At 41.6% G+C, this 52553-nt stretch carries 55 protein-coding genes; 32 read left to right on the forward strand and 23 right to left on the reverse strand.

Translation table 11 applies throughout. The features are described from left to right. Positions 1 to 146 precede the first annotated feature (146 nt). Both RBR61_RS07755 and hemL read right to left on the reverse strand, forming a co-directional pair. A complete protein-coding gene (locus RBR61_RS07755) occupies positions 147 to 473 on the reverse strand; it encodes an AtpZ/AtpI family protein (RefSeq protein WP_320343332.1) in 327 nt (108 codons plus the stop codon). Continuing rightward, a complete protein-coding gene (gene hemL, locus RBR61_RS07760; protein WP_320343334.1) occupies positions 466 to 1761 on the reverse strand; it encodes a glutamate-1-semialdehyde 2,1-aminomutase in 1296 nt (431 codons plus the stop codon). Before hemL ends, RBR61_RS07755 begins: the two co-directional genes overlap by 8 nt. A 94-nt stretch (positions 1762 to 1855) precedes the next feature. Here hemL and RBR61_RS07765 point away from each other — a divergent pair, with 94 nt between their 5' ends. Beyond that, positions 1856 to 2764, forward strand: a complete 909-nt coding sequence (locus tag RBR61_RS07765; RefSeq protein ID WP_320343335.1) for an energy transducer TonB — start codon at positions 1856 to 1858, stop codon at positions 2762 to 2764. A gap of 5 nt (positions 2765 to 2769) precedes the next feature. Here the strand turns inward: RBR61_RS07765 and RBR61_RS07770 are convergent, their stop codons facing one another. Together RBR61_RS07770 and RBR61_RS07775 are read right to left on the reverse strand one after the other, a co-directional pair. Next, complete coding sequence (locus RBR61_RS07770; protein WP_320343336.1) at positions 2770 to 3702, reverse strand: aldolase/citrate lyase family protein; 933 nt, start codon at positions 3700 to 3702, stop codon at positions 2770 to 2772. Then, positions 3692 to 4042 carry a cytochrome c gene (locus RBR61_RS07775; protein ID WP_320343337.1) on the reverse strand — a complete coding sequence of 117 codons (351 nt, stop codon included), beginning with the start codon at positions 4040 to 4042 and terminating at the stop codon, positions 3692 to 3694. Before RBR61_RS07775 ends, RBR61_RS07770 begins: the two co-directional genes overlap by 11 nt. Before the next feature lie 71 nt (positions 4043 to 4113). Between RBR61_RS07775 and folD the strand changes: the two genes are divergently transcribed. From folD to ychF, 11 genes are all read left to right on the forward strand, one after another. Continuing rightward, positions 4114 to 4971: a bifunctional methylenetetrahydrofolate dehydrogenase/methenyltetrahydrofolate cyclohydrolase FolD gene (folD, locus tag RBR61_RS07780; protein ID WP_320343338.1), complete on the forward strand. Its 858-nt coding sequence runs from the start codon at positions 4114 to 4116 to the stop codon at positions 4969 to 4971. Next, on the forward strand, positions 4972 to 5781 hold the full coding sequence (gene lepB, locus RBR61_RS07785; protein WP_320343339.1) for a signal peptidase I: 810 nt from the start codon (positions 4972 to 4974) through the stop codon (positions 5779 to 5781). It begins immediately after the preceding gene. Then, on the forward strand, positions 5768 to 6445 hold the full coding sequence (locus RBR61_RS07790; RefSeq protein WP_320343416.1) for a site-2 protease family protein: 678 nt from the start codon (positions 5768 to 5770) through the stop codon (positions 6443 to 6445). The genes lepB and RBR61_RS07790 overlap by 14 nt, the downstream gene beginning before the upstream one ends. A 16-nt stretch (positions 6446 to 6461) precedes the next feature. Continuing rightward, positions 6462 to 6896 carry a ribose 5-phosphate isomerase B gene (rpiB, locus tag RBR61_RS07795; protein WP_320343340.1) on the forward strand — a complete coding sequence of 145 codons (435 nt, stop codon included), beginning with the start codon at positions 6462 to 6464 and terminating at the stop codon, positions 6894 to 6896. Between the two features lie 43 nt (positions 6897 to 6939). Continuing rightward, positions 6940 to 7272 (forward strand): hypothetical protein, encoded by a 333-nt coding sequence (locus tag RBR61_RS07800; protein WP_320343341.1) that lies wholly within the window; start codon positions 6940 to 6942, stop codon positions 7270 to 7272. A 14-nt stretch (positions 7273 to 7286) separates the two neighbouring features. Then, positions 7287 to 7835 carry an adenine phosphoribosyltransferase gene (locus tag RBR61_RS07805; RefSeq protein ID WP_320343343.1) on the forward strand — a complete coding sequence of 183 codons (549 nt, stop codon included), beginning with the start codon at positions 7287 to 7289 and terminating at the stop codon, positions 7833 to 7835. Continuing rightward, positions 7835 to 9058 carry a tryptophan synthase subunit beta gene (gene trpB / locus RBR61_RS07810; RefSeq protein ID WP_320343344.1) on the forward strand — a complete coding sequence of 408 codons (1224 nt, stop codon included), beginning with the start codon at positions 7835 to 7837 and terminating at the stop codon, positions 9056 to 9058. The genes RBR61_RS07805 and trpB overlap by 1 nt, the downstream gene beginning before the upstream one ends. Positions 9059 to 9074: 16 nt before the next feature. Next, positions 9075 to 10487, forward strand: coding sequence for a leucyl aminopeptidase (locus RBR61_RS07815; RefSeq protein WP_320343345.1), 1413 nt, complete (start codon positions 9075 to 9077; stop codon positions 10485 to 10487). 93 nt (positions 10488 to 10580) lie between these two features. After that, positions 10581 to 11426 (forward strand): zinc transporter ZupT, encoded by an 846-nt coding sequence (zupT, locus tag RBR61_RS07820; protein ID WP_320343346.1) that lies wholly within the window; start codon positions 10581 to 10583, stop codon positions 11424 to 11426. A 23-nt stretch (positions 11427 to 11449) separates the two neighbouring features. Further along, positions 11450 to 11938 (forward strand): RNase H family protein, encoded by a 489-nt coding sequence (locus tag RBR61_RS07825; RefSeq protein ID WP_320343348.1) that lies wholly within the window; start codon positions 11450 to 11452, stop codon positions 11936 to 11938. 79 nt (positions 11939 to 12017) lie between these two features. Then, entirely contained in the window at positions 12018 to 13118 is a 1101-nt protein-coding gene (gene ychF / locus RBR61_RS07830) for a redox-regulated ATPase YchF (RefSeq protein ID WP_320343350.1), read from the forward strand. Positions 13119 to 13129: 11 nt separating this feature from the next. On the opposite strand, the gene RBR61_RS07835 is transcribed toward ychF, so the two are convergent. Genes RBR61_RS07835 through RBR61_RS07860 form a run of 6 tightly spaced genes read right to left on the reverse strand, consistent with a single transcriptional unit; the run spans position 13130 to position 20688 of the window. Continuing rightward, complete coding sequence (locus tag RBR61_RS07835) at positions 13130 to 14242, reverse strand: ABC transporter permease (RefSeq protein ID WP_320343352.1); 1113 nt, start codon at positions 14240 to 14242, stop codon at positions 13130 to 13132. Then, on the reverse strand, positions 14242 to 16944 hold the full coding sequence (gene rbbA, locus RBR61_RS07840) for a ribosome-associated ATPase/putative transporter RbbA (protein WP_320343354.1): 2703 nt from the start codon (positions 16942 to 16944) through the stop codon (positions 14242 to 14244). The genes RBR61_RS07835 and rbbA overlap by 1 nt, the downstream gene beginning before the upstream one ends. A 1-nt stretch (position 16945) precedes the next feature. Further along, on the reverse strand, positions 16946 to 17956 hold the full coding sequence (locus RBR61_RS07845; protein ID WP_320343356.1) for an HlyD family efflux transporter periplasmic adaptor subunit: 1011 nt from the start codon (positions 17954 to 17956) through the stop codon (positions 16946 to 16948). After that, complete coding sequence (locus tag RBR61_RS07850) at positions 17956 to 18774, reverse strand: phosphatidylserine decarboxylase (RefSeq protein WP_320343359.1); 819 nt, start codon at positions 18772 to 18774, stop codon at positions 17956 to 17958. Before RBR61_RS07850 ends, RBR61_RS07845 begins: the two co-directional genes overlap by 1 nt. A gap of 3 nt (positions 18775 to 18777) precedes the next feature. Beyond that, positions 18778 to 19854 (reverse strand): tRNA pseudouridine(13) synthase TruD, encoded by a 1077-nt coding sequence (gene truD, locus RBR61_RS07855; RefSeq protein ID WP_320343360.1) that lies wholly within the window; start codon positions 19852 to 19854, stop codon positions 18778 to 18780. Between the two features lie 15 nt (positions 19855 to 19869). Beyond that, on the reverse strand, positions 19870 to 20688 hold the full coding sequence (locus RBR61_RS07860) for a thiamine-phosphate kinase (protein WP_320343362.1): 819 nt from the start codon (positions 20686 to 20688) through the stop codon (positions 19870 to 19872). Positions 20689 to 20777: 89 nt separating this feature from the next. Between RBR61_RS07860 and RBR61_RS07865 the strand changes: the two genes are divergently transcribed. From RBR61_RS07865 to arsM, 7 genes are all read left to right on the forward strand, one after another. Beyond that, complete coding sequence (locus tag RBR61_RS07865) at positions 20778 to 21977, forward strand: diguanylate cyclase (protein ID WP_320343363.1); 1200 nt, start codon at positions 20778 to 20780, stop codon at positions 21975 to 21977. A gap of 214 nt (positions 21978 to 22191) precedes the next feature. After that, complete coding sequence (sdhA, locus tag RBR61_RS07870; RefSeq protein WP_320343365.1) at positions 22192 to 23904, forward strand: succinate dehydrogenase flavoprotein subunit; 1713 nt, start codon at positions 22192 to 22194, stop codon at positions 23902 to 23904. 9 nt (positions 23905 to 23913) lie between these two features. Next, on the forward strand, positions 23914 to 24891 hold the full coding sequence (gene sdhB, locus RBR61_RS07875; protein ID WP_320343366.1) for a succinate dehydrogenase iron-sulfur subunit: 978 nt from the start codon (positions 23914 to 23916) through the stop codon (positions 24889 to 24891). Positions 24892 to 24902: 11 nt separating this feature from the next. Beyond that, a complete protein-coding gene (locus tag RBR61_RS07880) occupies positions 24903 to 25784 on the forward strand; it encodes a CoB--CoM heterodisulfide reductase iron-sulfur subunit B family protein (protein ID WP_320343368.1) in 882 nt (293 codons plus the stop codon). Between the two features lie 187 nt (positions 25785 to 25971). Then, positions 25972 to 26394 (forward strand): hypothetical protein, encoded by a 423-nt coding sequence (locus tag RBR61_RS07885; protein ID WP_320343369.1) that lies wholly within the window; start codon positions 25972 to 25974, stop codon positions 26392 to 26394. Between the two features lie 83 nt (positions 26395 to 26477). Continuing rightward, entirely contained in the window at positions 26478 to 27023 is a 546-nt protein-coding gene (locus tag RBR61_RS07890) for a sigma-70 family RNA polymerase sigma factor (protein WP_320343370.1), read from the forward strand. Positions 27024 to 27108: 85 nt separating this feature from the next. Beyond that, on the forward strand, positions 27109 to 27873 hold the full coding sequence (gene arsM / locus RBR61_RS07895) for an arsenite methyltransferase (RefSeq protein ID WP_320343371.1): 765 nt from the start codon (positions 27109 to 27111) through the stop codon (positions 27871 to 27873). Positions 27874 to 27903: 30 nt separating this feature from the next. Here arsM and mog read toward each other — a convergent pair whose 3' ends face one another. From mog to RBR61_RS07955, 12 genes are all read right to left on the reverse strand, one after another. Beyond that, a complete protein-coding gene (mog, locus tag RBR61_RS07900; RefSeq protein ID WP_320343372.1) occupies positions 27904 to 28437 on the reverse strand; it encodes a molybdopterin adenylyltransferase in 534 nt (177 codons plus the stop codon). 172 nt (positions 28438 to 28609) lie between these two features. Beyond that, entirely contained in the window at positions 28610 to 29131 is a 522-nt protein-coding gene (bioV, locus tag RBR61_RS07905) for a pimelyl-ACP methyl ester esterase BioV (RefSeq protein WP_320343374.1), read from the reverse strand. Then, positions 29118 to 30761, reverse strand: coding sequence for an AAA family ATPase (locus tag RBR61_RS07910; protein ID WP_320343376.1), 1644 nt, complete (start codon positions 30759 to 30761; stop codon positions 29118 to 29120). The genes bioV and RBR61_RS07910 overlap by 14 nt, the downstream gene beginning before the upstream one ends. Further along, positions 30748 to 31992 carry a tRNA (N(6)-L-threonylcarbamoyladenosine(37)-C(2))-methylthiotransferase MtaB gene (gene mtaB, locus RBR61_RS07915; protein WP_320343378.1) on the reverse strand — a complete coding sequence of 415 codons (1245 nt, stop codon included), beginning with the start codon at positions 31990 to 31992 and terminating at the stop codon, positions 30748 to 30750. Before mtaB ends, RBR61_RS07910 begins: the two co-directional genes overlap by 14 nt. Before the next feature lie 2 nt (positions 31993 to 31994). Continuing rightward, complete coding sequence (locus RBR61_RS07920) at positions 31995 to 33644, reverse strand: mechanosensitive ion channel domain-containing protein (RefSeq protein WP_320343380.1); 1650 nt, start codon at positions 33642 to 33644, stop codon at positions 31995 to 31997. Then, a complete protein-coding gene (gene aroB / locus RBR61_RS07925) occupies positions 33641 to 34693 on the reverse strand; it encodes a 3-dehydroquinate synthase (protein WP_320343382.1) in 1053 nt (350 codons plus the stop codon). Before aroB ends, RBR61_RS07920 begins: the two co-directional genes overlap by 4 nt. A gap of 60 nt (positions 34694 to 34753) precedes the next feature. Next, a complete protein-coding gene (locus RBR61_RS07930; protein ID WP_320343384.1) occupies positions 34754 to 36160 on the reverse strand; it encodes a TrkA C-terminal domain-containing protein in 1407 nt (468 codons plus the stop codon). 48 nt (positions 36161 to 36208) lie between these two features. Next, a complete protein-coding gene (locus RBR61_RS07935) occupies positions 36209 to 36775 on the reverse strand; it encodes a hypothetical protein (protein WP_320343386.1) in 567 nt (188 codons plus the stop codon). Beyond that, positions 36772 to 37890 (reverse strand): tRNA (uridine(54)-C5)-methyltransferase TrmA, encoded by a 1119-nt coding sequence (gene trmA, locus RBR61_RS07940; protein ID WP_320343388.1) that lies wholly within the window; start codon positions 37888 to 37890, stop codon positions 36772 to 36774. The genes RBR61_RS07935 and trmA overlap by 4 nt, the downstream gene beginning before the upstream one ends. A 16-nt stretch (positions 37891 to 37906) precedes the next feature. After that, positions 37907 to 38647 (reverse strand): flagellar type III secretion system pore protein FliP, encoded by a 741-nt coding sequence (gene fliP / locus RBR61_RS07945; RefSeq protein ID WP_320343390.1) that lies wholly within the window; start codon positions 38645 to 38647, stop codon positions 37907 to 37909. Beyond that, positions 38647 to 39426: a flagellar motor protein MotB gene (locus RBR61_RS07950; RefSeq protein WP_320343392.1), complete on the reverse strand. Its 780-nt coding sequence runs from the start codon at positions 39424 to 39426 to the stop codon at positions 38647 to 38649. The genes fliP and RBR61_RS07950 overlap by 1 nt, the downstream gene beginning before the upstream one ends. Then, the gene (locus RBR61_RS07955) at positions 39426 to 40190 is read right to left on the reverse strand and encodes a motility protein A (protein ID WP_320343394.1); all 765 of its coding nucleotides are present in this window, start codon (positions 40188 to 40190) and stop codon (positions 39426 to 39428) included. Before RBR61_RS07955 ends, RBR61_RS07950 begins: the two co-directional genes overlap by 1 nt. 142 nt (positions 40191 to 40332) lie before the next feature. Between RBR61_RS07955 and glmU the strand changes: the two genes are divergently transcribed. The 11 genes from glmU to RBR61_RS08010 all read left to right on the forward strand — a co-directional run bounded on the left by glmU (position 40333) and on the right by RBR61_RS08010 (position 49690). After that, positions 40333 to 41634, forward strand: coding sequence for a bifunctional UDP-N-acetylglucosamine diphosphorylase/glucosamine-1-phosphate N-acetyltransferase GlmU (gene glmU, locus RBR61_RS07960; protein WP_320343395.1), 1302 nt, complete (start codon positions 40333 to 40335; stop codon positions 41632 to 41634). 40 nt (positions 41635 to 41674) lie between these two features. Then, on the forward strand, positions 41675 to 42793 hold the full coding sequence (locus RBR61_RS07965; RefSeq protein WP_320343397.1) for a DNA repair exonuclease: 1119 nt from the start codon (positions 41675 to 41677) through the stop codon (positions 42791 to 42793). Beyond that, positions 42780 to 45149 (forward strand): SMC family ATPase, encoded by a 2370-nt coding sequence (locus tag RBR61_RS07970; RefSeq protein WP_320343418.1) that lies wholly within the window; start codon positions 42780 to 42782, stop codon positions 45147 to 45149. Before RBR61_RS07965 ends, RBR61_RS07970 begins: the two co-directional genes overlap by 14 nt. Before the next feature lie 107 nt (positions 45150 to 45256). Beyond that, on the forward strand, positions 45257 to 46567 hold the full coding sequence (locus tag RBR61_RS07975; RefSeq protein ID WP_320343399.1) for a hypothetical protein: 1311 nt from the start codon (positions 45257 to 45259) through the stop codon (positions 46565 to 46567). A gap of 201 nt (positions 46568 to 46768) precedes the next feature. Further along, the gene (locus RBR61_RS07980; protein WP_320343401.1) at positions 46769 to 47113 is read left to right on the forward strand and encodes a type II toxin-antitoxin system RelE/ParE family toxin; all 345 of its coding nucleotides are present in this window, start codon (positions 46769 to 46771) and stop codon (positions 47111 to 47113) included. Continuing rightward, positions 47106 to 47381, forward strand: a complete 276-nt coding sequence (locus tag RBR61_RS07985) for a helix-turn-helix transcriptional regulator (RefSeq protein ID WP_320343403.1) — start codon at positions 47106 to 47108, stop codon at positions 47379 to 47381. The genes RBR61_RS07980 and RBR61_RS07985 overlap by 8 nt, the downstream gene beginning before the upstream one ends. Before the next feature lie 33 nt (positions 47382 to 47414). After that, a complete protein-coding gene (locus tag RBR61_RS07990; RefSeq protein WP_320343405.1) occupies positions 47415 to 47945 on the forward strand; it encodes an O-acetyl-ADP-ribose deacetylase in 531 nt (176 codons plus the stop codon). Between the two features lie 62 nt (positions 47946 to 48007). Beyond that, a complete protein-coding gene (locus RBR61_RS07995; protein ID WP_320343406.1) occupies positions 48008 to 48400 on the forward strand; it encodes a hypothetical protein in 393 nt (130 codons plus the stop codon). Between the two features lie 356 nt (positions 48401 to 48756). After that, positions 48757 to 48975, forward strand: a complete 219-nt coding sequence (locus RBR61_RS08000) for a cold-shock protein (protein WP_137012459.1) — start codon at positions 48757 to 48759, stop codon at positions 48973 to 48975. A gap of 159 nt (positions 48976 to 49134) precedes the next feature. Continuing rightward, complete coding sequence (locus tag RBR61_RS08005; protein WP_137012455.1) at positions 49135 to 49347, forward strand: hypothetical protein; 213 nt, start codon at positions 49135 to 49137, stop codon at positions 49345 to 49347. A gap of 67 nt (positions 49348 to 49414) precedes the next feature. After that, positions 49415 to 49690 (forward strand): CDGSH iron-sulfur domain-containing protein, encoded by a 276-nt coding sequence (locus tag RBR61_RS08010; protein WP_320343411.1) that lies wholly within the window; start codon positions 49415 to 49417, stop codon positions 49688 to 49690. A 17-nt stretch (positions 49691 to 49707) separates the two neighbouring features. On the opposite strand, the gene RBR61_RS08015 is transcribed toward RBR61_RS08010, so the two are convergent. After that, positions 49708 to 50814: a multiheme c-type cytochrome gene (locus RBR61_RS08015; protein WP_320343412.1), complete on the reverse strand. Its 1107-nt coding sequence runs from the start codon at positions 50812 to 50814 to the stop codon at positions 49708 to 49710. 134 nt (positions 50815 to 50948) lie between these two features. On the opposite strand from RBR61_RS08015, the gene RBR61_RS08020 reads away from it, so the two are divergent. Beyond that, positions 50949 to 52160, forward strand: coding sequence for an EAL domain-containing protein (locus RBR61_RS08020; RefSeq protein WP_320343413.1), 1212 nt, complete (start codon positions 50949 to 50951; stop codon positions 52158 to 52160). A gap of 49 nt (positions 52161 to 52209) precedes the next feature. Then, positions 52210 to 52553: flavoprotein (locus RBR61_RS08025; protein ID WP_320343415.1), on the forward strand; the 344-nt coding region annotated here is incomplete at its 3' end.

Here is a 52553-nt window from a genome sequence, read left to right on the forward strand (position 1 = left end):
TCTGCTCTTTTACCATTTTTTTGTAGGCATAAGCAGAACCTGCAATTATAAAGAAGCTGCTTAAAGAGGCTATCTGAAGATTTATGTAAAACTCAAAGGAGATTATATTTGTCAGAAAGATAAGAGACTCAACTATAACTAAAAACTTAATAGTTTTTTTCACTCTCATCCTCATCTTCGTCATCTTCGAGTTTTTTCTTTGCGGCATAACGAGGCTGTTTTGCAAGCTCTTCATAATCTTTGTACTGCTTTGAGTAGGCTTTATATACATTTAGTACCGCTGCTGCAATACCTATGAAAACGCCTATCCATAGAGTCCAAGTAGCACCGGTTAAATTTTTAAGCAAAATCCCGATACCGACACCCATAAGTACGGCCACAACCATAGAAATTCCTAAAGAGAGGCTGTCTGCTGCTTCGATTATTGGCTTTATTCTGGGAGCTTTTTGCTCCTCTTTATCACTGTTATGCATTGTTGGTTATCTCTTTAAATACTTTCGCGCTTGCTTTAATGGTATCTTCGATCATCTCATCGGTAATAGCGGTTGAAATAAATCCCGTCTCATAAAGAGAACATGCGAAGTAGAAGCCCTCTTGAAGCATTTTAGAGTGAAATTTGGCAAACAGCTGGGCATCGGAGTTGCACGCATCTGCAAAGTTCTTGACAGGCTTGTCATTGAAGAAGAAACCGAACATGCTTCCTCTGGTGTCTATCTGCATCGGTATGCCGCAAGACTCAGCCTCTTTGCGCATTCCCTCTACCAATCTTTTTGCTCTTTCGTTTAAAACAGAGATGACCTGTGCGTTTTTCTTCAATTTTGAGATCGCCGCAAGTCCCGCTGCCATGGCAACAGGGTTTCCGCTTAGAGTTCCTGCCTGATAAACAGGTCCTTCAGGTGAGAGCTTTGCCATAATATCTGCACGTCCGCCGAACGCACCCACAGGCATCCCGCCGCCTATGACCTTACCCAAGGTCACGATGTCAGGTCTCACGCCTGTAATAGACTCTGCACCGTTAACGGTAGCGCGAAAACCGCTCATAACTTCATCAAAGATCAAAAGAGTGCCGTTTGCATCACAAAGCGCTCTTAGCTCATGCAAGAACTCTTTATCTGCAGGAACAAGACCCATGTTACCTGCTATTGGCTCAATAATTACACACGCAATATCTTTAGAGTCGGCAAAACACTTCTTTACGCTCTCAATATTGTTATACTCTGCCAGTAACGTGTGTTTTGTAAAATCCGCAGGCACGCCCGGTGAGCTTGGATTTCCAAATGTTGCCGCACCGCTTCCCGCTTGAACCAAAAGAGAGTCGCTGTGTCCATGATAACACCCGGTGAATTTTACGATGTCATCACGCCCCGTATATCCGCGGGCAAGACGTATAGCGCTCATTACAGCCTCTGTTCCGCTGCTTACGAATCTTATCTTATCTATTGAGTCAAACATAGAGATAACCAGCTGTGCCAGATCACTCTCTGCCTGAGTCGGAGCTCCAAAACTAAGACCGTGTTTTACGGCATCTATAACCGCACTCTCTATTGCCTCGTCTCTATGACCAAAAATAAGAGGCCCCCAGCTCTGAACAAAATCAACATATCTGTTTCCGTCAATATCCGTCAAGTAAGCACCGCTTCCCTCTGCTATGAACAGAGGTGTCCCCCCGACACTGCTGAATGCTCTTACAGGCGAATTAACGCCCCCCGGAATTAAATCTTGCGCTTGTTTAAAAGCTTTTAGTGAACCATCTACACTCATTAAACACCCTTAATATTTTTTTGTCATTATAGCAAAGTAGTATTAATCTATATTAGTTATAATATTTCAAATTTTAACGACTGGATATTATGCTTTGAATCGCTCCTCTTTTGCCCTGTTTGTTGCACTTTTAATCCACTTTGTACTGCTACTGCTATTCTGGCTTTTGGGTACTATCGCACCGGAGATAAAAAAGGAGCAAAAAGAGCCACAGAACAAAATAAAGGTCTCGCTAAAAGAGATGCCAAAAATATCAAAAGATGCCGGAGACAAGAAAGAGGTCACAAAAAAACCTACGCCGATTGCACCGCCTATGCCAAAGGGGAGCCAGTTAAAAGAGCTGGTTACTCCCATAAACGAAAAGCCTCCTATCAAATATGAACCGAAGAAGATTCAAGAACAAAAAGAGTTGCAGAGCGCACAGCCAAAAAAAGAGTTCAGACCGCAAGAAAAGAGAGAAGAGAAACCGGTCCAAAAATCTAAAATAGAGCCTGTTCCGCCATCTAAACCATATATTGAGCTCTCTAAACCCCAAGAAGAAAAAAAAGAACAAAAACCGAAAGAGGCTTACAGCTGGCTCTATGAAGACAAATCCGAAGAAGATGTAGATGAAGAAAAAGCTAAACAGAGCTCAGGTAGCAGCATAGGCAGCTCAAACCTAAAAGAGCTATACGGAGATATGTTCGGCAAGCTAACTCCCGGTCAGCAGAAATATCTTATAGACAATCAGGAGATCATGAGAAGGATCACGCAAGAGGTGCTAAACAGGGTCGCGCAGGTTAATCTGACAAGAGATATAAACGTCAACAGAACCAATGTCGTAGAGTTTTACCTCCATCCAAACGGTGACATCAGCGACTTTAAGTTTCTTAAAAAAAGCGGTTACTACGTACTTGATGACACGACAAAAGAGACGATCGAGTACGCTTACAGCAGATATCCAAGACCGGAGGAGAAGATACTAGTACGTTATAACGTCTACTACAATTTAGCCAGACCATAGATGTTCTAGCTATTTTTGTTCAGTACCGCCAAAGCGCCTTTGTATATAGGCTCATCTATAAATCCGAACTCTTCATCTTCAAAGCCGGTGATGCCCTCTTCTCTTTTTAGTTCAAAGAGCTTTACAATTGTTTTTGCTCTTCTTATCTCCCTCTCTTCGTCAACCAAAACTTCATTAACGATCGAGACCTGATCTGGAGATATACATCCCTTTGCATCGTAGCCCATATTTTTTTCTAAGTAGAGCCACTCTCTGAATTCATCCAAGTTCTTATACTCCTGATAAACAAATGAGACAGGTCTTACACCTATTATTCTGCATGTGACCAAAAAATGGGACAATATATAGAGTGCGGTCGGATTATCCCTTCTTATAAGGCTCTGCGGGAGTTTCATATCTGCAAAAAGATCGAGTATTCCGAGATAGAATGTAGTTATTCTTTTGTCGACCTTGAGCAGCGATAGATTTCTCCACGCATCACTTGTCTCTATAGAGAGATGAAGCTCCGTTTTTTCATCCAGCAGCTCATAAACGGACTCTACCTCTTTTACCTCTCTTATCTTTGGAACCCTGATCGCATCGGGCATAAACTGGCTCAAGTATGCTATCTCCTCAAACCCGCCCTCCTTAAGGGCATTGACTCTTACGACAAGTTTTTTGTCGCACTGTTTGTGGTGGGAGAGGAAAATTGCGCACAGAACAAGTCCAAAAGGCTTATCTTCTCTGCTTACGCCGTCTTCCAGATTTAACACTATACAGTCAGCCTCTACAGAGTCTATCTTCATCAGATGATCCAGATTGTTGCATGAGAGCATTAAGACGGAACTGAAATCTTTTCTTCTGTTTAGCTTCCTGTACGTAGGAACTGCCAACTCATCGAGCTTTACCAGGTTTCTGCTCTCATAAGCAGCTTTTACCTCTTCAAAATTACTTAACATCCGCGCCATCCTCTCTCTTTTTCTCTTGCAGATAAAAATAGAGCGCTTTGATCTCTTTTTGGGTTAAAAAATACCTTGGCATTCCATTTTTTCTGACATTTAACGAGGTGAAAAAATCGTTAAAACTAATGCTGTTTATGGGCGGTCCGACAAAGCTCTTTTTCTCGTTCTTATGCTCATACTTTGCAACGACTCTCCCCTCTCCGCTCTCACCGTGACACTTGTGACACCCTATTCCTCTTGGATTTTTGTAGAGTGAGGTGGCATACTCCATGGGCGTAATAAAACTGCTTTTTGCAAACAGCCAAAACGGCAGCAACAAAAACAACATACCCCTCATCAAGCCATCCTTTAACATACACTTTAATATATAAAGGTATAATAACAAAAAAATAATATTATGAGGTTTAAATGCAACTTCTTGATGGAAAAGCGCTCTCGGCAAAGATAGAAAAAACCGTAGCGGACGAAGTAAAAATTTTAAAGAGCAAAACAGGCTCTGTACCGGGTCTTGCAGTAATACTCGTCGGACAAGACCCTGCAAGTGCGGCTTATGTAAGCATGAAGAAAAAGGCATGCGACAGAGTTGGCTTCTACTCCGTGACTCACGAGATGCCAGAGGATATATCTCAAGACGCGATTGAGAAGACCATTACCATGATGAACGACAATCCGAACATAGACGGCATATTGATCCAGCTGCCACTGCCTTCGCAAATAGATACCACCAAAATACTTGAACTGGTCAATCCAAGCAAAGATGTTGACGGCTTTCACCCATACAACGTAGGAAGGCTCACAACCGGACTTGACGGTTTTGTTCCATGTACGCCGCTTGGAGTTATGGAGCTTTTAGATGAGTACGACATAGATGTAAAAGGTAAGAACTGCGTCGTAGTCGGTGCATCGAACATAGTCGGAAAGCCTATGGCATCACTGCTATTAAACGCAAATGCGACGGTCGAAATATGCCATATCTTTACGGATGACCTGAAAAAACATACGCTCAATGCAGATATGATATTTGTGGGTGCGGGTGTTATAAACCTCATAAAAGAGGATATGGTAAAAGACGGTGCGGTTATTATTGACATAGGCATCAATCGTGCGGACAACGGCAAACTTGTCGGTGACGTAGACTTTGAAAAGGTGAGCCAAAAATGCTCATACATTACGCCTGTTCCCGGCGGCGTAGGTCCAATGACAATAGCAATGCTTCTTAGCAACACATTAAAAGCCGCACAAGCGCATGCATATGAAAGAGAGTAGATGAAAGAGATCCTACACAAAACATACAAATTTTCTAACTCATGGACAGGGACGATCATCATCGTTCTTTTTGTTATATTTTTTATCGCTCAGGCTTTTAAAATACCAAGCGGCTCAATGAAAGACTCTCTTCTTATAGGAGACCATCTGTTTGCAAAGAAGTTTGCCTACGGTGTCTCTATGCCTCACATTCCGTTTTTGGAAGTCTCGATCATGCCGTGGAGCGACAAACTTCGTCTTCTTGACGGAGATACGCCAGAGAGAGGTGATATAGTAATCTTCAGACCGCCGCACAACACTAAACAGCACTTTGTAAAAAGATGTGTAGCGCTTCCCGGCGATGAGCTTTTTGTAGCAGACAAAAACCTCTATCTGCACCACAGAGAAGGCGATGAGTGGATACAGAAGAACTTTGATGAAGAGGATATCGTGGTTTTTGCCCAGAAACTGTGGGTCAAGAATCCATATATGAAAAAACATCCCGGAATACATCACGATGAGAAGATCTCTCTTAACGGTCAATACCCTATGCCTATTTTCAACTTTGCTCCGATAAGAGTTGATGAGGATCACTACTTTATGATGGGCGACAACCGCGACCACTCGAATGACAGCCGTTTTTGGGGAGCTGTTCCTTATGAGAATATCGAAGGGACTCCTTGGTTTATCTACTTTAGCATAGATGAAGATTGGGAGATAAGATGGGATCGTATAGGAAAAACTCCTACCGACCTAGAAGCTCCAGAGTATCTGGAGAGAGCCGTTGCCGAGAGAATAAAAAAAGACAAAGATGACTATGGAATCTATTGATATTCTAAAAATCGCCGCTGCAGTTTTTGCCTTAACTCTGGCAATCGTAGGACATGAGATAATGCACGGATGGGTTGCCTACATGTACGGCGACAACACGGCGAAAAATGCAGGGAGACTATCAATCAACCCTATTTCGCATATTGACTTGGTAGGTACTATCCTCGTTCCAGCGGCTATGTACTTTGTGCCAATACTTCTTGGCAGCGAGAGCGGATTTCTCTTTGGCTGGGCAAAACCTGTTCCTATAAACATGAGAACCGTAGTGGACAGAGCAGGATATAACGGAGCTATGCAGGTTGACCTTGCGGGAATCGTTTATAACTTCACTCTGGCTGCCGTAGCTTCGATCGTTCTTGTAAATCTGGCAAGACCTACCGATGCGGATTCGCTCTTTTATATTTTTGCATATCTGTTTATACTTCAGACAGTTATTATAAATGTTGTTCTAGGAGTATTTAATCTGCTTCCCATACCGCAATTTGACGGAGCGCACTTCCTAATGCATCTTTCGCTAAAATACAAAATAAATTCCGTTGCGGAGTTCTTTTATAAAAATGAAAGATATGGAATAATTATAGTTCTTATAGTGCTTATGACACCGCTAAAAGATTATCTGCTTCTGATGCCTGTCCAGACTATTTTGAAGCTGCTTCTATCATAATTTAAGGAGAAAAAAAGTGAAGTTTTATATTGCAACAGACCATGCGGGCTTGGACCTTAAGGATTACACGGTCGAGCTGCTTAAAGACAAAGGCCATGAAGTCATAGACCTTGGACCTTTTTCAAGAGATAGAGTTGATTATCCGGATTATGCCGTAAGTGTTTGCAAAGCAGTTTTAGCGGATAATAACTCACACGGTATTTTAATATGCGGCTCCGGAATCGGTATGAGCATGGCGGCAAACAGGCACAGCGGAATTCGTGCGGCACTATGTCATGACGCCTACACTGCAACTGTTGCCAGAGGGCACAATGATGCTAATGTATTATGTTTTGGTGAGAGGATAATAGGCAAAGGCGTGTGCGAGTCTATAGTCGATGCATGGATAGGCGGAAGCTTTGAGGGCGGTCGCCATACCGGACGTGTGGAAAAAATAGAAGCGATTCACTAATGCATACGCCGGCGAAGAGCTATAATTTTAAAAAGGAAAACTGATGTTTGTAGAATGGTCACTTTTAACTATACTCTCTATTTTATCTGTCTATCTCTTTGTTAAGATGTTTTACTTTAAAAGCATTACTACAAAAGAGCAGAGAAACAACGACTTGATGAAATTAACGCTCCAAGAGGCGGAGATACTTATTAGAAAGTATCAGATCCAGCTTCAGCGCGCTCTTGGAAACGTTGATATATTGAGCGATGAGCTGACAAAGCAGAAAAATGAGCTCAAAATTCTAAAGCAGAGAAATACGAAGTACAGACAGGAGACCGACCGTCTTAACAACAAGATCAAAGCTCTAGAGGGTCGTATAGACGCTCTAATATAATATAAGGAACGAAGATGACACTTAGCAACACAGAGAGAAAAATTATAGAAAACTCTATAAGAGATGTGAAGGATTTTCCAAAACCCGGCATTGTATTTAAGGATATTACGACCCTCTTGAATGACAGAGAAGCTTTCGGGGTGACTATGAACCATCTTTACCAAAGATATAAAGAGTACAACCTTGACTATATAGCGGGCATTGACGCAAGAGGCTTCATATTTGCTGCCTCACTTGCTCAAATGCTTGGCATAGGGTTTGTTCCGATCCGTAAAAAAGGCAAACTTCCATATACCACCATAAGCGAAAAATACTCTTTGGAGTACGGTGTTGATGAGATAGAGGTCCACATAGACGCTTTTAACAAGATCCCAAATGCAAGAGTCCTTCTTATGGATGACCTCATAGCTACCGGAGGAACCGCGAACGCTGCGGCAAAACTTATAAACCAAGCCGGTGCATCTTGCGTGGAGGCTTGTTTTATCATAGCGCTTGACTTTTTAGAGGGACAAAAAGAGTTGAAGAAAAGCACTGAAGTCTACTCACTGGTCGAGGTAAAATAATGTATATACCTTCCCTTTCAAAATTTGACCCCGATGAGAACGGTCACTTCGGAACATTTGACAAAGATAGCGTAGCTTTTGGCGGCAGATATGTTCCTGAAACTCTTATGCCCGCACTTTTAAAACTCGAAGAGGAGTACAAAAGCATCCGTTTCAACAAAGAGTTTTGGAGCGAAGTAGATTACTATCTAAAAGATTATGTAGGTCGCCCCTCCCCACTCTATTTTGCTAAAAACATATCAGACGAACTAGGTGCGAAGGTCTATCTAAAAAGAGAGGATCTCAATCATACCGGAGCGCATAAAGTAAATAACGTAATCGCGCAAGGGCTTATGGCAAAGAGACTCGGCTACAAAAAGATAATAGCAGAGACCGGTGCAGGTCAGCACGGAGTTGCAACTGCGACCATCTGCGCGCTTCTAGACTTGGAGTGTGAAATATTTATGGGTGCGAAAGATGTCGCAAGACAGGAGCTAAACGTCTTTCGTATGAAACTGCTAGGCGCAAAAGTAAATAGCGTAGAGAGCGGGAGCAAGACCCTTAAAGATGCTATGAATGATGCGATCCGCCACTGGGTGACAAATACGAGAGACACTTTTTACATCATCGGAACGGTTGCAGGACCGCATCCGTACCCTATGATGGTAAGAGACTTTCAGGCTATTATCGGTTATGAGGCGAGAGCACAGATATTGCAAAAAGAGGGTCGTCTGCCTGATCACGTCATAGCGTGTATCGGCGGCGGCAGTAACGCCATAGGCACGTTTCACCACTTTTTGGAAGATGAAGAGGTTGAGTGCATCGGTATCGAAGCAGGCGGTCACGGCATAGGCAGCGGACAACACGGATGCTCACTTAATCAAGGTCGCCCTGGTGTGCTGCACGGTCAGATGAGTTATCTTCTTCAGGATGATGACGGTCAGATACTGGAGGCTCATTCAATTAGTGCGGGGCTTGACTATCCGGGCATCGGACCTGAGCACTCGTTTCACCACGACAACAAATCTGTGAGTTATGATTATATAACAGATGAAGAGGCGCTGAACGCATTTGTATGGCTCTCTCAAAAAGAGGGAATCATCCCTGCATTTGAGAGCGCTCACGCTATTGCGTACCTTAAAAAAGTGCCAAATATCAAAGACAAACTTATTATCGTAAACTTATCCGGTCGCGGAGATAAAGATATGATACAGGCAAAAGAGCTCTTAAGCTTTGACAATTAAATGAATAGGAAAATTTGTGAATATTAAATTAGTAGATAAAAATATATCAGATATAGATGCAGAGATAAAAATAGAGTTTATAAACAAAGATGAACTAAGTGGGCACGAGGAGTCTGAGATACTCGGCAATGCCGGCTTCAAGGCGGAGCAGGACACAACATGCTTCTTATATGAAAAAAGAGTTATATTTTGCGGAGTAGATAGCAAAAAGAGCGACGATATAAGAAGTGCCGCAGCAGCGATGATAAAGGCGTTAAAGAGCTCAAACCACAAATCTGCAAAAGTAAGCGCTGTTGGCAAATCATCTCTTGCGGGTTTGGTAGAAGGGATCGTTCTAGGCGGATATGAGTTTAATGAGTATAAGTCAGAAGCTAAAAAAGCGGCGTTAGAGAACATTATAATAGCCGTTGAGGATATGGAGTTTGCTACACTTGAGCCTATCTTCAATGAGGCTCTCATTGTCTCTAATGCTACCTGTTTTACGCGCGACATCGTAAACAGAGCTCCTCAAGAAGTAAATCCTCAAACCATGTGCTCACTTGCCCAAAAACTTGCAGATGAAAACTCTTTGGAGTGCGAGATACTTCAAGAGGATGATCTTGCAAAAGAGAATATGAACGCTATGCTTGCGGTCGGACGTGCGTCTGTACACGGAAGTGCTCTGATCCATCTCTCGTATAAACCTGCAAACCCTAAAAAAGTCGTCTCACTTGTGGGAAAAGGTCTTACTTATGACAGCGGAGGACTGAGCCTTAAGCCTGCCACTTCAATGGTAACTATGAAGATGGACAAAGCGGGAGCATGTGCGGTTCTTGGTATGATAAAAGCTATGAGCGAGATGAAGCTTGATATTGAAGTACATGCTTTTATAGGCGCAGTTGAGAATATGGTGGGCGGAGATGCCTACAAGCCCGACGACGTGCTTGTTTCAAGAAGCAAGACGACTATCGAGGTCAGAAATACGGACGCAGAAGGCCGCTTGGTGTTGGCAGACGTTTTAGATTATGCGCAGGACGCGGTAAATGCGGACTACATCTTTGACTTTGCAACGCTAACAGGTGCATGTATGATAGCTCTTGGACAGTACACGACAGGGCTTATGGGACACTCTCACAAGCTAAAGCATGATATTTCTCGTGCAGGAAGCGACACTGGAGAGATGATAAGCTCTCTTCCTTTTAACAAGCATCTTAAAAAGCTTCTAAAGAGCGAGATCGCGGACATAAGCAACACGGCATCAAAACCTTACGGCGGAGCGATCACTGCAGGTCTGTTTTTGGATAAGTTCATCCGTGAAGAGAACAAAAAGAAATGGATGCACTTTGATATAGCAGGCACGGCTTATACAGAGACTCCATGGGATTGTAACGTTTACGGCGCGACAGGTGCCGGTGTCCGTCTGATGTGCGGATATTTAAAGAGCCTATAATTTTAGCGGCTCTTTTCTTTCAGAACCTAGAAAAAGCGCAAATGCCGAGTAGATAAAAGGCGCGATTTATTTTTAAAATCTTATAATCTTCGTATGCAAGATTTATCATTTGAAACTTTTTTATTTGCTTTTGCGCTTACTTTGATTGCCGGGCTCTCTACATCCATAGGCGCCCTGTTAGCATTCTTTTCAAAAAGCAAAAACTACACTATCCTATCCATCGGGATGGGTTTTTCCGCAGGCGTGATGATCTATGTCTCGTTTGTAGAAATTTTGGCAAAATCCAGAGACTCCTTTACTCAGCTCTACTCAAGCCAGTTCACGGGAGAGTCACTTACCGTTCTTGCTTTTTTTGCAGGTATGGCGCTTACTGCCTTTATAGACAAGGTCATACCCGAAGATGTAAACCCTCATGAGACCAAAAGCAACAGCGAGCTCTTAGAACTAAAACCGGGCACGCAAAGCTCTCTTATAAAAAACTCTGCTCTTAAACGTACAGGAATTTTCACGGCACTCGCCATAGGCATACATAACTTTCCGGAGGGTTTCGCCACTTTTATATCGGCTCTTGAAGACCCTACGGTGGGTATAACAATTGCTTTTGCTATTGCAATCCATAACATACCCGAAGGGATGGCTGTCTCCCTGCCCATATATCACGCTACAGGGAACAAAAAAAGTGCGTTTTGGTATGCGACACTATCGGGTTTGGCAGAGCCGATAGGTGCTCTTGTGGGCTTTTTCATACTTCTTCCTTTTATGGGAGACGCGACTCTGGGTATTACTTTTGGCATGGTCGCAGGGATCATGGTGTATATATCGTTTGACGAGCTTTTGCCCGCCGCAAGGGTCTACGGAAATGCCCACACGACCATTGCAGGAATAACACTCGGTATGCTTGTCATGGCAATAAGCCTGATCGCTTTTAAACTAATATAAAAACAAAAGGATAAGAGCCGCAGATGTACGTTGACATAAACAAGCCCACGCTCTTTTTATTTACAGATGCAAGCGTAGACCCGCATACAAAAGTAGGTTACGGTGCGTACCTGCTCTTGGGCGAATTCGAGCTTGAAGCGCCGCTTGAAAAACTAAAGGTCAAGGTCAAAAGATTTGAAGCCACAAACTCCTCAAAACTTGAACTTGAGACATTCCTGTGGGCTCTGCAAAAGCTGCCTACAAAAAACTCAAAAGTGATAGTCTATACAGACTGCCAAAATATCATCAATCTAAAGAACAGAGAAGAGAAGATCAAAAAAAACCACTACATGACAAGAAGAGGCATGCTCATAAAAAATCACGCGCTTTATAGAAAGTTTTATGAGCTTACAGACCTTTACGAGTGCGATTTCATCAAAGTAAAAGGGCATAAAAGGATCGAAGACAAAGATGAGATAGACAAATACTTCACTCTAGTCGACAAAGCGGCAAGAGAGGCGCTTAGAAGATAAAAAACTAAGCGTTAAAGCGTTATCTATGCATACTTTGGCTAACATTACGAAAAATATAAAATAGCACAAAAGGTCAATTATGGGTTTAAGCATCGGTCTTGTAGGACTTCCAAACGTAGGCAAATCAACAACTTTTAACGCACTTACAAAAGCACAGAACGCGGAAGCGGCAAACTATCCGTTTTGTACCATCGAGCCAAACAAGGCAATAGTTCCGGTTCCGGACGTAAGACTCCAAGAGCTTGCAAAGATCGTAAATCCAGAGCGTATCCAGCACTCAACACTCGATTTTGTCGATATCGCAGGACTTGTCAAAGGTGCGAGCAAGGGAGAGGGCTTGGGAAACAAGTTTTTGTCCAACATCCGCGAGACCGAAGTGATTTTGCATATTGTAAGATGTTTTGAAGATGAGAACATCGTCCACACAGAAGGAAACATCCACCCGCTAAGAGATGTTGAGATCATCGAGGGAGAGCTTATTTTAGCCGACATCGAGGTTTTACAAAACAGAGCCGAGAGACTTAAAAAACAGGCAAAGACCGATAAAAATGCGGCTGGAGTTCTAGCTTTGGCAGAAGAACTTCTTGAGTTCTTGGCTGAGGGCAACCTTGCTAAAAACTTTCCAAAAGCAGAGAGTGACGAGTATAAACAGCTAAACCACGAAGTAAGACTCTTAACCGGCAAAGAGATCATGTACGGTGCAAACGTAGATGAGGATGGTCTGGTTGAAGACAGTCAGTATGTGCTTGACCTAAAAGAGCATGCGGCAAAAAACAACTGCGAACTTATAAAGCTTTGTGCAAAGATCGAAGAGGAGCTTGTCGGTCTTGATGATGATGAGGCTGAGGAGTTTTTAAGCTCTCTTGGCGTCGAAGAGTCTGGACTTGGGCAGATCATCCAAAAAGGTTTTGACAAACTTGGACTAATGAGCTACTTTACTGCTGGTGTAAAAGAGGTTCGCGCATGGACTATCCGCAAGAACACAACTGCGCCAAAAGCTGCGGCAGTTATCCACAACGACTTTGAAAAAGGGTTCATCCGTGCCGAAGTTATCTCGTATGCAGATTTTATTGCCTGCGGCGGCGAAGCAAAAGCAAAAGAGGCTGGTAAAATGCGTCTAGAAGGCAAAGAGTACATCGTTCAAGACGGCGATATCATGCACTTTAGGTTTAACGTATAGCCTAAGCCTGACTACTCAATACTTCTCTTAAAAGTAAGAAGCGCAAAAGCGAAAAAGAATAGCCCTATCAACAAGATAGCCATTAGATCGAGCCAGATCATCTCAAGCCCTGCTCCTCTAAAGAGTATCGCCTGAGCAACCTCCATAAAGTGGGTCGTTGGCGAGAGATACATCACATACTGCAATATCTCGGGCATGCTCTCATATGGAGTCACCCCGCCTGAGAGCATCAAAAGCGGCAGAACCACCAAGATGAACATCATCCCGAACTGCGGCATAGACTTTGTAATAGTTCCCATAAATATCCCCATAGATGTCGTAGAGAAAAGAACCAAGAACGTACCGAACAAGAACAGAGGTATAGAGCCTATAATAGGAACACTCAAAAATATCTCAACAACAACGAAAATAGAGAAAACCACGCATGTCATGATGACAAAGAGCGTTGAGGCTATTTTTGCCGCCATTATCTCCAAAGCATTGAGCGGCATAACCAGAAGATGTTCTATCGTTCCGTGCTCCTTTTCTCTCATCAAAGAAGCACCCGCCAAAAGAATAGAGAACATCAAGATGTTGCTTATAAGCTCGTTTATGCTTCCAAACCAGCTGCTCTCAAGATTTGGGTTATATTTGTAACTTGTGACCAGATCTATCTGTGGAGCAATCTCAGGCTTTGCAAAGAAAGTGCTTACCTCTTGGTTTATTATCGCCACTACATATCCGCCGCCTATTCCCGCTTGGAGCATCCTTGTGGCATCTATATTTAGCTGAACGTCAACACTTCGCCCTCTTAATATATCTCTTTCAAAACCGTTTGGAATAACCACTACAAAAGTATAGACTCCTGCATCCATCCTCTTGTCTATCTCATCGTATGAGATCATCTGCGGCGTCATAAACCTAGGCTTGTAAAATGAGTCTATGATCCTTTGTGAGAGAGCGGACCTGTCTTCATCCACAAAAGCTATAGGAGCGTTATTAAGCTCCGTAGATGACTCCACCGCTCCCAGATAAATAGCGACGCTAAATGAATAGATGATAAAGATGAACATGATCTTATCTCGCAAAAGTGTCAAGAGCTCTTTTAAAAAAAGACGGTAGATAACCCGAATATGCTTCTTCATCATCTCTCCTGCTTTTTAAGCAGCATTAGGCTTATGGATGTGATAACGACGATGGATAGAGCAAGGGCTACAAAGTCAAAGTAGTGTCCCTCAAAGCCGATATCTTTGCTAAATATGCCCCTGCTTATGTTGATAAAATATGTGGCTGGATAGATATTGCCTATAAACGCACCCACACCCTCAAGAGAGCTAACAGGGTCTCTAAGCCCCGAAAAGCTCACCGTCGGCAGCATTGTAGCTATTGCCGTGCCGCCAAGTGCCGCGATCTGCGTCTTTGCAAAAGAGGACATCAAAAAACCAAGTCCTGTTGTAGCAGTTACAAAAAGAAGTGCACCGAAGAACAGAACCGTAAAATTTCCCGCAACCGGAACTTTAAAGACATAGACGGCAAGTATCATAAGCCCCAAAAAACTCACCATGCTGATAACGATGTAGGGGAGCTGTTTGCCAAGCAAAAACTCCAGTTTTAAAACCGGAGTGGCGTAGAAGTTTGTAATGGAGCCAAGCTCTTTTTCCCTTACTACGCTAAGCGCCATCAAGATGGAAGGAATGAAGACCAGTAGAATCGGTATGACGGCGGGAACCATCGAGTTAAGGCTCTCAAAATCCTGATTGTAGCGGTATCGCATCTCAACAGAGACCAAAGGTTTCGCATCTGCGCCAAAGAGCTCACTCAAATATGTAGCGTGAAGCCCCTCCATATACCCTTTTATGGTCTCTGCCCTAAAAGCTATGGTTCCGTCTATCCACGCACCCACTTCAGGATTCAGCCCCTTTTTTAGGTCACGTCCGAAGTTTGGCGGTATCTCTATGGCAAGAGCAACCTCCCCTCTTTTCATATTCTCATCAAGCTCCTCGTAAGAGGTTAGAGCCTTCTGCTCTAAAAAGTATCTTGAGCCCGATATGTACTCTGTATACTCCCTGCTCTGCGGGCTTTTGTCACGGTCTAGAACGGAGAACTTCAGATCCTTTACATCCATGCTGATGCCGTATCCCATGACAAACATCAAGATCACGGTGCCTAAAAGCGCAAATACCAAACGCACTGGGTCTCTAAATAGCTCCAAAGACTCTCTGTAGGCATACCCGAAAAATCTAAGAAAGGAGAAAAATTCGCTGCTCTTTTTATGGGTGCTTTTTTCTATTGCGATGGCGCTTTGTTGCATCGGCTCTTTGTCCATAGCATCGTAGAGGTACTCTACAAAGGCATCTTCTAGATTCTCTTTGTTCTTCGACTCTGCGAGAGCTTTTGGAGTATCACTTGCAAGCACACGCCCTTGATGCATCAAAGAGACCCTGTCGCAGCGCTCTCCCTCGTTCATAAAGTGCGTAGATATAAAGATTGTCACGCCGTCATCTCTTGAGAGATCGATCAAAAAGTTCCAAAATATATCTCTGGATATCGGGTCAACACCAGACGTCGGCTCATCCAAAATAAGCATCTTGGGCCTGTGGATAACGGCAACCGCCAAAGAGAGTCTCTGCTTGATCCCAAGCGGGAGATCATGAGCCAAAGCATCTTCATATTTTTTAATATAAAAACGCTCAAGCATCTCCTCTACCCTCGCTTCTATGAGGCTTTTGTCTATCTGGTAGAGGTGTGCGTGCAAATATAGATTTTGTTTGAGTGTAAGTTCACTGTAGAGGGAAAAAGATTGTGTCATATAACCGACATCTTTTCTCATCTCAAGATTGTGCCCTTTTATAGGAGTGTCAAAGAGTCTGATATCTCCATGCGTAGGAATCAAAAGTCCCGTGAGCATCTTCATCGTTGTCGTCTTGCCGCACCCGTTAGAGCCTAAAAAACCAAATATTTCACCCTGTTTTATCTTAAAGCTCACATTCTCAACGGCAGTGAAATCGCCGAATTTCATTGTCAGTTCAGATGCTTCTATTGCCAATGTCTTGTTTTGTATCTGGCTTTTTTGAGAGATTTCAAACTCTTTATGCTCTCTTGTATGCTCTTTTGGCAGAAGTTCTATAAAAGCGGAGTCTATATTGTCGGTTTTTGTGATCTTTAAAAGCTCTGCAGGAGTCGTATCTGCAAGTATTTCTCCATCATTCACAGCTACCGTATAATCAAAAAGTGCAGCCTCTTGCATATATGCAGTGGCGATAATAATGCTCATCTCTTTTTGAGTTTCTCGTATGCGCTCTATAAGCTTCCAAAACTCCCTTCTTGAGAGAGGATCGACCCCTGTTGTCGGCTCGTCGAGTATAAGCAGATCGGGGTCGTGGATGAGCGCACAGCAGAGACCGAGCTTTTGCTTCATACCGCCTGAGAGTTTTCCTGCCGCCCTGTCTTTAAAATCATAGAGACCGATGCTCTTTAAAAGCTCATCTATTCTCTTCTCTCTTACACTCCTCTCAAGCCCGAAAAGCCTTGCGAAAAACTCAAGATTTTCATATACGGAGAGCAGCATATAGAGATTTTTTCCAAGTCCCTGAGGCATATAGGCTATGCGTGAAGATATCTTTTTTCTAAACGAAGCGCTCCCGATATCGCCGCCAAGAACCTCCACGCTTCCGCTTTGGATCTTTCTTACTCCGGCAATAATGGAGAGCAGAGTTGATTTTCCCACACCGTCGGGTCCTATGAGCCCGACTATGCATCCGGCGGGGATGTCAAGAGTTATGCTCTCAAGCGCTTTTGTTTTTTTGTAAAAGTGCGAAACATCCTTTATCTTGACAACATGGTTCATATTACTTATCTGTTTTTAGATAATTTTTTGGAAGATTACTAAGCCTTGACGGCCAGATGGCATCCTCTCTAAGTGCTACGTAGGCGACTCCTGGGAGACCTGTTCTAACCTTATCCATATGTTCTTTTAAGAGATTGTAATCAATATTGATCTTTACTCTAAACATAAGCTTCTCACGCTCATCCTGCGTCTCTATCTGCTTTGGCGTGAACTGAGCCTTTGGCGATATGAATGTCACTTTTGCCGGTATTGCGATGTCGCTTAGAGCATCAAGGACTATTCTCGCCTCTGAGCCGTAGTTTATTACTCCAGCTTGGGCTGTCGGCAAAAATATGGTCATGTATGTATCCAAAAGATCAAGCAGAACAAGCACGTTTTGACCACCGCCGACTACTTCGCCGCTCTGCGCCAGCTTGTAGAGTATCCTTCCCTCCGTAGGAGCCAAAAGCGTACTCTCGTCTATATTGACTTTTATGGCGTCGTACTGGGCTTTTGCTGAAGCTATAGAGGCTTCCATCTGTGCAATGTCCGCATTTGCCGCCTGCAGCGCTGCTTTTGCCGATTTGTAAGCGCTCTGCGACTGCTCAAAACTAAGCTGAGAGATGGCATCTTTTTTGTAGAGGTTTTGCGCTCTTATGAAATTTTGTTCTGAGAGTTCAAATTCGCTCTCTCTCTGTTTATAAACCGCCAAAGCGTGATTTTTTGCCTCTTTTGCCTGCTTTGTCTGAGCCTCTGCCAAGCGCAGCTTTGCTTCAAGCTCTTTAGTGTCGAGTTTAGCCAGCAACTGACCCTTTTTAACTATGTCGCCCTCGTTCACATAGACTTCTAAAAGACGTCCCGCAATCTTTGTGGCAATATCTACCTGAGTTGATTCTATTCTTCCGTTTCCAAAAGCAAAATCTTTTAAAAGTTCATTTTTATTTGATTGCTCATCCAGATACCCATAGAGAAAAAAGATTGCTGCTGCCGCTGCCAAAGCAAGAAGTATGAATTTTAAAATTTTTTTAGACACTATTTCAGCTCCGCTATCGTATCGCCGTATCTGACATGCTCTCCAGCTCTTACATTAATATCAAGCATATCTTTTTGCGCCAAAATAACGATGGTCGAACCCATCTCAAAACAGCCGAAATCATCGCCCTTGTTCAGATGCAGGCTCTCGTAACTGTACGCGCTGCTGCTCTGTGCGTCTGCGTTTGTCTTGATCTTTGGCTCAAAAGAGACCTGCATCACTCCTACGTTAAGCGCACTTACAAGCACCATGTAAAATCTCTTTTTATCTGTTGTCTCACACAGCACAACGACCCTCTCGTTCTCAGCAAAAAGGTTTACTCTCTTTTTTAGCGATGGTATATTTACAGGATAAAATTTACCCGGAATATGGACGGCTTTTAACACTTTTGCATTTGTAGGCATATGGTAACGGTGATAATCTTTTGGAGAGAGATAGAAGTTTATAAACGTTCCGTCTTCGACTATGCTCTTCTCCTCTTTGCTGAAGTGCTCTCCCAAAAGCTCGTCGGAGTGATACTTCATCCCTTTTATCTGAAAAGCGTGGCGCACGTCTATGTCTCCGCACTCAGTAATAAAAGAGTCGCACGGAGATATAAAATCTTTACTATCCAGAGAGTACTCTCTGTCTTCTCTGAGCTTTCTTGTAAAGAGCGCGTTTAGAGTTCGGTAGGTACTTGGCGAATGAAATTCGCTCATATCTAAGCCCATGATCTTCACGTAAGAGCTGTTTATAAAACTCTGGATCGGTTTTGCAAACTCCCTGTTTGCAAACTTTCCAAAAGATTGCGATATCGCCGACGTAATATGTTTTTTCATTCTCTACTCCTTTATCTCTCTCTTTGCTATCTCTTCGATCAATACCGTGGCATAAGAGCCCTTTGGAAGCGAAAAGTTAAGCTCATACTGAGCCTCTTCATCTTTGTACCTTCCCTCGACGCCCTCAGGGTACACCCAAGCGTATCTTCTTGTGCCGTCCGCATTTATCTCATCGTCAAACTCTTTTTCTATCACTCTTGCCGCATCGGAAGCAACTCTTGCTTTTTTGCCGCACAAAAGACCCGTCACAGATATATCTTTTTCGTTAAATCTGGCAAGGTCATGCTCGCTGCCCTCATAATCAAAGAGTCTGCCGTGAGGATAGTGTTCCATAATGTCGCCGCTAATAAGTTTAAAAGGGTGAGTCTGAGCCTTCATTTTTTCAAGTTCATGGTTTGGCATATTCAGCAGAGTTTCGAGATCTTTTGTCTCAAACTTTTGCACAAGAGCATTGATCTCAAGACGTCTGCTCAGCCAAAGGTTAAAAAGATGACTCTGGTATGCGCTGATAAGAAGTTTTTTCACCTTTGGGTTGCGCTCCCTCTTCTCACCCTTTGCGATCTTCTCACCGTCTATATGGTTGTTTCCATCCGTTCCAAAACGCTGGTAACCAAAGAAGTTTGGCATTCCGAATGTCGCTATGTTTTTTAGAGCCTCATCTATCTTTTTTGCCGCGGTAGGGTTTACTTTTTTTAACTTTATATAAAATCTGTTACCGCTTAGATGCCCTATTCTTATCTTGTTGTTGTGATATGCTTTTGAGAGTATCTTTATATCATCATGCTCAAACGCATCCATCTTCGCTTCATGTTTTTTATGAAGTGAGATGTACTGCTTTGTCATAGCGTGCTTGTCTTTTAGTCCTGCATAACCTATCTCTTTGTTTTGAATCCCCAGATATTTGGCAATGATAGAGACGAGCTCTATCGTAGAGAGTCCCTTTTTTCTGACAAACAGTACAAGATGCTCGCCCTCACCGCTAAAGTCGTAAAGCGGCATCTCCTCGACAACAAAGTCTCTTGGTGTCTGTCTGAAGTGAAAATCTATGCTTGAATGTGAGAGCGAATAAAATCTGTCCATGATGATCCTAATAGTTTAAAAATGATGCGCTTTGCATCTGTTTTTGTAATTTTTTCTGGCACTCTGTGCGACTATGGTTATGGGTGTTCGACACAGTTTTGCAACCCTGAGGAGAGCTTTTTTGTCTCTCTTGTCAAAACCGAAGAGCATCTCGTACTCTTCGCCGCTGCACCCTACTCTTTTTGGTATGCGCTTGTAAAAATGAAACCCCACTCCGTTGGCAGATGAGAGCTTGCCCAAGTCGCTAAAAAGACCGTCAGAGATATCCATCCCGCACTTTAGGTAACGTGATGCTTTAGATACGAACTTATCTCTTAGTCTTATGTTTACAAACTTGGAGTTCTTATGTACCTTGCCAAGATTTGACAATCTTCTAAGCTCCTTCGAACTTCTACCAAGCTCTCCTGTATGCGCGATCAGATGGCCGTATCTTAGCCCTTGCCTTTTTAGGGGCTTATCGCTTTGGGAGATGATGGTTATCGTAATATCAAGCTTGATATTGCCTATGGTATCTCCGCCGATTATCTCGATGCCATACTTTGCCGCACTGTCTTCAAACCCAGATGCCAGCTCACGCATCTCTTGCATGGTCATAGACTTGGGCATTGCAACGCTAAGAAGTGCATATTTCGGCTTTGCGTTCATAGCGATCGCATCAGAGATATTTACCATCATCGCTTTGCGTGCTATCTGATAGTAACTCATCCACTTTTTCTTAAAATGGACATCTTCGAAAAAAGCATCTTTTGAGTAGACTGTTGAGCCTATCAAAGCTCCGTCATCACCGATATGAGCGTTTTTAAACTGAGATATAAAATAATTTTCTAAATTCAATAAAACTTCTTAAAATGCCTTAAGTTACCATTAAAGCCAATATGTATAAAATAGCAGGACATTATACCATCTATATAGGAAACCCTACTATGAAGCACTCTATAAAAAAGATTTTTCAAAACTTATCGCTTTTTCTCTTGTTGGCAACCGTGTTTGCAGCGTTTGGAGTGCTGGCAGCGGTAGAGCACTCATACTCATACGAAAAAATCAACAATCTCAACAATCAGAAGCGAATTATAAGCTCCCTCCTCTCGCTTCCAAAGGGCGACCTTGATCTGGCACTTATACAGTTTAACGGCAAAAGCACACAGCTTCTGCATGACATAGACAAGCTCCGCAACCAGTACGAGTTTAGTTTTGTTGAGAGATTTATACTCTCAAACTCAAAAGAGTACCTCTTGGACCTAGACAAACTAAGCTCGCTTACAAAAGAGTTCAACGAGAGAGCAAGCGACTTTTACACAAAGAAAAACAACGGTGACAAAGAGAAAGAAGAGGCGCTCCATAAAAGCTTTCTCTCTCTATACGATCAGATCAACAACATCATATTCAGAGCCGTATCATACAACCAGCAGAAGTTCAATATTCATAAAAACATCACTTATCTTGCATTTATATTGATCCTCTCTATCGCTCTTTGGTACAGAAAAAGATTGGCTTCCATATATAAGGATATTGAATACTTATATAATGTGGACAAAAAAGGGTATGAGATATTTTCGCAAGAAGCCGGAGCGATAGCGGTCAGAATGAGAAGAAAGCCTGACGTCTCCGAAAACCCTGCTATGGTAGACCCTGTAACAGGCATAAACAACCTAAAAGGACTGATGAGCTCTTATGCCGAGAAGAAAAATATCAAAGAGAAGAACTATACATCTGTGACGATATTTGAGATCGACAATTTTTCAAAGACCAACAGAGTCTACTCTCAGGAGATGACACAAAACATACTCAAAAAAGTTGCATTTGCCATCTCTCTTCACAAGCAGTCTGCTGACGTGATCGCAAGAACCGACTACAACCAGTTTACGGTTGTTCTATCAAGAGAGAGCAAAGAGCAATCGTTTAAAGATGCAGACATCATCCGTCAAAGCGTTGCGGAGCTAAAACTGACATCTCCTGAACTTGGACCGATAGTAGTAAAAATGAGCGGCGGATTTATCATAAAACCAAATCACATATCTCTTGAAGAGGGTATCGCACAGGCTAAAAAAGTACTTGAATACGCTAAAGAGACGGGCGGAGATAAAATATCTCAGATCAAAGATCTTGCTCACAGCGAACTCTAACCATATCGCCCTATAACTAGCCGTTATAGGGTCTTCTTATATATCCGCATACACTAATCAACTATAACAATTCTACACACTTTTAGTCTCTGATTTTGCCCAAAATGAGTGATAACGGAACATTTTGAGTTTTTATAACAACCTTTTATTATAGACAAAGGCTAAAAATTGTAAAATCCGCCTTATTTTATTCTTAATCAACAAAGGAAAGCTAATGGGTATTCCTATTTATACTTACGATGCAATTATTGTCGGTGCGGGCCTAGCAGGATGCGCCGCTGCAAGAGAGTTACAAAATGCAGGTAAAAAAGTTGCAGTTATAACAAAGCTCCATCCGCTGAGAAGCCACTCTGGAGCTGCTCAAGGCGGCGTTAATGCAGCTTTTAGCGATGCAGACAGCGTTGAGCTGCATGAGTTTGACACTGTAAAGGGGAGTGACTATTTAGCTGATCAAGACGCTGTTGAGTTTATGTGTAAAAATGCACCTGAGACCATTCGTTGGGCTGAGAGAATGGGTGCGGCATTTAGCAGAACTGCCGATGGAAAGATCGCGCAAAGACCTTTTGGCGGGCAATCTTCGCCTCGTGCATGTTACGCAAAAGACAGAACTGGTCTAACGCTTCTACAGACTATCTATGAGCAGGCTTACCGCGTAGGCGTTGAGTTCTGGGACGAGTGGTACGCAGCAGACATCATCTACAAAGACGGCAAGGTCTCAGGCGTAGTCGCTTTTAACATCAGAGACCTTCAAGTTGCCATCTTCAATGCAAAATCTGTAATGTTCGCTACAGGCGGATATGCAAGAAGCTACAAGATCAACTCAAACGCACATGCAAATACAGGTGATGGTCTATCGATCGTAGCACGTCACGGGCTTCCATTGGAAGATATGGAGTTCGTTCAGTTTCACCCGTCAGGACTCTCAGGAAACGGTGTATTGATCTCTGAAGCTGCCCGCGGTGAGGGAGGACGTCTTTACAACTCTCTTGGCGAGAGATTTATGGAGAAATACGCTCCAAATGCTATGGAACTTGCTTCACGTGACGTTGTAAGCCGTGCTATATTAAATGAGATAAGAGAAGGACGCGGTGTAGGGCCTAGAAAAGATGCGGTTTTCATCGACGTTACTCACTTAGGAAAAGATCTTATCATGGAGAGACTCCCTGAGCTTCGTGAGCTTGCAATGACTTTCCTTGGTCTGGACATGATAAAAGAGCCTATCCTTATCTCTGCTACTGCACACTACTCAATGGGCGGTATACCTGTAAATATAGCAGGAAACGTTCGCAAGAACAATGACGAGTTCGTTGAAGGGTTCTATGCTGCAGGCGAGTGTTCTTGTGTATCTGTTCACGGTGCGAACCGTCTGGGTGCAAACTCTGTTCTAGAAGCGCTTCTCTTTGGACGCTTTGTCGGTAAGACAATGGTTAACGAGATAGACACTATCCCTCTTCGTGAAGCGACCGAAGAAGATGCGAAAACAGCTCTTGATGAGATAGATTTTGTTCTAAACAACAACGGAAATGAAACAATCACTCAGCTAAGAGAAGAGCTTCAACAGTGCATGACTGCAAACGCAGGCGCATTTAGAACAAAAGAGACTCTGGAGATCGCTGTAGCAAAAGTCAAAGAGCTAAGAGAGAGATTTAAGAACATCCGTATCAAAGACAAATCAAAAGTGTTCAACACTGAGCTTCAAGAGGCGATAGAGTTCGGACATATGATAGACTACTCAGCGTTCATCGTTGAGAGCGCTATTGCAAGAAACGAGAGCCGCGGTGCTCACTTCAGAGAAGATTTCGACACTCGTGACGATGAGAACTTCTTGAAGCACACAATGGCTTACATGGATAAAAACGGTAACATAGAACTAGATTATATGCCTGTCGTTCTTGGCAAGCATGAACTTAAAGCAAGAAATTACTAAGGAGAAGTTATGGGTACAAATGCAATTACTACACAAAAAGTAAACTTCAAGGTATTTCGCTTTAATGCTGACGAAGATTATCTTCCGTACTATGAAGATTACAGTATGGACGTTACTTCCGAAGAGGTTGTCTTAGATATACTAAACAGGATCAAATGGGATCACGACGGAAGTTTTTCATACAGAAGAAGCTGCCGCCACGGTATCTGCGGGGCATGTGCCATCAAAGTAAACGGCAGAAGCACTCTAGCTTGTAAAGAGAGCATGTCTACTATGATCGAGTATTTCGGCAACGACCTCACTATTGAGCCTCTAAGCACAAAAAGAGCTATCAAAGATATGATCATCGACAAAGGCGACTTCTGGGAAAAACACGCGGCTGTGACTCCTTACCTGGTTGCAGACGTGGATGAGTGCCCGACTTGCGAGAATCTTGTATCTCCGCATGATGCGGAGGAGCTAAACGAAGCTGACCTTTGTATTCAGTGCGGGGCATGTCACTACGCTTGTCCTGTAGTTGAAGTAAACAGCGACTTCTTCGGTCCTGCGGCGTTTGCGGCGGCATACCGTTTTGAAGCTGATGTGCGTGACAATGACCCTCAGAGACTTATAGATGTCAATGAAGAGAAGCAAGGCGTTTGGGACTGTGTCAAATGTTTTGAGTGTGCAGAGGTTTGTCCAAAAGAGATCAACCCTATCGAGAAGATCACAAAACTGCACCAGATGGCGTTTAAAAAAGGCGTTGCAAAGAACAACGTCGCTACTCGCCATGCAGTCGGTTTCCTTCACTCTATCAAAAAACACGGTCTGCTTGATGAGGGCGGCTTAGTTCTATACTCTGAGGGACCTGCAATAGTTAAACATATTCCGGTCGCACTTCAGATGTTTAGAAAAGGCAAGATAGTTATGCCTTGGAACATGCCAAAATCAGACAACCTTGATGAGATACAAAAACTTATTAAATCTTCATCAACAGTAAAGTTCTAGGAGTAAAATAGATGAAAAAATTAAAATATGCACTTTTTACAGGATGTACTGCTAAGCAGAGTACTCCGGAACAGATGATGTCAACTATGGCAGTTGCCAAAAAACTAAACATCGAGCTAATCGAGCTGACCGAAGCTTCTTGCTGCGGAGCTTCACATCTTCAAGACTATGATGATTTCTTATCGCTTGTACTCAATGCCAGAAACATAGCTTACGCTGAGAAGCACGGCCTTACAATGGTAACCATCTGTAATACTTGTCAGCTAAACACTGCTATGACAAAACATAGACTGGACAGAAACCCTGAGCTAAAAGCAAGAGTCAACGAAAAGCTTGCAGAGGTTGGTTTAGAGTACAAGGGTACTTCAAACATCATCCACTTCCTATATGCTATCATTGATGATTTCGGACTAGACAAGATAAAAGAGATGGTCGTTAAGCCTCTTAGCGAATTTAACATCGCTCCGTTTTACGGATGTCACAATATCCGCCCTTCAGAGCTTCATGACGAGTCTCACAAACAAAAAGAGAACCCGTACAACCCTACTTCGCTTGATGACCTTATAATCGCGTGCGGCGGTATGAATGTTGACTACGAAGAGAAGAACAAGTGCTGCGGATTCCACGTTGAGCTTCAAGCTCCGCATACTGCAGCAGTTCTTATGGGAAATGCAATAGCAGGTGCGACTGACCAAAACGCAGATATGATGGTAACACCTTGTCCATTATGTCACCTAAAGCTTGACACTCAGACAAAACACGCTTCTGAGGCAATAGGACGTGATGTTTCACTTCCTGTTCTTCATATGCAGCAGATGGTAGGTCTGGCACTTGGATGCAGCCCTGCAGAACTTGGTTTAAAACACCACGTCACAGACGTAAACTTCATCTAAAACTACAAACTTCAAACAGAGAGGTGTTCTCTCTGTTTTATCTTTTTTACTCTTCTTTAATTCTCATTTTAATTTTTATTCATCATTTAAACAAACGGTTTTTGTCTTTGTTTAATTAGCTGATATCAAGCTGTTTTGTATATAATGTTTGCTAAATAAATAGTTATTTTAAATTATGGAGTTTTATGTGGAACTTGATTGGAAAGTACTAATTGCTGTATTGGCACTGGCTATTTCAATATATACTTTATTGGATAATAGGCGTTCGCGTTCAATTGAAAAAAAAACAATTGTAATAAATGAACTTATGGAAGCTAGACTACTATTAGCACAGCTAAATGATGTAATTAATGACATTGAGCAAATCAGAGATGTTGAAAAATTAAGCAATAATCAAACAATTACAGACTGCAAAAGCGAATGTAAAAATATGGCGCAAAAATTAGATTATTGCTTTGATAAAATCATGAATCATGAGAAGATTAGTGCCAACTCTTTAGAAAAACTGAGACCTTTAATAAATAACGTAATCTCCCGTACAAAATACACATATGGTTTTGCAACTAATCTAAAACATGAAATATCTAACACAGTATCCATTCATGAATAATAAATCAAAAGAAACTAATCAAATACTTATAGGCGGCTTTTTGATTGCTTATTTTAACCGTTATCTATCAGGATTTAAACCCAATGGAACAGATATATAAACAGTACCACTCAAGACTACTCTCTTTCATAAACTCAAAAGTACACGACACAGAAGATGCAAAAGACATACTCTCTGAGGTGTTTATTAAAATATATAAAAATATTGACAAACTAGATTCAGATGAGAAGCTTACATCGTGGATATTTACTATCACAAGAAACTCAATTATCGACTTTTATAGAAAAGATGCCAAGAACAGAGATAATATAGAGTTTAATGAAGAGTATATTTGTAAAGACAAAGAGCAAGCAGATGCCATAAGTGAGCTATCAAAGTGTATAGAACCGATAATAAACTCACTTGCGCCCAAATACGCCCAAGCACTCTATCTATCTGAGATAAAAGAGCTTAAACAAAAAGAGATAGCCGATAAACTGGATATCAGTTCAAGCAGTATTAAAAGCATAATTTTTAGAGGCAAAAAGCAGATAAAAGAGAAACTGCATCAATGCTGTAGTTACAAATATGACAATCTTGGCAATATCTTAGAGTTTGATATTAAAGATAAAAACTGCAACTTTTGTTAAATTGAACAAAAAGTGACACCTTTTTATAAAACTTTCGTCTATGCTCTTAGAGAATCAGATCTCGAAATATTTTTAAAGGAAAATAATGAATTTCACAAAAGAGCAAAAAAGAGCTGCAATAACTCAAAACTATGCGAGAATCGCATCCGACGATGATAGTTGCGGCTGCAGTCCAAGTGGTTGCTGTGGCAGCGAAGAGATATCTTTAGAGCTGGGATATTCCAAGGAGCAGTTAAACTCCATTCCATCCGAAGCGAACAAAGGCCTGGGGTGTGGAAACCCTACAGCTATAGCTTCACTGAAAAAAGGTGAAGTTGTTTTAGACCTGGGAAGCGGCGCAGGAGTTGATTGCTTTTTAGCTTCAAAAGAGGTTGGAGATGAAGGGAGAGTCATCGGCGTAGATATGACAAGAGAGATGATAGCAAAGGCGCGAAGCAACAGAGACAAAGGCAACTATGATAATGTTGATTTTAGACTTGGTGAGATCGAGAACCTACCCGTTGCAGACAACAGCGTAGATGTCATCATCTCGAACTGTGTAATTAACCTCTCTTTGGACAAACAGAGAGTTTTTGACGAGGCTTTCAGGATTCTAAAAACAGGCGGCAGATTGGCAATATCTGACATAGTGCTCACAAAAAAGATACCATCACATATGATAACGCTCGATAGCTACGGAGCTTGCATAGCAGGTGCCAGTTTTATAGATGACTTAAAGACGTTGCTAAAAAATTCAGGTTTTAAAAATATAAATATCACACCTAAAAGCGAGAGCAGAAAGTTTTTAAAAGATTGGTCCCAAAATATAGAAGACTACATAGTTTCGGCAAATATCGAAGCGGTTAAATAGATACTAAACATAGCAAAATAAGTAGGAAACTTACTTTGCCTTCGGTCTAAAAGCCTTTATGACATCCTCGTTAGTCTCTATGTAAGGTCCTTCTATAAGGTCTATGCAGTACGGAACAGCTGGAAAAACAGCATCAAGACACTCACGGATAGACTTCGGCTTGCCCGGCAAATTTATGATGAGGCTTTTGCCTCTGATACCAGCTGTCTGACGAGATAAAATCGCGGTCGGAACGTACTGCAGGCTCACCTGACGCATAAGCTCGCCAAACCCGGGCATCATCTTTTGGCATACGTTCTCAGTTGCTTCGGGTGTCACGTCACGAAGTGCAGGACCTGTTCCGCCCGTGGTCACTACCAGACAACACTCCTCATCATCGCAAAGCTCTATCATCGTACGCTCTATCATATCCTGCTCGTCAGGGATGCATCTGTAAACTATCTCAAACTCGCTTTTGAGGTAATCTTTCATAGTGTCTTGGATAGCCACTCCCGATATATCCTCGTATATCCCTTTACTTGCTCTGTCGCTTGCTGTTATCACGCCTATTCTTATTTTATTCATAATTATTTCCTCCATATTAATTTACTCTATATTAACCTCTCAAAAGTTATTTTGAGCGGTTCGAGGGCTTTAAGATTTTACAGGACGTAAAATTAAGCACTCGCCTCGGAACAACTCCACGGATGGAGTTGTGAGAATGAGCGAAAAAATAAGTTTTAAGAAGCATTATATATCAATTTGTTAGCAAAAAATGATTTGCCTCTTTGATGTACGTCACCGTAGCAACTTCTAAAAAAAGCTCTCTTGCTCTTTGGACATCTATGACCCTGTCCTCTCCGCCGAGATAGACCTCTATCTTTAGACCTTTTCTCACAAGCTCTTTTAGCTCATCTATGTCCCACTCATAACGCAAAAGCTCTTCAAGCTCCTCAATGGAGCTTTTAGAGTGCTCTACTATCTTTTTTTCATAGGGCGAAAAACATGACGCTATAAACTCTCTTAGGTAAGAGTCTTGGTTTTTTCTATATCCCAGAAGTTGGAGCTTTTTAAACTTCTCATCTTTTGTCTGAAAAAAAGCGGGAGAGAAGAGCTGAAGTCTGTCAACACGCTTTTTTTGACCAAGCATCTCCTGCACATATCCAAGGGCTTTTATGGCTCCGTAGCTAAATCCGCAGACGGTGTACTCAGATGAGTTTATGTACTCTTTAAAGTAGCAGTGCTCGTTTTTTAGAGAAAAGCCGCTATAAAACTTCATTGAGTTTCTTTTTCACATCCGCTTTTGTAATGCTCTCACGCTCGTTTAAAACGCTCTCCACATACTTTATGACATCCTGCATGGACTCCAGAAGATTTCTGGTCTCTTCATAGAGCCTTTTCATAAGGAGCTCTTTTTCGCTCTCGCTAGCCATAAGAGATGAACCCATGCCGTACTCTGAGATCATCCTCTCGACTATCTCTTTTGCTTCATCAAGATCGCCCTTGGCGCTGCTAGCATGCTCGCTGTACTTAATGTTACACGCTACAATGCCCGCCAAAAGCATCTTTACTCTTGATTCGAGTTCATGCTTTATAAGCGGCTCATCTGTAGCAGGGGTAAGCTTCTCATTTGAGAGGAGAAGTTTCTCGAAAGGAAGGTCATAGTAAGTAGCGCAGATAACCTTTGCCGCCTGATAGGTCACACGGTACTGTTTCTGCTCCTCGCTTAACATCTGAAGCTTCTTCTTGCCAAACATCACCTTGTCTTTTACCTGATGGAAATGCTCAATCGTGACTTGAAAGTCATGCTGTCTGATGGCAAGCAGAGATGCCTCGTTTACAAGAGCCGCTAACGAGGCTCCGTTAAAGCCTACGGTCATATTTGCCACGGAGTTGACATCGACCTCATTTGGAACTTTTTCAAGATATTTCGTAAGTATAGACGCTCTTTCTCTTTTTGTAGGAAGCTCGACAAAGACTCTTCTATCAAACCTTCCTGCACGAAGAAGAGCGGAGTCAAGGACGTCTATCTTATTTGTAGCGGCTATGACTATAACGCCGCTTGAGTTTTCAAAGCCGTCCATCTCTGTCAGAAGCTGGTTGAGCGTTGCTTCCCTCTCGTCGCTTCTCTGCCCGTCTCTCTTCTTTCCTACGGCATCTATCTCATCTATGAATATGATCGAAGGGGAGTTGTTCTTCGCCGCTGTAAATAGCTCATGAACCCTCTTTGCCCCCATACCGACGTATATTTGAACGAAAGATGCACCGCTTTGGTAGTAAAATGGAACGCCTGCCGCATTTGCGACTGCTTTTGCTATCATGGTCTTGCCGACGCCCGGAGGACCGACCAAAAGAACACCGCGCGGCATCCTTGCACCGAAACTTTTATAGCGTTTTGGTTTTTTCATAAAGTCGATGATCTCTTCAAGCTCCATCTTGACGTCGCTGATGCCGCCGATGTCGTTAAATGTAACATCGCTCTTTATCGACTCTATGGGCTGCGATTGCTCCAAAGATGAGCCAAACCTGCTGCTTGTGATGTTACCTGTGTTTACAATCCTGTTCTTTTGAAGCCACTTAAAAACAAGCGTGCCGATACCCAAGAAAAGGACTAAAAAGAGAAAATAAGCCACTATATTTGAGCCGCTTTTTACTTTAACTCTGTAGTCACTGAGCATCTCGGGAGATATCTGGGAAGATGCTATCTTATAAACCTCTTTGTCCGTTTTAAGATAGATGAACTCCTCTGAAGCCACAACGCTTTTGACACTTCCGTTTTGAAGCATAGCAGTCGCATCTTTAAGGGAGATGGCATCCGCATTGTCTCTTAGCATCGCAAAAAGAACCAATATAACTACCAAAAAAGCCGATGCATACAGCGCTACTCTGTTCGTTTTAGACCCTACCATAGTTAGACTCCTCTCTTACGTCATACTCGCTCAGATTTATCCAGTTGCCAAGCAGATCCTCATCCGAGTCTATCATGATCTTGTTAAAGTGCTGATCGTACCCGATGAATGCTCCGTCCTTTTCGCTCTCTACTAGCACTTCCAGCTCTTTGCCAAACGCCTTTCTGAACTCGTAGTTTTTGGCTTTTACTATCTCTTCGAGTTCGTGAAGCCTCTCTTTTGCGACTTTGCCGTTTACTTCCGGCTTCATGGTCGCCGATGGAGTGCCGTCTCTTTTGGAGTATGTAAATGCATGCAGGTGAGTCAGAGGCAGTTCTCTTACATTTTTCATCGCTTCATCCCAAAGCTCCTGTGACTCTCCAGGATGCCCCGTTATAAAGTCTGTTCCTATTGCAAAACCTTTGTTTGCAAGAAGTTCAAAAAGCTCCCTGTCCTGCTTATAGACATTTCTTCTGTTCATAAACTTTAGCATCTGAGGAGATGTATGTTGCAGTGCAATATGGAGATGACGCTCCAACCAAGGCTCATCCAGTATCTCTTTAAACTCATCCGTTATCTGGATAGGCTCTACGCTCCCTACCCTTATGCGTCTTACACCGCGTATTTGGGATATTTTTTTCATTAGTGAAGCTATGGAGCTGTCAGTTTTTTGACCGTAGCTTCCAACGTTCGTTCCCGTGAGGATGAACTCTCCAAAGCCGTTGCGCGCAAGTCTGGTGATCTGCTCGAGTATCTTCTCTTCGCTCATACTTCTCGCGTCGCCGCGGACGTAGGGGATAATGCAGTATGAACAGCGGAAATTGCACCCTTCTTGTATCTTAATAAACGCCCTGCTCTTGCCGATAAAATCATCGACAACGCTCTCGTCTATGAAGTTTAGATCGCCCAGTTCGTAAAACGGCTCTTCGCGGCTGAGCATATCATCTATCCTTATCTTCTCGCTCTGTCCGAAGACGCCTGAGACACGCCCCTGCTTTAAAAGGTTCTCACCCTTTGTGTGCGCGCCGCATCCCGTTAAAAATACCTTTGCACCGCCGCTGTTCTCAACATGCGAGATATATGAGCGCACATGCGTATCGGCTCCGTTTGTAACTGTACATGAGTTGACAACGATTATATCCGCTTCGCTCTCATCTTCAGTTACAGTGTACTCCTGCATTGAGCTCATCATAACCTGAGAGTCGTAAAGGTTCGTTCTGCATCCAAAGGTTTTAAAATATACTTTTTTCATTTTTATACGATCTCTTCATTTGTCGCAAAAGGAGGCGTTCTTTTTGCCGGTTGTTCGAGGTGAAGCATCTGTGTAGGGTATGCGATGGTTATATCATCCTCTGCCATAAATGCATCTACGATCTCGGTAGATATGACGCTTCTAAGAGTTAGAGTGGCATAAGCATTTGTCAGATACCAAGCATCAATAGCTATACCGTTTGGCTCTATAAAAGAGAATATTCTAGGTTCGACGTTCGTGTTCTTAAGGCTGTACTGATTACGAAGCTTGTTAAGCTGTTTTCTTGTAATATCCGTATAACCCTTAGAGAACTTCTTGGTTATCTCTTTTGCAATGTGCATAGCTTTTTTATGGTTTGAATCATAGGTTATAGTGATCTTGACACCGTCCCAAACTGTCTTAAGAGTGCTGTGCGTATAGTTTGCTATCATCCTTGTAAAGACATAGTTGTTTGGAATAAATATGATACGCCCCGCTCTTCTGTTGTCAGAAACTGTCGTTAAAGTAATATCTTCGAGTATTGTCATTCTTAGAAGCGATATATCCATAACGTCACCGACATATCTCATTCCGTCCATATCTACACGTATCCTGTCGCCAACATGTATGCTTCCGCCAAAGACGATGACAAGCCAGCCGAGTATGCTCATGAACCAATCTTTCATGGCAATGGCAATACCGGCGGATGCAAATCCTAAAATGGTCACAAGATAGCTTACGTTTTCAATATAGTTGAAAAATAGGATCAGGACTATAAGCGTGAAATTGCCAAACGTAATGATCTTGTTCGCCATATAAAAACGCTCATTGTCTGTAATATATTTTTTGACAAAGAGTTTCAACAGGAAGAAGAATACAAATACTACAAGAATGACGACACCTATTTTGGCGATCTTAAATATTTGAGCCTCAACCTCTTTGTTGATGCTGACCTCGATGATGTCCAATCTTTTTTGATAAACGTCAGCCGTTACCTTCATGGTGTCAAGAGCGGACTCAAATCTCTCAAGCTGTTTTAGTTTTAGCTCCGCTTTTTCTCTGTGCTCGCTCTGTTCATCTATTGCGAGTAACTCACCATATATACGCACCTCTGATCTTAAGAGGGCGATAAGCTCTTTTAGCTCATCTTTTTTCAACACATAGTCGTTAAAGTCCCTGTCAAGAGTTTTTATAAGAGATATGCCGACAAAAATATCGAACGGATTCTTTATGGTCGGAACTTCGTCGATATTTGGAGGGGTCAAAAGGTCGGAAAACGGAGAGCTGTCCTTTTTTTTGAGCTTCTCTATCTGGGATGTAAGGATCTTCTCTCTTGCTATAAGTGCGCTGAGCTCGTCTATCTCACTTAATGTTTTATTCTTCTTTTTCTCAAGATAGTTTATTCGATCAACTATCTTCTCAAGGCTCTCTCTAACATCCAGAGATGTAAGATATGAGGAGTAGCTCTTCATCCAGACGCTGTCTTTTTTTGCTATCTTCTCCTCTATGCTCTTTAATTCTGATAAAAGTCTTGCGATCTTTTCTCTTTTTGCGTCCTCTTGAGCAAGCTTGATCTTCTCAATCTCCTGCTCACTCATGCCCTTTTCGGCTGCTACGGTGTTTGAGAATAGGAGCGATGATGCTATCAGCAGATAAAAAAGTACTTTTTTCATTGATCTCTTCCAAATTTATTTAAGACGCACATAACAGTTCCTCTGTCAACTTTGTCGGTTATCACGACATCGCCGATCCCCAAAGGCAAAATGAACGTTATGGCAGAATCGGAACTCTTCTTATCGAGAAAAAATGCCTCGTAAAATGCTTTTACATCTGCGATCTCATAATTCGTCGGCAGCTCATATTTTTCAAGCAGCGCCTTTACTCTGAGCGCTTCTTTCTCGCTCATAAGGTTCATCTTGACCGCAGTTTCATTTGCCATCACCATACCGATAGCAACTGCTTCTCCGTGCAGAAACTCTTTGTACTTGGTCTCATTCTCGATAACGTGTCCAAAGGTGTGCCCGTAGTTAAGAGCGGCTCTAAGCCCGCGCTCTTTCTCATCCTCGGCGACTACGCCTGCTTTTGTCTCTACTGCCTGTTTTATAACATCTTGAAGCACTTTTGCATCGCTAAGGTCTGCACTCTCTAGAAACTCAAAAAACTCTTTGTTAAATGTTACCGCCATCTTAACTATCTCTGCAACTCCCGCCGCGAACTCTCTTTTTGGAAGAGTACTCAAGAAGTACGGGTCAATGTAGACGGCTTTGGGCTGATGAAATGCACCGACAAGGTTTTTGCCGTACTTGTTGTTCATGCCTGTTTTTCCGCCCACGCTCGCATCTACCTGCGAGAGAAGTGTTGTCGGGATCTGAATAAAATCTATACCTCTTTGGTAGATACTTGCCGCAAACCCTGTCATATCGCCGATAACACCGCCGCCAAATGCGATAAGCATAGATTTACGGTTGAAACGGTGTTCAAACATAGAGTCCAAGATAGTGTCTATGCTCTCCTGGTTCTTATACTCTTCGCCATCTTTTAGCGTTATGACATGAAGCTCTTTGGCACTTATGTTTGAGAGGAGATAATCGAGATGTAGAGCAGAGACAGTCGGGTTGGTTACAACTGCTACTTTTGTATCGAAATATATTTTTGGAAGCTTGTCTATTGTTATGTCGTAAGAGTCGTCTACGACCTTTTTAAGCTCAATGTGTACTTGCATTCTTTATCCAACAGTTTAGTTAGATGTATAATACTTAAATAAGGATAAAAAACGGCTAAATCAGATCTGCACGGGTATAAATATCTGATGATTGGCGTCTAGTTTGTGGTAGAGTCTTTCGCTGTCAGTTGAGAGAATAGAGTATATCTTTCTCTGGGTCAATTTTTTTGTAAAAGGAATGATCTGTATAAAATCATCTTTTTGTTTTAGTTTTTTTATCGGATTTTCACCCTCTTTGATGACCTTGATGCTCTTTGAAAAGATCGTTGCAAGGTTGTAGTAGTGCTCTATCACCTGCTCTTTTGCCTCTTGGTGTTCATTCATATAGTTATAAAGCTCGATATGAAGGCTCATCTGTTCGGCAACGTCAAATATGGTAGATGATATCTTCTCCAGATCACGGTTGTCACCGAGTATGATGGATGCATCCTTTACGCTTGAGAGTTCTCTGTGGGCTATTTTAAAAACAGGAACCTGAGCTTCAAATAGCGTACTCCTCATCTCATAATCGTCAAATATTTCATTGGAGACTATCACCAAACCGACATGGTACGCCTTTATATCGTTAAAAAAGCTCTGTTTTAGGTTTTCAGCGTCGTAGTTTATATCAATGACAATGTTTTCTGCTCTATACTTTTTTATCATCCAGACAACATCAAAATCGCTTGGATTCACAACTCTGATGATGAGAGTATGACCGAGCTTGTCATGTATAAAAACAGCTCTTTTTAGAAGGTCTTCTACCGTTTCAAGATTTAGTATGTCCATATCCAGGTATAGATAAAGATTTGAGCCAAACGGCTCGGGAAACTGCCCAAGCTCCCTTTTTATCGCCCTGTAAACAGACTTTAAAACGGTCGGATCGCCGACAAGAAGCAGAAGGTCGTTTGGCTGGATCATTCTTCTGCGGTTTGGCATTATCAGTTTTCTGTTTCTGTATATGGCAACTATTCGCCACTCTTTTTGCTCTATGACACCGATATGTTTGTAGATAAACGAACTTCCAAACGGAACGAGGACTTCCATTATCTCGCCCTCGCCTATGCCGACATTTTGAGCGATGACCGGAACGTTTGGCAGATAGTCGATAAGCCTTGAGGAGAGGATCTCGTTGGAGTCTATCAAGACTACGTTTGAGTCTTCGTTTTCGAGCTTCCATTTGTTCAGAACAATTATGCGAAGCTGTTTTTTAATGCTTCTGATATTCTTTATCGTGTGCTGGACATCCATTTTGCTGTCCATAACGATAATGACCTGAACGAACTCCATCTTTAGAAGATTGGCAAGTTTGTAGAGGCTTGTAGGGTCAAACTCGTAAAATTTAAAACGTGACGGATTTACATTTTTGTATTTTTTTGCTTTGGTCTCTACTACATAGTAGATGTTCTCGCTCGTGTGAGTCTCTATAATTCTGTTTATAAAGTGTTTTGAGACTTCGCCGTCACCGATAATCAATATTTTTTTCATACGTCACTTCTAAAAATTTTTCAGCATTATATCATTATAATTTAATTGCTATCTTTTTATGGTCTGGGCAGATTTCACCCACATCTCTTTTTGGGCTTTCTTCCACTTTCTCTTTACGAAATAACCCGATATCTTTATCCAGCCATCCATCATACTGTTAGAGGTAAAAGATGTGCCCTTCTCCCACAGATCGATCTTTTTTCCGTTAGCCGCGTCATATATCACGCTGTCTGTTTTAAGGCGAAAAGCGCTTGCTTTAAATGTTATGATCTCATTTCTGTTTGAGGTCTCTTTTTTGTACTCGTCTTTCATCATAAGTTCAGGAAAAGGGCTCTCCTCTTCACACTTATTACTGTATATAAATAGATTTTTTTGATTATTTTCTTTGGTTTTTAAAAGAATTTCTTGCTTTTTTACCAATTTTTCCAACTTTTGGACTCTTACTTGAAGCTCTCTGTTCTCTTCCATGAGCCCTTTGCTGCTTTTGAGCTCCTCTTTGCACTTCTCGCTCTCTAGACGCAGTTTGCTTATATCTTTTGCTATGTTTTCAATTCTTTGTATCTCGTCAGAGTATGCAAAACCAAACAGAAGAAAAATGGTAAAAAGAACTCTCATGAAATGCTCCCTTTTCTGATAAGTCTGACACCCATCTCGGCATGGTGAGTGTATGGAAACTGATCAAAGAGAGCCATATCTGCAACAGAGTGCGTCTTGCATAGAGTATCCAGATCTCTTGCCAGTGTCTCGGGATTGCAAGAGATATATAAAATATTGTCGTATCTCGAAGCAAATTCGCACGTAGCTACGTCCATACCGCTTCTTGGCGGATCTACGAATATGGTCTTGATGTCGTAAGAGTCTATATCGATATCTCTCATTCTGTTAAACTCTCTTACACCCTCAAGAGCCTGAACAAACTCCTCAACGCTCATACGGATAAACTCTATATTTTCAACGCCGTTTAGAGCCATATTTGCTTTTGCGGCATTGATAGAAGATTTTGATATCTCTGTAGCCAAAACTTTTCTGAATTTGAGCGAAAAAGGTATCGTAAAGTTGCCCGCTCCGCAGTAGAGCTCAAGAAGGTCGCTCTTTGTTTTTGGAAGATTTTTCAAAGCCCACGATACCATCTGCTCATTTACTTTGGAGTTCGGCTGGGTAAAGCTGTTCTCTATATAGTTGAACCTAAACTCGCTTCCGTCTACATCTAAATGTTCAGTTACGTAATCCTGACCGACAACAAGCTTCTGACCTCTGCTTCGTCCTATTATGTAAATACCAAGCTCTGAGGCTATGCTCTGCGCTATCTCTCTCCACTGCTCATCCAATTTTCTGTGGTAGAGGAGTGAGACTACTGTCTCGCCTCTTGTTGAGCTTAAAAAATCGGCACCGAAAAGCTTAAAGCCGATATCGTGCTTTTTTATGGCATCCAAGAGTTTTGGCATCAAAGCGAAAATCGGCTCGCTCACCTGCGGACACTCATCTATAAGAACAACGCCGTTTTTGTCTATGCGGTTCATAGCATAATGGATATCATCGTCCGTGTGCCAGATCTTAAACTCGCTTCTTGAGCGGTAGTGGCTCTCGGGCGATCTAAAAAGAGAGATACTCCCGTCATAGTATGGTCTGAATCTCTCTTGGTTTATATCTGCTTTTAATGAGAGCTGATGCTCGTACCCGCCTTCATAAACTCTGCAAGCGCCACACTCTCCAAAATATTCACAATCCACATTATCTACTTTATATCTATTTTATCGAGGCTATCAGGTTGCCTATTAACAAGTTCCATCCGTCTATGAGAATAAAGACAAGTATCTTAAAGGGCAGCGCTATCATAATAGGCGGCAACATCATCATACCCATAGACATTAAAATCGATGCAACGACCATATCTATGACCAAGAACGGTAAAAAGAGCAAAAAGCCTATCTCAAAAGCGGTCTTAAGCTCACTTATGACAAACGCCGGAATAATGATCGAGAGAGGAACATCTGCGACCGTAGTCGGGTTCTCCATCTTTCTTATCCTGAAAAAGAGAGCAAGGTCCTTCTCTCTTGTGTTTCTGATCATAAAGTTCTTAAACGGAAGAGCCGTCTGATCAAACGCCTCTTCATAACCTATTTTTTCCTCGATGTATGGCTTAATACCGTTTTCATAGGCTTTTACACCTACTGGTTCCATTACAAAGAAAGTGAGTATCATAGCAAGCATAACCAAAAGCTGTGTCGGGGGAACCTGCTGTGTACCAAGCGCCTGTCTTAAAAAGCCAAAAACTATGACAAACCTTGTAAAAGTGGTCATTACAAGCACCATGCTAGGAGCAAGGAAAAGCAGCGTTAAAAGAACAAGTACATTTAGTGAACTAACAAGCTGCTGAGGAGAAGAGGGAGCGGAGAGCTCAAAGTTCATCGTTGGAATAGCTACGTTTTCAGCTCCAAAGAGCGAGGCTGCTCCCAGCCAAAAGAGTAGTAAAAAAAGCTTGAACATTATTTGCTTGCTGCCTTATCCAAAACGCCCTGCTGGACTTTATCTTTATCGTCCGGGTCTGCACCGTAAAAGTGAAGCTCGACTCTGCGGTTCTTCTCTCTGCCGCTCTCGGTGACGTTAGTTGCCTTTGGAGAGAACTCGGCAAATCCGGCCGCATTGATACGCTTTGGGTCTACCCCGTTTAAAAGCAGTTCCTGAAGCACAGAGATCGCTCTTGCAGAAGAGAGTTCCCAATTGTCTTTATACGGACTGCCGGAACCTGGAGATTGATTGTCTGTATGTCCTTGAACACTTACTTTCGTCTGATTTGGAAGCTCTCCGACTATAAGGGCTATTCTCTTTAAAAAGAGAAGCGCATCCTCGCTATGAATGGTTGCGCTGCCTGATTTAAACAGCAGAGCCGCAGGAAGTTCTATCACAAAACCGTCCTGTGCCTCCTCGAGAGATACTGCAGGGCCGTCACCCTCTGCCGTCATCTCATTTACTTCGGTAAGAGCCTGCATTACTCTATTTACCTGCTCAGACGTCTCATCTGCCGCTTCAATAGGAGTCGACTCTTGGATACGTCTTTTGGAGACCTCGGTTTTAATACCGCCCTCCAAGACGCTCATAGCTCCGGAGAGTGAACCGATAGCCTCAGATATCTTTTTTGCATCCATGCTCGACATTGATAAAAGAAGAACGAAGAAGCACAATAGCAGTGACATAAGATCCCCAAATGCCACAAGCCAAAGAGGCATACATCTTTCACATTCAGGACACTTGTTTTTCTTAGCCATTAGTTATATTGACTCACACGCTCTTTTGGAGGCAGATAACTAAGCAGTTTCGCCTCTAACGCCCTTGGAGCATCTCCGGATTGAATCGACATTATGCCTGTTAGTATCATCTCTTTTATAAGCGTCTCTTCGTCGTTTCTTATGCCAAGTATGTTGGCGATAGGTGTTCCCAAAACGTTACCGATGATCGCACCGTACATGGTGGTTAGGAGTGCTACCGCCATAGATGGACCGATCGCCGAAGGGTCAGCCATATTTAAAAGCATGGCAACAAGACCTATAAGCGTTCCGACCATACCCATAGCGCCGGCCAGACCTGCCCATTGGTTAAACATAGAGCCGTTGACCTTGTGGCGCGTGCTTGTCTGCTCCATCTCTATCTCTAAAAGCTCTCTTATGTTATCAGGCTCATTGCCGTCAATTGCCATAGAGAGACCTTTTCTTAAAAACTCGTTCTTCTCGTCATTTACTTCGCTCTCAAGCGCCAATATGCCGTCTTTTCTGGCTTTTGTTGCAAATGCAACAAGTTTTTTTATAAGTTCTACTTTATCCTCTTGAGGAGGCTTTACCGCCACCATAAAAACTTTCACAAAAGATTTCATCTGAGACGGTTTGAACGATACCATCAAGGCACCGATACTACCGCCGATAACGATAAGAACTGAAGGGATATCGATATAAGGGCCTACTCCCACACCCATTGCCATAGCACCCATCAGAAGTGCGAAGACTAAAACAATACCTATGACCGTACCTAAATCCATTCAAATACCTTATAGTAAAATATTGAGCTTATAATACCACAAAAAATATAAGCCTCCACATTAAAAAGGGAATTTTAGAGATTTAATTTCAAATATAAGAGGCGGAGGGTATAATTTTGTCAAATATTTTAAAGAGTTAAAAATGAACAAAAACAGAATCAGTATCGTTATCTTGGCGGCCGGTAAAGGAAGCCGAATGAAATCTTCAAAAGCCAAGGTTTTACATACTATTTGCGGCAGGGAGATGCTCTATTACATTATAAAAGCATCGCGTGAGATAAGCGATGATATAACCGTGGTCATAGCTCACCAAAAAGATGCCGTGCAAAAAGCTGTAAGCTCATATTTTGACGATATAAACTTTGTTACTCAAGACGATATCAACTTCCCCGGAACCGGCGGGGCTATGAAAAACGTCTCTGTAAAGAACGAAAAAGTTCTTGTTCTAAATGGGGATATGCCGCTCATCTGTGCCGAAGCTCTTGATGGATTTTTGCACAACGACTCCGACATAGTAATGTCGATCTTTGACCTGCCAGATCCTGACGGATACGGCCGCGTGATCATAGAAAACGGTGAAGTAAAAAAGATAGTCGAACAAAAAGACGCCTCTAAAGTTGAGTTATCTGTCACAACGGTAAACGCAGGAATATACGCCTTTACCAAAGAAGTTTTAGATAAATACATCCCACTTCTTAGCAACGACAACGCCCAAAAAGAGTACTACCTTACAGATGTCATATCTATGGCAAGAGCTGACGGACTTAGTGTTTCCCCTCTATTGGTCGATGAGGAGCACTTCAGGGGCGTGAACTCCAAAAAAGATCTCTCTGTCGCCGAAGAGATCATGCAAGATAGGATCAAAACCAAATGGATGGAAGCGGGTGTGAGAATGCAGCTTCCTTCAACCATCTACATTGAAGAGGGTGTGACTTTCGAGGGCGAGTGCATAGTTGAGAACGGATGCCGCATAACGGGAAGCTCCAAGATAATAAACTCTCACATAAAAGCACACAGCGTTATTGAAGATAGCATAGTTAAAAACTCAGACGTAGGGCCTCTGGCTCATCTTCGCCCTGCCTCAGAGCTAGAAGATACTCATGTAGGAAACTTCGTCGAGGTTAAAAAATCAACCCTAAAAGGTGTAAAAGCCGGGCATCTAAGCTACATAGGAGATGCAACTGTCGATGAGGGAACAAATATCGGTGCTGGAGTCATTACATGCAACTACGACGGGATCAAAAAATACCAGACCATCATCGGCAAAAACGTATTTGTAGGAAGCGACTCACAGCTTGTAGCCCCTGTGACAATCGAGGACGATGTGATGATAGCAGCGGGAACGACTGTTACAAGCGGAAAGGTCGAGAGCGGCTCTTTAGCGATAAGCAGAACAAAACTAAGAACCATAAAAGATTTTTACTATAAGTTTTTCAAAAAATAAATTTTTCAGATAGAATATCCAAAACCATCAGGAGTCTATCTTGAAGATCATACACTTTAGCGACACCCACTTGGGCTTTAACGACCTTGAAGTTTTAAACGACGAGAACATCAACCAGAGAGAAGCCGATTTTTACGACGCTTTTGCTCAGGTCGTAGAGCAGATAAAAGAGATAAAACCTGATTATATTATCCATACGGGTGACCTTTTTCACCGCTCAAGCCCCTCAAACCGCGCTATAACTTTTGCACTTGAACAGTTCAAGATCATAGACTCTCTTGATATCCCGCTCATCCTTATAGCCGGAAACCACTCAACGCCCAGAACAAATCTAAGCTCGCCAATACTAAAAATATTTGAGAACTTTAAAAACGTATATGCGGCATATAACCAAGAGTATAAAAAGATAGAGTTCGAGCATATAATATTTCACGCCCTGCCCCACATGAACGATGAGACAAAGGCGCTCTCACAGATAGAGCTCTGCGAAGAGAGCATTGACAAAAGCAAAAAGAACATAATGATGATGCACTGCTCCGTGGGTGCTTTTTATCTTATGAACGAGTTTGGCGAGTGGGTCTATCCGAGTGATAAAGAGTATATTTTTAAGATGATGGACTATGTCGCACTCGGGCATTGGCACGGCTTTGGAAAGGTCGGAAAGCATGAAAATGTCTACTACAGCGGCTCGACAGAGAGAACAAGCCTAAACGACAAACGAAACTCAAAAGGCTTTGCGGAGATAAATCTATATGACGAACTGCAGGTCGAGTACAAAGAGATAAATATCCGCCCTATTCTCACAAAAGAGATAGATTGCGAGGATTATGAAAACTCCGTCTCAAAGATTGATACAAGTGACACAAAAGATGCAATAGTCGAGGTAAAACTTACAAACTTGAGCGTTTTACAATCCATTGACATACAAAACTCGGAGATAAAAAAGCTTTTTGCGGACGCTATAAGCGTCTCTGTAAAGCGAGAGTTCAAGCAAGCACAGAGACAAACAGAGATGATGGAAGCCGAAGCCGTATCACTTGAGGAGTTTTTTTTACAACACATAAAAGAGGAAGCAAAAGGAGAGGAGTTTGAGAGGCTGAAACTCAAAGTCCAAGAGCTCTTTGCACACTACGAGGAGGTTTGTGATGATACTATCTAAACTCCGACTTGAAAACTTTAAAAAATACAGTGCCAAGACAATAGAGTTTGGCGAGGGGCTCATCGGCATTATCGGCAAGAACGGAAGCGGAAAATCCACCATCTTCGAGGCGATATTTTTTGCACTTTACGGCGAGCTGAGGAACAAAGGGTATAAAGATATAGTCAAAAACTCAAATGCTGACGCAAAAGATGCGGTGGTCGTTGAGCTTGAGTTTGAGTTTGATGCGGCAACCTACAGAGTAGTTCGTGAATTTCGCGGAAAAGCGATGAGCGCAAATGCAAAACTCTACAAGAATGAAGAGCTTATAACAAGCAGTGCCAAAGAGGTGACAAGCTCCATAACCTCACTTACAAAGATGAGCAAAGATGCTTTTGTGAACACTCTTTTCGCCTCCCAAAAAGAGCTTACAAGCCTTAGCACGCTTAAAAACGAAGATAGAAAAAAGATGATACGCCGTCTTTTGGGACTTGAAAAAATAGACTTCATCGAAAGAGAGCTTGTTGAAAAAAGCAGAGAGCTAAAACGCGAAATAGAAGCGTTTAAAGAGGTGCTTTTGGGCGAAGCGGAGATAAAGCAAAAAGAGGAGCAGATAAAAGAAAATATCGCTTCAAAAGAGACTCTTGCAAACGATGAGAAGAGCAAGACAAAAGAGCTTGACGCACTAAAAACTAAAGAGAAAGAGATAAAAAAAGAGCTCACTGTATTTGCAGAGACAAAAGAGAAGAAGCAGAAGCTAGCATCACAACTGGAACTGACGAAAAACTCTAAAAACAGCGAGCTGTTAAACCAGGTAAAACTTAACGCTGAGTTTCATGAACTTGAAGACAAGCAGGAGAAACTTGAATCTTTAAAACCTGCGGCAAAAGAGTACCTTAGCCTGCAGCAGCAGTTAAAGGAGCAGGAGAAGCTCAGAGAGTTCTTCCTCAAAAAAGAGGGTTTGCAAAAGGAGCAGGTTCAGCTAAGAGAGCAGTACACAAAGAGCAGATCGGACATTGGCGCACTTGAAAAAGCTTGCGAAGGGTATGAAGAGTTTGTCTTAAATGCAAAAAATCTGGAGATAAACATCGCAGTTTTGCAGGAGAGCGTAAAGACAAAACAGACGATCGAAAACGAGCTAAAAGCCGAAATAGCCTCAGAACTCAAACAGATAGATATCACTAACGCCAAGATAGCCAAGCTAAAAGAGCTAGGAAACGAAGGAGCTTGTCCGACATGCACGAGACCGCTTCTAGAGGAGTATGACAATGTTGTAAACTCGCTTGTCGGCACGGTCAACGAGACACACCAAAAGAAGATTGATGAGTACAAAAAACAGCTTACCAACGTAGAGACTCAAAAGAGCGCATTTGAGACTGAGAAGAAGCAAAAAGAGAAAGAGTTTTCAGAGATCGTAAGCAGTATTAAGATCATAGAGAGCAAACTAAAAGACCTAAAAGCCGCACAAGAGCACTTTGCCCTTGTAGAGCAAAAAGGGCTTAAAAACAAGCAGGAACTCAAAGAGCTTGAAGCCTACAGCTACGATGAGAAAGCGCACGAGAAGCTAAAGAGCGACTTTGCGTCTCTTGAACCCAAATACAAACTCTATATTAATAATGAGACAGAGTTAAAGAGGCTACCGGTCGTAAAAGCGGACCTCGCACTTGTGAGCAAAAGAATCGAAGATCTAAGAGAGCAGTACAAGAAAAAAGAGGCGGAGTTTAACCTCGTCATCTACGACGAAGAGAAACACAAAGCAAAGCTTGCGGAGCATGACGAACTGCTCAAAGCCATAGATGCAAAAACAGCACTTCTGATGGAGATAAAAGTAAAAGTCGCAAAGATCGAGGGCGAGATAAAAAACATAGAAGCCTCGCTTGAGAACAATGAAGCGCAAAAGAAAAAAGTTCAGAGCAAAAAAGACGATCTGCTCGACTATGAGAAGATAAAGACAAGCCTTACTGAGTTTAAGACACGTCTAAATGCAAAGATAGCACCCCGCATCTCGGAGATCGCCTCAGAGATGTACGCGCGTATCACAAAAGGCAAATATCAGCACATAGAGGTCAGCAACGACTTCGATTTTTTCATCTACGACGAGGGCAAAAAGTACCCCATAGAGCGTTTTAGCGGCGGAGAGATAGACCTCGCAAACCTAGTGCTTCGCATCGCCATCTCTAAAACCCTCACGGAACTCAGCGGTGCAGGCTCCATAGGTTTCTTGGCATTTGATGAAGTGTTCGGAAGTCAGGACGAGAGCCGAAGAATGGAGATACTTGAGGCTTTCCACACCATCAAAGAGCAGTACAGACAGATATTTCTAATAAGCCATGAGATGGAGATTAAGGAGATGTTTGAGCGGGTTGTAGAGTTGTGAATGTATAATATATCATTAGCGTAGGGGCTGTATGTCAAATCTAATAATTAAAAAAAGAGTTTTACGAAAAAAAAGAATATATAGATGCAGTTAAGTATGGCTTAAATATGAGTGAAAAAAAAATATTTAAATCTAGTCATGACTTTGCAACATATTTCTATAACTTACAATATGCACTCTTTAGTGCCTCAAGAATTAAACTATATCAAGATTTTTTAACTATATTTTCAAAATATCGTACAATCATTTACAAATTACCAAATAATGAACCACCTGCTGGTTTTCATCATAATGCACTATTCTTTCAATTTAACGTTATTTCACTGGTTTATAGTTATTTCCAGTCAAATACTTCAAAAAGTGCTTTAAATTCATCTTGCAAAGAACTTTTGTTTTGGACAGATAAAGTAGAAAATATAGACGAATTTACTGAACAAAATAATAAGCTGAAAAAGTTGATAAATGAAATTCAAGAAGATAAAAATATCTATTACACTATAAAATTTAAACTACCATTTTCCATTCCACTAGTTGACGATGTTTATAATCTAAAAGTTAATGAGCAAATTATAGAAATAAATTTGAAAGCTAATAAAGAACAAAAAGTTGATTGGACTGCAGGTGATTCATTTTATTCTACTATTGTACTTAAAATCAATGGTTTTTCAAACTGTGATAATTACTGGAAAGGTCCTTCAATTAACAATCAAGATAGTGGGCTTTCAGTTATAATGCTTAAAATAACTGAGATAATTAATGAATTTGTAATTCGATTAAAACTGTTTGATTCAAAATGTCAAGTAAACTTTATATCTACTAATGAACTAGAACAAATTTCTACGATTCAACATTATAGTGATGGTTCTGTGTATCATAATGCAACTGCATTATTGCCTAAAGGATTTTTTTCCGATAATAGCATGCCAGAAGTTGTTGACGGAATAGAAGATTTTAAATTACAAATTATCGATAATGAACCTCTACTATATGAACAAATATATTCAAGTGCATTAATTAATTCAGCAAATAATAATATGCTAAATGCTTTTATTTTATTAAATGCCGCAAATGAATCATTAATAAACTTTTTCTTACAGAAGATGTGCTATTTGGCAAATGACATTAAATTTTATAATGATATGATGCTTGAAACCCCTGTTCCTTCTATGATGGTGCAAATAAAAAGAGTCTTTAGGGATTTATGTAGCGTTGATAAAAGGTCATTTCAATTTATTAATAAATATATTATAAAGATCAAACAAAATAATCTTAGAAATGATCTAATTCATGGACGACATAAAAATATTTCAATTAAGCAATTTAATGAATCATTAGAAGCATATTTATTATTGGAAAAAAAACTAATTGAAGTATCTACTATATTTGAAAATAAAAATTACGAAATTACGCCCCAGTGAATGAATCTCCACCTTTAAAAAATAATCCACACACCAAACTGGTCGCAATTTGCGACCAGTTAAAAAAAATACTTCAAACTGCCATATTTTTAAACAAGCTTTCTATTTTTTAATAAACTAAAGTATATTTTAAATAGGAAAAACTATGCTTATTGATATATACAAATTGACAAAAGTTAACTTCTATGTTAACATATTGCTATGAAAGAGGTCATCTTTTACAGACTCAAATCAGGCAAAAGCCCGATTGAAGAGTTTTTAGACACTCTCTCAAGCAAAGAAGCTCAAAAAGTTGTTTGGGTATTACAGTTGATAGAAGAAGCGGACACAGTATCTACTAAATTCTATAAATGCCTAAGTAGTTCAGATGGTATTGTTGAAGTAAGAGTTCAACATGGAACAAATCACATAAGATTACTAGGTTTTGAACATAACGGAACTTTCGTTGTGCTTACAAACGCTTTTAGAAAAAAAGACCAAAAAGTTCCAAAACATGAGATAGCCTTAGCACAAAAGAGAAAAAAGGAGTATTTAAACAATGAGTGACTTAAAAAAATACATTGATAAAAGAAAAAAAGACGATGTCGAGTTTGCAAAAGATTTTGATAGCGGATACGAAGAGTTCAAGATAGGTGAGATGCTAAAGCAAGCAAGAGTTGAGGTCGGGCTTACGCAAGAGGAGATAGCGCAGAGGCTCCACACAAAGAAGTCCGCTATTTCGAGAATAGAAAACCATGCACAGGACATTAAACTCTCGACTCTTCAAAACTTTGCGCACATTCTTGGCAAAGAGCTGAAAGTGGAACTTATATAACCCACTATTTGAAAGTAATGAAGATCAAATAAAATGAAAAACATAAACCTAAAAGTAGCAGATATAACGCAAGAGGACGTATGTGCAGTGGTAAATGCGGCGAACAGTTCACTTCTTGGCGGCGGCGGTGTGGATGGCGCCATACATCGTGCGGGCGGAGAGCAGATACTTAGCGAGTGCAAAAAGCTGAGAGCCTCTCTGTATCCTGATGGATTGCCTACAGGAGAAGCCGTTGCGACAACTGCGGGAAATATGAGGGCAAAATATATTATCCACACCGTCGGTCCTGTTTATTCATCTTGTAAAAACCGCTGCGAAGAGCTTCTGGCAAACTGCTATATAAACTCACTAAAAGCAGCTTCTGAACTAAAGTGCCACAGCATCTCGTTTCCTGCCATCTCCACCGGCATTTACGGTTATCCAAAGGCTGAGGCGGCTAAAGTTGCCTACAAGAGCGTCAAATCTTTTTTGGAAACTAATCAGAGCATGGAAGTTAACTTTGTGTTTTCTTCAAAAGAGAGTTACGACATCTTTGCAGATGCCATCAAAGAGCTGCAGAGTTAATTATAAAGGATATCAAAGAGGCTAACAAGTATAATTATGAATATTCTTATAGGATTCTACAAATGAGCATATTTGCCCTACAATCAGAGGCAGGCGGTTTTTTGGACGAAGATTTAAAACGCTTCAATAAAGAGTTTGACGACTGGTGTGTTCAGTTTGACAACTATGAAGATGCCAATCTTATGAGACAAAATCTTGGCAAAAAAATAGTTGCGGAGGTTGTAGAGATCACGCCTTTGAGCTATCCGAAATATTTTTTTCATACTCTTCAAGGTGTTATCCATGCAACAAGACAGATCGATGATAAGATCATCTGCATTGTTGAACCGTATATGGGTTCAAACTTTCGTATCGCGGTGTGTGACTTAACTACAAAAAAAGTGACTATAACAAAGACCAGCTATAAAAATGTCTTAAGTGTAGAGGGTGCATTTGCACATTTTGAACTAAAATGAAGCATAACAACGCTTTGTATCTTGCTCATGCGGGGTTTTAGGAGCAGTTAAGAGAGATATTTCACCACTATAAAAATATGCTCAAGTTTACGGACGAGTTCATCTCAAAAAACAAAAAAGAGACTAAGTTTTAACACAATAAAAAACACAACTTTAAAAAGAATTTGCCTCTTCTATATACATTTACCTTTTATTCAGTTATACTTCCCTCAATAAAAGATGATTCGAGTTACATCTTTAGTCTGCTTTACATTGATGACCTAGTTAACAGTATAATCCGCTACTAAAAGAAAAGCTTCATATTAGATTTTAGACCACTTCAGCAATGAGGTGTATTCAAACACAAAGGTATTACAATGGCAGCATTAGTAAACGGTACAGTTAAATGGTTCAATGGTGAAAAAGGTTTCGGATTTATCGAACAAGAAAATGGCGGTAAAGATGTATTCGTACACTTTCGTCAAATCAACAGCACAGGCTACGGTCGTGTTTCACTAGACGAAGGTCAAAAGGTAACTTTTGAAATCGGTCAGGGCGAAAAAGGTCCACAAGCAGAAAACGTTACAGGTCTATAATCTTTCTTTGAGCGGATCTCTCCGCTCATAACTATCATCCACCCCCAAAACACCCCTATTTACACGACTTTATAAACCACTTAATTTTATTACCGCAAAAATCAAAAAAAATAATACAATTCCACTCCAATATTACCATTTAAAAACAAGAGGTCAACCGTGTACAAAATAATTAAAACACACCCGACAAAAGAGCAGATTTCTACATTTAAGATGAAGATCGCAGAGGAAGATGACTACGTTGATTATGTTGTAGATCTGAACAACCTCGGCGAAGAGGCAAAAAGAGAGCTTTGCTCTTTATACGGCATAGCCGTAGAAGAACTAAACCAGAAAGAGAAACTGCAGCTTACGGTATCTTCTTCCATATAGCTCTTTTTACCTTGACATTTAGATAAAATCGCCACTATAATAGTGTCTATCTATTAAAGGAGATGTCATGTGCAAAGATGCGATAGTATTTCACAACAAGCCAAAAGGTGTCACTCTTGAAGCGGGTGTGACATATATGATATGTGCTTGCGGAAGAAGCAAAGAGGGTGTTTTTTGTGACGGAAGCCATGAAGTAACTGAGTGCCTGCCAAAAGAGGTAACTGTTGAAAAGACAAAGCAGTACCACATCTGCATGTGCAAGACAAGCGCCAACTTCCCATTTTGCGACGGCACCCACAGCATCTACAGCGATGATGAGATAGGAAAAGCCGTCAAGATTTGAGTAGAGCAGCCTTTTGGCTACTCTGCTATAAAACTTTGTACTTTAAGAACCGTAAACTTTTTAGCATCTTCGTCTGCATCCAAATTTAACTTTTTAAGAGCTTTTGGATTTACAATATAGTATCCAAGCGTTACTTCTATCTTATCCCCTGCTTTAACTTTATCGTCATAGCTTACGCTCTTTTTCTCGTTTGCTTTTAACATAGTATCAGACACGACTCTGTCAGCCAGCCACGGCATTGACGCCCCGTTCTCATTACCTATTACTTTTGCGAAAGTGTGCATCTTCAGAGGTGCTGATTTTCCATCTTTTACAAGGTTTACTCTAAGTTCTACCACTCTAAGCGGATGAAGCATAAGATCATGAGGTGCTTTGTTCTCAATAGTTACGTCAAAACCGTTCGCACTCTTTTTAAAATCGAGCCCAACATATTTTGAGAGCATCTCAGGGTTTTTCCTAGCCCCTGCAAAACCGTGAAAAGAGTGTTTCTCGGTCTCCGTCAAAGTTGTTGCCGTGCCATCAACCTTTGGCATATGGCACGTTATACAGTTCTCTTCTTTGCTCTTTGCACCATCTTTTGACGTTTCACATATCATAAACTCTGCAGAGTTTTGTCTGTGCGAGTGACAACCCATACATACCTGTGCGCTGTAATACTTCTCATTTGTATAGTCTATATCGTGATACGGCGAACCTACGGTGCTTTTGTTAAGCCCAAACCATGAGCTCTCTTTTTTATAAACTACTTTTTCTCCCTCTCTGCCGGCTTCTGCTGAGTAAAACGTCTTTTTATCTTTACTGTAAACATTTCTATTTGCACTTGCATGCTCCTCTACATCTTTTATAGTGTGGCAACTAGCGCACGTTATGCCTTTTTTTGCATCCTCCTCATCTTTTGCATTTGGAGTGTGGCACTCAGCACAAGCATAATCGTCCTTTGCCTTTGCAGGGTGCATATCCCATACAGCTTTGTGTATTGCGTCATCGTATATTGATGATTTCCTGTGCATAGAGTTTTCAAACTCATCAACTATAGCCGGATGACACTTCTTACATGTCTGGGTTTGCGACTCGGCAAAAATCAGTGACGATAATGCGAAGGCAAGTAATAACATCTTCTTCATATAAACTATCCTTTTAATTATTATAAGTTGAAATTCTATCATTCAATAAATATTTCTGCTTGATATATATCAAAGTCCTCTATTAAGATTTTTCGTGTTAATATGTAAAACAGAGAAAATCAAGGAAGCTGCACGTGAACATAATTAATATTTCTAAACAGAAGATTTTTGACAATAAAAACCAGCTCTTTGCCTACGAGCTGGTATTTAAGGACAGCTCGCTGGAGCCTACGGGCTTCTCGACAAAGATAAGAGCTACTTCGCAGCTAATCATCAGCTCAATAACCAGCAACGAACTAGACAAGCTTTTGGGCTCTAAGGTCCTGGCATTTGTAAACGTCGACGAGGAGTCGCTTCAAAAAGGGATACTGGACGTTTTGGACAAAGACAGGTTTGTTCTTAACATCTTGGAAGATATAGATCTTAACGAAAAAGTTATCGCAAAGATCATTCAGTACAAAAAAAGAGGCTTTATGTTATCGCTTGAACACTTTGACTCAAGTGCAGAGATGATAAAAAAGTTCAATAGGCTCTTTAACTATATAGACATCATTAAAATGGACGTAGTGCTCTCTTTGCATGAAAACCTTGAAAAGGTGATGGAGAAGTTCAAAGGCACAAGGATCAAGCTTTTGGCACAGAACATAGAGACAAAAGAGGATTATCAGAAGTACTCAAAAATGGGCTTTGACTACTATCAAGGCTACTATCTTGACAAACCAGAGATCATAGAGATCATAGGTTCAAAAGAGCCTGCACAATTCATAATCCTGCAGCTTATCAAGATCATAAAAGACAACAACAGCACCGAACAACTTGAGTTTTTCATAAAAAAACAGCCAGATCTCTCATACAAGCTTGTTCAGTTCTTCAACAACTCAAAAAAATTCAATGTTAAAATAGAGTCTTTGATGCAGGTTATCACACTTATGGGAAGAGACAAGCTGCTAAGATGGCTGCTTCTGTATCTATACTCGGAGGTCTCTAAAAATCCTGCATCCAAGACTATTTTGGCACTAGCCCTTAGAAGAGCCGAAAAGATGGAAGCAGAAGCGGACCGTGCTAACAAAGACAAAGCCTACCTTGCAGGGATGTTCTCCATGCTTGGCTCTATTTTTGAGACCGACATCAGAGAGCTTATGAACCACATTCAGATGGACAAAGATATTACATCATTGGTTCTTGAGAGAAAAGGTATATTTGCTCCTAGTCTGATTAAGGCCGAAAAGGAAGAGAAGGAGTACCTGCGCCAGATAATGCTTGAGAACTTCGACAAGCTCCACACCACAGACCTCATTTACACACTTGAGTATGGCGGAGTAGAGGTAGACAAAAGTAAGCTATAACCAGCTCTTTTATGTTAAAATGCCGCCATTAATACTTATGAGGTAAAGAATGCTCATCCCGTCAAACTTGCTAAAAAACAAAAAAATACTACTGGGTGTCACAGGCTCGATCGCGGCTTACAAATCGCTTGAGCTGGTAAGACTTCTTACCAAAGCTGGTGCAGAAGTAAAAGTGGTCATGAGCGAAGCGGCTAAAAAGTTCGTCGCTCCTCTTAGTTTTGAAGCTCTTACCTCAAACAAAGTTCTTGATGATATGAACGAGTCATGGGCAGACTCTCACAACCACATAAAAGCCGGCGAATGGGCGGACCTTTTTGTAATCGCTCCGGCAACGGCAAACACCATAGCAAAACTTGCAAATGCGATAGCCGACAATATGCTTCTGCAGTGCGC

The sequence above is a fragment of the Sulfurimonas sp. genome (assembly GCF_034005705.1).
In the GTDB taxonomy this organism is placed as follows: Bacteria; Campylobacterota; Campylobacteria; order Campylobacterales; family Sulfurimonadaceae; genus Sulfurimonas.

Bases quoted from the DNA above. Each gene is read 5' to 3' on its own strand.
- RBR61_RS07755 (WP_320343332.1), bottom strand. From the start codon at position 473: ATGCATAACAGTGATAAAGAGGAGCAAAAAGCTCCCAGAATAAAGCCA.
- hemL (WP_320343334.1), bottom strand. From the start codon at position 1,761: ATGAGTGTAGATGGTTCACTAAAAGCTTTTAAACAAGCGCAAGATTTA.
- RBR61_RS07770 (WP_320343336.1), bottom strand. From the start codon at position 3,702: ATGTTAAGTAATTTTGAAGAGGTAAAAGCTGCTTATGAGAGCAGAAAC.
- RBR61_RS07775 (WP_320343337.1), bottom strand. From the start codon at position 4,042: ATGAGGGGTATGTTGTTTTTGTTGCTGCCGTTTTGGCTGTTTGCAAAA.
- folD (WP_320343338.1), top strand. From the start codon at position 4,114: ATGCAACTTCTTGATGGAAAAGCGCTCTCGGCAAAGATAGAAAAAACC.
- lepB (WP_320343339.1), top strand. From the start codon at position 4,972: ATGAAAGAGATCCTACACAAAACATACAAATTTTCTAACTCATGGACA.
- RBR61_RS07790 (WP_320343416.1), top strand. From the start codon at position 5,768: ATGGAATCTATTGATATTCTAAAAATCGCCGCTGCAGTTTTTGCCTTA.
- RBR61_RS07800 (WP_320343341.1), top strand. From the start codon at position 6,940: ATGTTTGTAGAATGGTCACTTTTAACTATACTCTCTATTTTATCTGTC.
- RBR61_RS07805 (WP_320343343.1), top strand. From the start codon at position 7,287: ATGACACTTAGCAACACAGAGAGAAAAATTATAGAAAACTCTATAAGA.
- trpB (WP_320343344.1), top strand. From the start codon at position 7,835: ATGTATATACCTTCCCTTTCAAAATTTGACCCCGATGAGAACGGTCAC.
- zupT (WP_320343346.1), top strand. From the start codon at position 10,581: ATGCAAGATTTATCATTTGAAACTTTTTTATTTGCTTTTGCGCTTACT.
- RBR61_RS07825 (WP_320343348.1), top strand. From the start codon at position 11,450: ATGTACGTTGACATAAACAAGCCCACGCTCTTTTTATTTACAGATGCA.
- ychF (WP_320343350.1), top strand. From the start codon at position 12,018: ATGGGTTTAAGCATCGGTCTTGTAGGACTTCCAAACGTAGGCAAATCA.
- RBR61_RS07835 (WP_320343352.1), bottom strand. From the start codon at position 14,242: ATGAAGAAGCATATTCGGGTTATCTACCGTCTTTTTTTAAAAGAGCTC.
- rbbA (WP_320343354.1), bottom strand. From the start codon at position 16,944: ATGAACCATGTTGTCAAGATAAAGGATGTTTCGCACTTTTACAAAAAA.
- RBR61_RS07850 (WP_320343359.1), bottom strand. From the start codon at position 18,774: ATGAAAAAACATATTACGTCGGCGATATCGCAATCTTTTGGAAAGTTT.
- truD (WP_320343360.1), bottom strand. From the start codon at position 19,854: ATGGACAGATTTTATTCGCTCTCACATTCAAGCATAGATTTTCACTTC.
- RBR61_RS07865 (WP_320343363.1), top strand. From the start codon at position 20,778: ATGAAGCACTCTATAAAAAAGATTTTTCAAAACTTATCGCTTTTTCTC.
- sdhA (WP_320343365.1), top strand. From the start codon at position 22,192: ATGGGTATTCCTATTTATACTTACGATGCAATTATTGTCGGTGCGGGC.
- sdhB (WP_320343366.1), top strand. From the start codon at position 23,914: ATGGGTACAAATGCAATTACTACACAAAAAGTAAACTTCAAGGTATTT.
- RBR61_RS07880 (WP_320343368.1), top strand. From the start codon at position 24,903: ATGAAAAAATTAAAATATGCACTTTTTACAGGATGTACTGCTAAGCAG.
- RBR61_RS07890 (WP_320343370.1), top strand. From the start codon at position 26,478: ATGGAACAGATATATAAACAGTACCACTCAAGACTACTCTCTTTCATA.
- arsM (WP_320343371.1), top strand. From the start codon at position 27,109: ATGAATTTCACAAAAGAGCAAAAAAGAGCTGCAATAACTCAAAACTAT.
- mog (WP_320343372.1), bottom strand. From the start codon at position 28,437: ATGAATAAAATAAGAATAGGCGTGATAACAGCAAGCGACAGAGCAAGT.
- bioV (WP_320343374.1), bottom strand. From the start codon at position 29,131: ATGAAGTTTTATAGCGGCTTTTCTCTAAAAAACGAGCACTGCTACTTT.
- RBR61_RS07910 (WP_320343376.1), bottom strand. From the start codon at position 30,761: ATGGTAGGGTCTAAAACGAACAGAGTAGCGCTGTATGCATCGGCTTTT.
- mtaB (WP_320343378.1), bottom strand. From the start codon at position 31,992: ATGAAAAAAGTATATTTTAAAACCTTTGGATGCAGAACGAACCTTTAC.
- RBR61_RS07920 (WP_320343380.1), bottom strand. From the start codon at position 33,644: ATGAAAAAAGTACTTTTTTATCTGCTGATAGCATCATCGCTCCTATTC.
- aroB (WP_320343382.1), bottom strand. From the start codon at position 34,693: ATGCAAGTACACATTGAGCTTAAAAAGGTCGTAGACGACTCTTACGAC.
- RBR61_RS07930 (WP_320343384.1), bottom strand. From the start codon at position 36,160: ATGAAAAAAATATTGATTATCGGTGACGGCGAAGTCTCAAAACACTTT.
- RBR61_RS07935 (WP_320343386.1), bottom strand. From the start codon at position 36,775: ATGAGAGTTCTTTTTACCATTTTTCTTCTGTTTGGTTTTGCATACTCT.
- fliP (WP_320343390.1), bottom strand. From the start codon at position 38,647: ATGTTCAAGCTTTTTTTACTACTCTTTTGGCTGGGAGCAGCCTCGCTC.
- RBR61_RS07950 (WP_320343392.1), bottom strand. From the start codon at position 39,426: ATGGCTAAGAAAAACAAGTGTCCTGAATGTGAAAGATGTATGCCTCTT.
- RBR61_RS07955 (WP_320343394.1), bottom strand. From the start codon at position 40,190: ATGGATTTAGGTACGGTCATAGGTATTGTTTTAGTCTTCGCACTTCTG.
- glmU (WP_320343395.1), top strand. From the start codon at position 40,333: ATGAACAAAAACAGAATCAGTATCGTTATCTTGGCGGCCGGTAAAGGA.
- RBR61_RS07970 (WP_320343418.1), top strand. From the start codon at position 42,780: ATGATACTATCTAAACTCCGACTTGAAAACTTTAAAAAATACAGTGCC.
- RBR61_RS07975 (WP_320343399.1), top strand. From the start codon at position 45,257: ATGAGTGAAAAAAAAATATTTAAATCTAGTCATGACTTTGCAACATAT.
- RBR61_RS07980 (WP_320343401.1), top strand. From the start codon at position 46,769: ATGAAAGAGGTCATCTTTTACAGACTCAAATCAGGCAAAAGCCCGATT.
- RBR61_RS07985 (WP_320343403.1), top strand. From the start codon at position 47,106: ATGAGTGACTTAAAAAAATACATTGATAAAAGAAAAAAAGACGATGTC.
- RBR61_RS07990 (WP_320343405.1), top strand. From the start codon at position 47,415: ATGAAAAACATAAACCTAAAAGTAGCAGATATAACGCAAGAGGACGTA.
- RBR61_RS07995 (WP_320343406.1), top strand. From the start codon at position 48,008: ATGAGCATATTTGCCCTACAATCAGAGGCAGGCGGTTTTTTGGACGAA.
- RBR61_RS08000 (WP_137012459.1), top strand. From the start codon at position 48,757: ATGGCAGCATTAGTAAACGGTACAGTTAAATGGTTCAATGGTGAAAAA.
- RBR61_RS08010 (WP_320343411.1), top strand. From the start codon at position 49,415: ATGTGCAAAGATGCGATAGTATTTCACAACAAGCCAAAAGGTGTCACT.
- RBR61_RS08015 (WP_320343412.1), bottom strand. From the start codon at position 50,814: ATGAAGAAGATGTTATTACTTGCCTTCGCATTATCGTCACTGATTTTT.